General features: G+C 68.1%; 52 protein-coding genes (1 of these 52 only partly in view). 25 read left to right on the forward strand and 27 right to left on the reverse strand.

What is annotated here, in order from left to right:
• Positions 1-304 precede the first annotated feature (304 nt).
• Positions 305-1510 (forward strand): RNA polymerase sigma factor, encoded by a 1206-nt coding sequence (locus tag IC535_RS11105; protein WP_228886305.1) that lies wholly within the window; start codon positions 305-307, stop codon positions 1508-1510.
• A 53-nt stretch (positions 1511-1563) separates the two neighbouring features.
• Here IC535_RS11105 and IC535_RS11110 read toward each other — a convergent pair whose 3' ends face one another.
• Complete coding sequence (locus IC535_RS11110) at positions 1564-2145, reverse strand: EF-hand domain-containing protein (protein ID WP_228886304.1); 582 nt, start codon at positions 2143-2145, stop codon at positions 1564-1566.
• A gap of 155 nt (positions 2146-2300) precedes the next feature.
• On the opposite strand from IC535_RS11110, the gene IC535_RS11115 reads away from it, so the two are divergent.
• The gene (locus IC535_RS11115) at positions 2301-3056 is read left to right on the forward strand and encodes an arginyltransferase (RefSeq protein WP_228886303.1); all 756 of its coding nucleotides are present in this window, start codon (positions 2301-2303) and stop codon (positions 3054-3056) included.
• A 37-nt stretch (positions 3057-3093) separates the two neighbouring features.
• Positions 3094-4299: an endonuclease/exonuclease/phosphatase family protein gene (locus IC535_RS11120; protein WP_228886302.1), complete on the forward strand. Its 1206-nt coding sequence runs from the start codon at positions 3094-3096 to the stop codon at positions 4297-4299.
• Positions 4300-4409: 110 nt separating this feature from the next.
• Here the strand turns inward: IC535_RS11120 and purT are convergent, their stop codons facing one another.
• On the reverse strand, positions 4410-5594 hold the full coding sequence (gene purT, locus IC535_RS11125; protein WP_228886301.1) for a formate-dependent phosphoribosylglycinamide formyltransferase: 1185 nt from the start codon (positions 5592-5594) through the stop codon (positions 4410-4412).
• Between the two features lie 325 nt (positions 5595-5919).
• Between purT and IC535_RS11130 the strand changes: the two genes are divergently transcribed.
• From IC535_RS11130 to IC535_RS11155, 6 genes are read left to right on the forward strand one after another with little or no spacing between them, the layout of a single operon-like run.
• On the forward strand, positions 5920-6789 hold the full coding sequence (locus tag IC535_RS11130) for an SPFH domain-containing protein (protein ID WP_228886300.1): 870 nt from the start codon (positions 5920-5922) through the stop codon (positions 6787-6789).
• A gap of 4 nt (positions 6790-6793) precedes the next feature.
• Positions 6794-6973, forward strand: a complete 180-nt coding sequence (locus IC535_RS11135) for an Arc family DNA binding domain-containing protein (protein ID WP_228886299.1) — start codon at positions 6794-6796, stop codon at positions 6971-6973.
• On the forward strand, positions 6970-7146 hold the full coding sequence (locus IC535_RS11140; RefSeq protein WP_228886298.1) for a DUF4177 domain-containing protein: 177 nt from the start codon (positions 6970-6972) through the stop codon (positions 7144-7146). The genes IC535_RS11135 and IC535_RS11140 overlap by 4 nt, the downstream gene beginning before the upstream one ends.
• A gap of 1 nt (position 7147) precedes the next feature.
• Positions 7148-7702, forward strand: coding sequence for a PH domain-containing protein (locus IC535_RS11145; protein ID WP_228886297.1), 555 nt, complete (start codon positions 7148-7150; stop codon positions 7700-7702).
• 9 nt (positions 7703-7711) lie between these two features.
• A complete protein-coding gene (locus IC535_RS11150; RefSeq protein ID WP_228886296.1) occupies positions 7712-8521 on the forward strand; it encodes a M15 family metallopeptidase in 810 nt (269 codons plus the stop codon).
• A gap of 26 nt (positions 8522-8547) precedes the next feature.
• Complete coding sequence (locus IC535_RS11155; RefSeq protein ID WP_228886295.1) at positions 8548-9075, forward strand: hypothetical protein; 528 nt, start codon at positions 8548-8550, stop codon at positions 9073-9075.
• A gap of 12 nt (positions 9076-9087) precedes the next feature.
• Here the strand turns inward: IC535_RS11155 and IC535_RS11160 are convergent, their stop codons facing one another.
• The 6 genes from IC535_RS11160 to IC535_RS11185 all read right to left on the reverse strand — a co-directional run bounded on the left by IC535_RS11160 (position 9088) and on the right by IC535_RS11185 (position 13693).
• Entirely contained in the window at positions 9088-9762 is a 675-nt protein-coding gene (locus tag IC535_RS11160) for a DNA-3-methyladenine glycosylase family protein (RefSeq protein ID WP_228886294.1), read from the reverse strand.
• 1 nt (position 9763) lies between these two features.
• Positions 9764-10135 carry a DUF423 domain-containing protein gene (locus tag IC535_RS11165; protein ID WP_228886293.1) on the reverse strand — a complete coding sequence of 124 codons (372 nt, stop codon included), beginning with the start codon at positions 10133-10135 and terminating at the stop codon, positions 9764-9766.
• Positions 10136-10461: 326 nt separating this feature from the next.
• Positions 10462-11541, reverse strand: coding sequence for an SRPBCC family protein (locus IC535_RS11170; RefSeq protein WP_228886292.1), 1080 nt, complete (start codon positions 11539-11541; stop codon positions 10462-10464).
• Between the two features lie 56 nt (positions 11542-11597).
• Complete coding sequence (locus IC535_RS11175) at positions 11598-11855, reverse strand: hypothetical protein (protein ID WP_228886291.1); 258 nt, start codon at positions 11853-11855, stop codon at positions 11598-11600.
• The gene (locus IC535_RS11180) at positions 11855-12496 is read right to left on the reverse strand and encodes a response regulator (RefSeq protein ID WP_228886290.1); all 642 of its coding nucleotides are present in this window, start codon (positions 12494-12496) and stop codon (positions 11855-11857) included. The genes IC535_RS11175 and IC535_RS11180 overlap by 1 nt, the downstream gene beginning before the upstream one ends.
• A 12-nt stretch (positions 12497-12508) precedes the next feature.
• Complete coding sequence (locus tag IC535_RS11185; RefSeq protein ID WP_228886289.1) at positions 12509-13693, reverse strand: sensor histidine kinase; 1185 nt, start codon at positions 13691-13693, stop codon at positions 12509-12511.
• Between the two features lie 139 nt (positions 13694-13832).
• Here IC535_RS11185 and IC535_RS11190 point away from each other — a divergent pair, with 139 nt between their 5' ends.
• Genes IC535_RS11190 through IC535_RS11210 form a run of 5 tightly spaced genes read left to right on the forward strand, consistent with a single transcriptional unit; the run spans position 13833 to position 16868 of the window.
• Positions 13833-14429 carry a GNAT family N-acetyltransferase gene (locus IC535_RS11190; RefSeq protein WP_228886288.1) on the forward strand — a complete coding sequence of 199 codons (597 nt, stop codon included), beginning with the start codon at positions 13833-13835 and terminating at the stop codon, positions 14427-14429.
• Between the two features lie 13 nt (positions 14430-14442).
• Positions 14443-15222: a septum site-determining protein MinC gene (minC, locus tag IC535_RS11195; protein WP_228886287.1), complete on the forward strand. Its 780-nt coding sequence runs from the start codon at positions 14443-14445 to the stop codon at positions 15220-15222.
• Positions 15223-15263: 41 nt separating this feature from the next.
• Positions 15264-16073: a septum site-determining protein MinD gene (gene minD, locus IC535_RS11200; protein WP_228886286.1), complete on the forward strand. Its 810-nt coding sequence runs from the start codon at positions 15264-15266 to the stop codon at positions 16071-16073.
• A gap of 2 nt (positions 16074-16075) precedes the next feature.
• Positions 16076-16336: a cell division topological specificity factor MinE gene (gene minE, locus IC535_RS11205; protein WP_228886285.1), complete on the forward strand. Its 261-nt coding sequence runs from the start codon at positions 16076-16078 to the stop codon at positions 16334-16336.
• 46 nt (positions 16337-16382) lie between these two features.
• The gene (locus IC535_RS11210) at positions 16383-16868 is read left to right on the forward strand and encodes a hypothetical protein (RefSeq protein ID WP_228886284.1); all 486 of its coding nucleotides are present in this window, start codon (positions 16383-16385) and stop codon (positions 16866-16868) included.
• A gap of 1050 nt (positions 16869-17918) precedes the next feature.
• Here the strand turns inward: IC535_RS11210 and IC535_RS11215 are convergent.
• The 3 genes from IC535_RS11215 to IC535_RS11225 all read right to left on the reverse strand — a co-directional run bounded on the left by IC535_RS11215 (position 17919) and on the right by IC535_RS11225 (position 23742).
• Entirely contained in the window at positions 17919-19160 is a 1242-nt protein-coding gene (locus IC535_RS11215) for a DUF819 domain-containing protein (RefSeq protein WP_228886283.1), read from the reverse strand.
• 136 nt (positions 19161-19296) lie between these two features.
• A complete protein-coding gene (locus tag IC535_RS11220) occupies positions 19297-21360 on the reverse strand; it encodes an alpha/beta hydrolase family protein (protein ID WP_228886282.1) in 2064 nt (687 codons plus the stop codon).
• A gap of 411 nt (positions 21361-21771) precedes the next feature.
• Positions 21772-23742 (reverse strand): OPT family oligopeptide transporter, encoded by a 1971-nt coding sequence (locus IC535_RS11225; RefSeq protein WP_228886281.1) that lies wholly within the window; start codon positions 23740-23742, stop codon positions 21772-21774.
• Positions 23743-23905: 163 nt separating this feature from the next.
• Between IC535_RS11225 and IC535_RS11230 the strand changes: the two genes are divergently transcribed.
• Positions 23906-25090, forward strand: coding sequence for a DUF1624 domain-containing protein (locus IC535_RS11230; RefSeq protein ID WP_228886280.1), 1185 nt, complete (start codon positions 23906-23908; stop codon positions 25088-25090).
• A gap of 48 nt (positions 25091-25138) precedes the next feature.
• Positions 25139-26917, forward strand: coding sequence for a peptide MFS transporter (locus IC535_RS11235; RefSeq protein WP_228886279.1), 1779 nt, complete (start codon positions 25139-25141; stop codon positions 26915-26917).
• A gap of 142 nt (positions 26918-27059) precedes the next feature.
• Here IC535_RS11235 and IC535_RS11240 read toward each other — a convergent pair whose 3' ends face one another.
• Both IC535_RS11240 and IC535_RS11245 read right to left on the reverse strand, forming a co-directional pair.
• Positions 27060-29051, reverse strand: coding sequence for an alpha/beta hydrolase family protein (locus tag IC535_RS11240; RefSeq protein WP_228886278.1), 1992 nt, complete (start codon positions 29049-29051; stop codon positions 27060-27062).
• Between the two features lie 142 nt (positions 29052-29193).
• Positions 29194-29829 carry a LysE/ArgO family amino acid transporter gene (locus tag IC535_RS11245; RefSeq protein WP_228886277.1) on the reverse strand — a complete coding sequence of 212 codons (636 nt, stop codon included), beginning with the start codon at positions 29827-29829 and terminating at the stop codon, positions 29194-29196.
• A 136-nt stretch (positions 29830-29965) separates the two neighbouring features.
• Between IC535_RS11245 and IC535_RS11250 the strand changes: the two genes are divergently transcribed.
• From IC535_RS11250 to IC535_RS11265, 4 genes are all read left to right on the forward strand, one after another.
• Positions 29966-30871 carry a LysR family transcriptional regulator ArgP gene (locus tag IC535_RS11250; protein ID WP_228886276.1) on the forward strand — a complete coding sequence of 302 codons (906 nt, stop codon included), beginning with the start codon at positions 29966-29968 and terminating at the stop codon, positions 30869-30871.
• 84 nt (positions 30872-30955) lie between these two features.
• Entirely contained in the window at positions 30956-31540 is a 585-nt protein-coding gene (locus IC535_RS11255; RefSeq protein WP_228886275.1) for a hypothetical protein, read from the forward strand.
• A gap of 142 nt (positions 31541-31682) precedes the next feature.
• Positions 31683-33374 (forward strand): malate dehydrogenase (quinone), encoded by a 1692-nt coding sequence (mqo, locus tag IC535_RS11260; RefSeq protein ID WP_228886274.1) that lies wholly within the window; start codon positions 31683-31685, stop codon positions 33372-33374.
• Positions 33375-33748: 374 nt separating this feature from the next.
• Positions 33749-35950 carry a TonB-dependent siderophore receptor gene (locus IC535_RS11265; protein ID WP_228886273.1) on the forward strand — a complete coding sequence of 734 codons (2202 nt, stop codon included), beginning with the start codon at positions 33749-33751 and terminating at the stop codon, positions 35948-35950.
• Between the two features lie 140 nt (positions 35951-36090).
• On the opposite strand, the gene IC535_RS11270 is transcribed toward IC535_RS11265, so the two are convergent.
• The 9 genes from IC535_RS11270 to IC535_RS11310 all read right to left on the reverse strand — a co-directional run bounded on the left by IC535_RS11270 (position 36091) and on the right by IC535_RS11310 (position 46542).
• On the reverse strand, positions 36091-37371 hold the full coding sequence (locus IC535_RS11270) for an MFS transporter (RefSeq protein ID WP_228886272.1): 1281 nt from the start codon (positions 37369-37371) through the stop codon (positions 36091-36093).
• Positions 37372-37447: 76 nt separating this feature from the next.
• Positions 37448-38119 (reverse strand): class I SAM-dependent methyltransferase, encoded by a 672-nt coding sequence (locus IC535_RS11275; RefSeq protein WP_228886271.1) that lies wholly within the window; start codon positions 38117-38119, stop codon positions 37448-37450.
• Between the two features lie 126 nt (positions 38120-38245).
• Positions 38246-39019 (reverse strand): DNA-formamidopyrimidine glycosylase family protein, encoded by a 774-nt coding sequence (locus tag IC535_RS11280; RefSeq protein WP_228886270.1) that lies wholly within the window; start codon positions 39017-39019, stop codon positions 38246-38248.
• Positions 39012-39761 (reverse strand): DUF72 domain-containing protein, encoded by a 750-nt coding sequence (locus IC535_RS11285; protein WP_228886269.1) that lies wholly within the window; start codon positions 39759-39761, stop codon positions 39012-39014. The genes IC535_RS11280 and IC535_RS11285 overlap by 8 nt, the downstream gene beginning before the upstream one ends.
• Before the next feature lie 3 nt (positions 39762-39764).
• On the reverse strand, positions 39765-40199 hold the full coding sequence (locus tag IC535_RS11290; protein WP_228886268.1) for a pyridoxamine 5'-phosphate oxidase family protein: 435 nt from the start codon (positions 40197-40199) through the stop codon (positions 39765-39767).
• Between the two features lie 109 nt (positions 40200-40308).
• Positions 40309-41694 carry a hypothetical protein gene (locus IC535_RS11295; RefSeq protein ID WP_228886267.1) on the reverse strand — a complete coding sequence of 462 codons (1386 nt, stop codon included), beginning with the start codon at positions 41692-41694 and terminating at the stop codon, positions 40309-40311.
• Positions 41695-41770: 76 nt separating this feature from the next.
• On the reverse strand, positions 41771-44821 hold the full coding sequence (locus IC535_RS11300) for a TonB-dependent receptor (RefSeq protein WP_228886266.1): 3051 nt from the start codon (positions 44819-44821) through the stop codon (positions 41771-41773).
• 180 nt (positions 44822-45001) lie between these two features.
• Positions 45002-46054 carry a FecR family protein gene (locus IC535_RS11305; RefSeq protein WP_228886265.1) on the reverse strand — a complete coding sequence of 351 codons (1053 nt, stop codon included), beginning with the start codon at positions 46052-46054 and terminating at the stop codon, positions 45002-45004.
• Positions 46051-46542, reverse strand: coding sequence for an RNA polymerase sigma factor (locus IC535_RS11310; protein WP_228886264.1), 492 nt, complete (start codon positions 46540-46542; stop codon positions 46051-46053). The genes IC535_RS11305 and IC535_RS11310 overlap by 4 nt, the downstream gene beginning before the upstream one ends.
• Positions 46543-46737: 195 nt before the next feature.
• On the opposite strand from IC535_RS11310, the gene IC535_RS11315 reads away from it, so the two are divergent.
• Together IC535_RS11315 and IC535_RS11320 are read left to right on the forward strand one after the other, a co-directional pair.
• Positions 46738-47052 (forward strand): metalloregulator ArsR/SmtB family transcription factor, encoded by a 315-nt coding sequence (locus tag IC535_RS11315; protein ID WP_228886263.1) that lies wholly within the window; start codon positions 46738-46740, stop codon positions 47050-47052.
• A gap of 29 nt (positions 47053-47081) precedes the next feature.
• Positions 47082-48488 (forward strand): DUF2867 domain-containing protein, encoded by a 1407-nt coding sequence (locus IC535_RS11320; RefSeq protein WP_228886262.1) that lies wholly within the window; start codon positions 47082-47084, stop codon positions 48486-48488.
• A 27-nt stretch (positions 48489-48515) separates the two neighbouring features.
• Here the strand turns inward: IC535_RS11320 and IC535_RS11325 are convergent, their stop codons facing one another.
• Positions 48516-49643 carry a metallophosphoesterase gene (locus tag IC535_RS11325; RefSeq protein ID WP_228886261.1) on the reverse strand — a complete coding sequence of 376 codons (1128 nt, stop codon included), beginning with the start codon at positions 49641-49643 and terminating at the stop codon, positions 48516-48518.
• A 193-nt stretch (positions 49644-49836) separates the two neighbouring features.
• On the reverse strand, positions 49837-50280 hold the full coding sequence (locus IC535_RS11330) for a DUF1801 domain-containing protein (protein WP_228886260.1): 444 nt from the start codon (positions 50278-50280) through the stop codon (positions 49837-49839).
• Between the two features lie 162 nt (positions 50281-50442).
• On the opposite strand from IC535_RS11330, the gene IC535_RS11335 reads away from it, so the two are divergent.
• Positions 50443-51012, forward strand: coding sequence for a TetR/AcrR family transcriptional regulator (locus IC535_RS11335; protein WP_228886259.1), 570 nt, complete (start codon positions 50443-50445; stop codon positions 51010-51012).
• 113 nt (positions 51013-51125) lie between these two features.
• Positions 51126-52187, forward strand: coding sequence for an MBL fold metallo-hydrolase (locus tag IC535_RS11340; RefSeq protein ID WP_228886307.1), 1062 nt, complete (start codon positions 51126-51128; stop codon positions 52185-52187).
• Between the two features lie 9 nt (positions 52188-52196).
• On the opposite strand, the gene IC535_RS11345 is transcribed toward IC535_RS11340, so the two are convergent.
• Positions 52197-52406, reverse strand: coding sequence for a hypothetical protein (locus IC535_RS11345; RefSeq protein ID WP_228886258.1), 210 nt, complete (start codon positions 52404-52406; stop codon positions 52197-52199).
• A 171-nt stretch (positions 52407-52577) separates the two neighbouring features.
• Here IC535_RS11345 and IC535_RS11350 point away from each other — a divergent pair, with 171 nt between their 5' ends.
• Positions 52578-54581 (forward strand): hypothetical protein, encoded by a 2004-nt coding sequence (locus IC535_RS11350; protein WP_228886257.1) that lies wholly within the window; start codon positions 52578-52580, stop codon positions 54579-54581.
• A gap of 27 nt (positions 54582-54608) precedes the next feature.
• On the opposite strand, the gene IC535_RS11355 is transcribed toward IC535_RS11350, so the two are convergent.
• On the reverse strand, positions 54609-55634 hold the full coding sequence (locus tag IC535_RS11355; RefSeq protein ID WP_228886256.1) for an AI-2E family transporter: 1026 nt from the start codon (positions 55632-55634) through the stop codon (positions 54609-54611).
• A gap of 247 nt (positions 55635-55881) precedes the next feature.
• Positions 55882-56040, reverse strand: partial view of a GNAT family N-acetyltransferase gene (locus IC535_RS11360; RefSeq protein WP_228886255.1) — the 3' end only. It continues 360 nt past the right edge of the window; only the last 159 of its 519 coding nucleotides appear in the window; its start codon lies off the right edge, out of view; it ends in the stop codon at positions 55882-55884.

Raw genomic sequence — 56040 nt, forward strand, 5'->3', positions numbered from 1 at the left:
GTCCGGGGAGCGACCCTACCGAGCATTGCCCGGGGGCCGCTGGTAGGGTCGGTTCCCAAACGACTGCCGATACCGCCAATCGGCGCAGCGAACGCATGACCTGCACCGAAGCAGACGCGCCCTCCCCCCGGCCAGGCTCATGCCCACCACTGGCCGGGAAGCACCACGTGCAGTCGTCCTGGGAGCGACCCCACCGGTGCCGCCGACCGGCACGGCGAACGCATGACCTGTGCCGATCAACACCGGCGCGGTCACATTCCGCCGCGGCCGCCGTCATACTCGGATCACCCTCGGGACGGACACCATGACGCCGCTGCTGAGCACCACCCTGGAACGCGAACTGCCGGCCGCCGCCAGCGGCTGCCAGCAGTCCTATGGCCGGATCGTACTGGCCTGCCAGAACACCGTGACCGCGATCGCGCTGGCGATCACCCGCGACCTGCAGGCCAGCGAGGACATCGCCCAGGAAGCCTTCATCAAGGCCTGGCAGCAGCTCAACCAGCTGCACAGCCCGTCCAGTTTCCTGCCCTGGCTGCGCCAGATCACCCGCAACCTGGCCCGCGACTGGCTGCGCGCCAACCGCGGCCGGCCGCTGTCCGGCGAAGCGGCCGAGATCGCCATCAGCATGGCCGCCGACCCCGGCCCGAGCGCACCGGAGCATTGGCAGCGGGTGGAGGAAGAACTGGCCGCCGAAGAGATCATTTCCGCCCTGCCCGCAGACAGCCGCGAAACGCTGCTGCTGTACTACCGCGAAGGCCAGAGCTCGCAGCAGGTGGCCGGCCTGCTCGGGCTGAGCGATGCGGCGGTGCGCAAGCGGCTGTCGCGCGCCCGGGCCAGCGTGCGCGAGGAGATGCTGCGCCGTTTCGGCGAATTCGCGCGCAGCAGTGCGCCCAGCGCCGCCTTCGCCACCACCGTGGCATCGATGCTGATGATCGCCGCACCGGGCACCGCCAGTGCCGCGATCCTGCTGGGCACCGGGCTGGGCACCGGCAAGCTCGGCCTGGGCGGCGCCACCCTGTCCGGCGGTACCGCCCTGGGTTCGCTCAGTGCCGCGCTCAGCCAGAACGCCGTGCCGGGGCAGTTGATGAGCCTGGGCGCGGTCATCGGTGGCCTGGCCGGCGGCATGCTCGGCAGTTACCTGGGCGGGCGCTACCTGTTGTCGTACGCCGAAAGCCCGGGCGAGCGCGAGCAGATCCGCCAGTTCGTGGTACTCAGCAGCGTCACCGCGATGGCGATGTGCGTGTCGGTGCTGATGCTGAGCATGCTGCAGGCACCGGTGTGGATGCTGTTGGCCGCGATGGCACTGGGCATGGGCGCGGTCAACTACCAGTGCCTGGTGCCGCTGCAGAAGGTGATGGCGCCGATGCTGGCGCGCGATGCGGCGCGGCATGGCCGGCGCGGGCCGAACTGGAAATACCAGCTGATGTATGGCCGCGCGGCGATCGTGCTGGTCACCCTGGCGGTGGCCGGCATGGTGCTGTACAGCCTGGTGCGCAGCGGCCGGCTGTAAACCAGGCGGGCGCCGGTCGATGACCGGCGCCCGCGGCGTACTGCAATGAAGGCTTACTTGGCGGCCGGCGGCATCGGCGGCTTGCCACCGTGGCGCTCGCCGCGCGCGCCGGCGAACGGGCCCTTGGCCGCATCGAACTCGGCCTTGCTGAGCTGGCCATCCTTGTTGGTATCGGCAGCGCTGAACCAAGCATCACGGTGCTGCTGCGAACGCAGCTGGCGGTCGGCCTTGTCCAGGTAGCCGTCCTTGTTGACGTCCTTCTGGTCAAAATGCGCGGTCAGGCGCGGCTCGGCCTTGGCCTCTTCACGGCTGATGCGGCCGTCCTTGTCGGTATCCAGCCTGGCCATCCAATCGCCGTGGCCGCCCGGGCCACGCCCGTGACGCTTGCCGTGCCAGCGCGGCAGTTCATCGCGCGAAAGCTTGCCGTCCTTGTTGGCGTCCAGCGCATCGAACTGCGCGGCCAGGCGCGGCGCCTTGGCCGCTTCGGTGCGGTCGATGAAGCCATCGCCATTGGTGTCGAGTTTGCCGCGGGCCGGCTTGTCGGCGGCGGCGGGAGTGTCGGCGGCCACCGCCAGGCCGGCGGCGCCGGTGGACAGCAGCAGGGCCAGCAGCAGAAGGGATTTGCGGTTGCGCATGGGTTGCTCCGGTAGAGGGGGAAAGCGGCGTGCGGTGCCTCGGCACCCACAGCGGTAACAACGCCTGGGCGCCGGCCGGGTTGACCCCGGCCCCGGCCATGTTCATGTGGCAGACAGTCGCTCCGCCTGCGACACCCCGGCGCTATGCTGTGGGCATGGCGATACACGGCGACCGCGACGACGAGCTGCGACTGTTCCAGACCGGCGACCACCCCTGTGGCTACTGGCCGGACCGGGCCGCGCGCGACCTGGTGCTCGACCCCAGCGATACCCGCCTGGGCACGCTCTACCCGATGGCACTGAGCTGGGGCTTCCGCCGCTCCGGCGACCTGGTCTACCGGCCACACTGCGCCAACTGCCATGCGTGCGTGTCGGTGCGCGTCCCGGTGGCACGCTTCGCCCCGGACCGCAGCCAGCGCCGCTGCCTGGCACGCAACGCCGACCTGGAAGTACGGATCGTGGCCGCCGAGCAGACCGAAGAACAGTTCGCGCTGTACCACCGCTACCTGACCCACCGCCATGCCCAGGGCGGCATGGACGAACATGGCCCGCACGAATTCGACCAGTTCCTGATCGGGCAATGGTCGCAGGGCCGCTTCATGGAACTGCGCGCACCTGGCCGGGCCGGCCAGCGTGGCGAGCTGCTGGGCGTGGCGGTGACCGACGTCACCGCGCAGGGGCTGTCGGCGGTGTACACCTTCTTCGACCCCGACCACGCGCCGCGCGGCCTGGGTACCTTCGCCATCCTGCAGCAGATCGCCTGGGCCCGGCGCGAGCAGCTGCCGCACCTGTACCTGGGTTACTGGATCCGCGACCATCGCAAGATGGACTACAAGCGCCGCTTCCGCCCACTGGAAGCCTACGACGGCCGCCGCTGGCACGAATTCGACGACGACCTGGACGGCCGCTGACGCATCGCTGACACCGGCTAGGGTGCAGAATAGGCGCATGAAAGCCCATTCCCTGCTCCTCGCCCTGGCCCTGCTGTGCAGCGCCTGCGCCCAGACCCCCGCCAAGACCGCCGCCATGCCGGAAGCCCCTGCCGCGCCGCTGCGGATCGCCACCTACAACACCTCGCTGTACAGCGACGAGACCGGCGGCCTGATCGCCGAGCTGGAAGGCGACAGCGCGCACGCGCGCAAGATCGCCGCGGTGCTGCAGCAGGTCCGCCCGGACCTGGTGCTGCTCAACGAGTTCGACTACGACGATGCGCATCGCGCCGCCGACCTGTTCCAGCAGCGCTACCTGGAAACCGCCCAGCCCGGCGGCGGCGAACCATTGCACTACGCCTACCGCTACCTGGCCCCGGTCAACACCGGCGTGCCGAGCGGGCTGGACCTGGACAACAACGGTGAAATCGGCGGCGACGGCCGCGCGCGCGGCAACGATGCCTGGGGCTATGGGCTGCACCCGGGCCAGTACGGCATGCTGGTGCTGTCGCGCTACCCGATCGATGCCGCGAAGGTGCGCAGCTTCCAGCTGCTGAAGTGGAACGCGATGCCCGGCGCGCTGCGGCCGATCGACCCGGGCACCGGCAACCCGTTCCACACCGACCAGGTGTGGTCGCAGCTGCGGTTGTCGTCCAAGTCGCATTGGGACGTGCCGGTAACCACGCCCGGCGGCGTGGTGCATGCGCTGGTTTCGCACCCGACCCCGCCGGTGTTCGACGGCCCGGAAAAGCGCAACGCGGCGCGCAACCACGACGAACTGCGGCTGTGGCGGGAATACCTGTCGGCCGGCGACAAGCCGTGGCTGTGCGACGACCGCGGCCACTGCGGCGGGCTGGCCCAGCAGGCACGCTTCGTGATCCTGGGCGACCTCAACAACGATCCGGTCGATGGCGATGGCCGCCACGATGCCATCGTCGAGTTGATCGAGCACCCGCGCGTGCTGCGCTACCCCACCCCGCGCAGCGTGGGTGCCGAACAGACCAGCCTGGCCTACGCCGAAAAGGGCATCGTGCGGCGCGGCGCGCCGTTCCATGCCACCGGCGATTTCGGCCCCAAGTCCGGCACCATGCGCCTGGATTACGTGCTGCCGTCGGTGGGCTTCAGCTTCGTCGGCAGCGGCGTGTTCTGGCCGGACAACAACAGCCCGGAAGCGAAGATCGCCGATGGCAGCGACCACCACCTGGTATGGGTGGACGTGCGTTGACAGCAGGAAAAAAACGGGGACGGGTGTAGTTAATTCTGGCGAATTAACTACACCCGTCCCCGTTTTTACATACCGCGGTAGGCGACGACCGTTGGTCGTCGCATGCTCGGTCAGCGCAGTTCGATCCCGATCGCTTCGGCGGCCTCGCGCGCGATTTTCCGCGCGGTGTCGATGTCCTCGCCACGCGCCAGGGTCACGCCCACCCGGCGATGGCCGTGCACGCTGGGTTTGCCGAACAGGCGCAACGCCGAATCGGGGTGCACCAGCGCCCCGGCCACGTTGCTGAAGAACGGCACGCCTTCGCCGTGGGCCAGCATCGCGCACGAGGCCGACGGGCCGTTCTGGCGGATCAGCGGAATCGGCAGCCCCAGGATGGCGCGCGCATGCAGCGCGAATTCGCTCAGTTCCTGCGAGGCCAGGGTGACCAGGCCGGTATCGTGCGGGCGCGGCGAGACTTCGCTGAACCACACCTGGTCGCCCTTCACGAACAGCTCCACGCCGAACAGCCCCCAGCCGCCGAGGTCGTCGGTGATCGCCTGCGAGATTTCTTCGGCGCGGGCCAGCGCGCGCGGCGACATCGGTTGCGGCTGCCAGCTCTCGCGGTAGTCGCCGTCCTTCTGCCAATGCCCGATCGGCGCGCAGAACGAGGTGCCGGCGGCATGCCGCACGGTCAGCAGGGTGATCTCGTAGTCGAAGTCGATGAAACCCTCGACGATGCAGCGGCCGGCGCCGGCACGGCCACCGGTCTGCGCATACTCCCAGGCCGGGCCGATCTCCGCTTCGCTGCGCAGGGTGCTCTGGCCCTTGCCCGAGGACGACATCACCGGCTTGACCACGCACGGCAGGCCGATCGCGGCCACCGCGGCGCGGTACTCCGCTTCGGTATCGACGAAACGGTACGGCGAGGTCGGCAGGCCCAGGGTCTCGGCGGCCAGCCGGCGGATGCCTTCACGGTCCATGGTCAGCCGCGCCGCGCGTGCGGTGGGCACCACGCGCAGGCCGGTTTCCTGTTCCAGCTGGACCAGGGTTTCGGTGTGGATCGCCTCGATCTCCGGCACCACCAGGTGCGGCTGCTCCTGCGCGATCAGCGCGCGCAGGGCCATCGCATCGAGCATGTCGATCACATGCGCGCGGTGTGCGACCTGCATCGCCGGGGCATCGGCGTAGCGGTCGGCGGCAATCACCTCCACGCCCAGCCGCTGCAGCTCGATGGCGACCTCTTTGCCCAGTTCGCCCGAGCCCAGCAGCAGGACGCGGGTGGCGGAGGGAGACAGCGGCGTGCCGAGCGTGGTCATGGCGGATCCGGGCAACAGGGATGGGTGGGCCATTTTAGGGCTTTGGGCTGGCGTTGGGCGCGGGCGGTACGGCCGCCGCTTCGGTAGGGGGTGAACGTTGGCCGGGGCGGCGGGTGCGGGCGGGATGCGGGCTTCGGGGGCTTGTGCCGCGCTGGCGCGCGGTTTCCACGCATGGCGTGGATCTGACAAGACAGTTGCTACCCTCATTGGTGCGTGCTTCGGCGCTGTTGCGGCCAGCCGCGTTCGGGGCCGGGTTGCTGCGGCGCGGCTTGAATGTTGATATCACTTTGATATCTTCGCCAGAACCCACCCAAGGACGCCCGCCATGAAAGAAAAGCCGCTCCACTCTCTGTCCGGCCTGCCCTTCCTGCTGCTGGTGCTGGTCCTGCTCGGGCTGGCGGCCTGGCTGTTCTTCGCCGGGGCCAGGGCCTTGCCGGTGGCCCCACCGATGATGCTGGGCGGCGTGGCCCTGGCCGTGCTGGCCCTGCTCAGCCTGACCGGCCTGTACACCGTGCAGCCCAACCAGGTGGCCGTCATCAGTTTGTTCGGCAAGTACATGGGCACGGTCAAGGACAACGGCCTGCGCTGGAACAACCCGTTCTTCGCCAAGAAGACGATCAGCCAGCGCGTGCGCAACTTCGAAAGCGGCAAGCTCAAGGTCAACGAACTGGACGGCAGCCCGATCGAGATCGCCGCGGTGATCGTCTGGCAGGTGGTGGACGCCTCCGAGGCGGTCTACAACGTGGACGACTACGAGAGCTTCGTGCACATCCAGTCCGAATCGGCGCTGCGTGCGATGGCCACCAGCTACCCCTACGACCAGCACGAGGACGGCCAGCTGTCGCTGCGCAGCCACGCCGCCGAAATCTCCCAGCACCTCAAGGACGAACTGGCCGAACGCCTGGCCGATGCCGGCGTGCAGGTGATCGACGCGCGCATCAGCCACCTGGCCTATGCGCCGGAAATCGCCCAGGCGATGCTGCAGCGCCAGCAGGCCAATGCGGTGATCGCCGCGCGCACGCGGATCGTGGCCGGTGCGGTCGGGATGGTCGAAATGGCCCTGACCGAACTGCAGAAGAACGGCGTGGTGCAGCTGGACGAGGAGCGCAAGGCGCAGATGGTCAGCAACCTGCTTACCGTGCTGTGCTCGGACCGCGGCACCCAGCCGGTGATCAACGCAGGCTCGTTGTACTGATCCCATGAGCGAGAAGAAAGCCTATCCGCTACGCATCAACGCGCAGATCCTCGCGGCCGTGCAGCGCTGGGCCGACGACGAGCTGCGCAGCGGCAACGCGCAGATCGAGTATCTGCTGCGCGATGCGCTGCGCAAGGCCGGGCGCCTGCCCAAAGCCACCCCAGGCAAGGAGAGCAAGCAATGAGCAAACGCTGGAGCTATCGGACCGTCGAGGTGAAGCCGTCCTGGATGGGATTGAAGCCTGAAGACATGCAGACCGAACTCGATCGCCATGGCCAGCTCGGCTGGGACCCGATGAACGTGCTGCAGACCCGGCCGATCGGCGTAGCAGTGCTGATCTTCAAGAAGGAGGCCTGAGATGGCCGTAGCAAGCGCTGTCGAGCGCGACTTCGCGGTAGCCCCCGCCTCGATCTGGCGCCTGCTGTGGTTGTGGGTGCCGATGCTGGGCTGTGCGGCGCTGGTGGTGGCCACCACCCTGCAATCGTCGCAGCGCACCGCGCACGAACTTGGCTTCACCCTGCCGTTCCTGCTGCTGGTCACCGTGGTGGTGAGCGGGGCCTACTTCCGCCGCCGCATCCGCCTGCAGGGCAACACGCTGGAGGTGGTGTCCACGTTCTACCGCAAACAGGTCGCGCTGGACGCCCTGCAGCTGGAGCAGGCGCGGGTGGTGGACCTGGCCGAACACGGCAGCCTCAAGCCGCTGGTCAAGACCAACGGCTATGCCGTGCCCGGCTTCCAGTCCGGGCATTTCCGCATGCGCGACCGGCGCAAGGCGTTCTGCCTGGTCACCGACCCCAGCCGGGTGCTGTACCTGCCGCTGCGCGACGGCAGCGTGCTGGTGATCAGCCCGCAACAGCCGCGCCAGCTGCTGGAGGCGCTGCAGGCGCTGGCCGCGTCCGGCCGCAACCACTAAGCTGCACCGATGCGCCGCACCCCTGTCCTGCTGATCAACACCGCCGACATCGAACTATGGCCCGGCGGCCTGCTGCGTGCGCGCAGCAACGCCGACGCGCGTGCGCTGGCCCGGGCGCAGTGGGTGCTGCGGCGCAAGCGCGATGGGCGCTACCTGGCCGTGGCCACCGTCCACGACCTGCTGCCGCTGGTGCCGCGGCTGATGCGCGAGGACGGCATCGCAGCGGCGCTGGACGCGCTGGACCAGCAGGCAACCGCGCACGGCCGTGGCGTGCCGGGCGAGGCCCTGCTGCCGCTCAGCGGCCTGCAGCAACGGCTGCTGCAGCTGGGTATCGATGCAGAGGCCTATGCAGGCGCGACCGGCCTGGCGCTGGAAGCAGAACCGGCGCAGCTGCAGCTGGCCGGCTTCGACCGCTACCGCCGCCCGCTGTGGCTGCGCGCCGGCGCCGCCCGCGGCTGGCAGCGCCTGCAGCTGGCCGCCGCCGCCGACGGGGTGGCGCTGGATGCGATCTCCGGCTACCGCAGCCATGCCTACCAGCTGGGTATTTTCGAGCGCAAGCGGGCGCGTGGACTGGCCATTGCCGACATCCTCACGGTCAATGCCGCGCCCGGTTACAGCGAACACCACAGCGGCTTCGCGCTGGATATCGGCACGCCCGGCGGGCCGCCGGCCGAAGAGAGCTTCGAGCACACTGCGGCGTTTGCGTGGCTGCAAGGCAATGCAGCGCGGCTCGGCTTCCAGTTGAGCTACCCTCGCGGCAACCCGCACGGGATCGTCTACGAACCATGGCACTGGTGCTGGCAGCCCGCCGGCGACTGAGCCACTACCCAACAGGATCCGCAATCATGGAAGATTCCAGTCCTTACCAGGCCAGCAGCGCACCGGTCGCACCGTCCCCTGCCGAACGGGTCAAGCTGCCCGCGGAGATTACCCGTCCGATCACGATCATGTGGATCTCGGCACTGGTTCTGGCAGCCATCTCACTGGCGAGCATGCTGTTTACGCTGTTGCCGCTGCTGAAAAATCACAACCCATACGCGCCGTCGCTGCCAAGGATGGTGTTGGCCGCCGGACTGCTGCTGGACGTCGTCCTCTATCTGGGCGGCGCCTGGGGCGTACGCAGGCGCAGTCGGGCAATGGCCTGCCTGCTGTTCGGTTACTACCTGCTCGGCCAGACGCTGATGCTCGTCACCGGCCAGCGCCCGGTGTCTGCCGGACTGTTCATGACGATCATCATGGTGTTCGTGATGATTCGGGGCACCATGGAAACATTCAGCGCCCACCGTTACATCGCACGGGCACTGCATCAGCCGACGCGCCCCCGACTGAGCGATGATCCGGCATTCGCACCGAAGCCGCCGGCGGCGGAGTGAGCTGCATACCGTTCACTCCTGCGAGCGGTTGGTCTTCTCTTTGGCCACCACGCTGAAATCGGCGATCCGCCACAGGTACAGACTGGCATAGGTGCGGTAAGGGCCCCATTTCTCGCCGCGTGCCTGCAGTTCCTTCGGGGTGGGCATGACCTCGGCCTTGTCCACGCGCTGGGCGCCCTTGCGGATGCCCAGGTCGTCGATCGGCAGGATGTCCGGGCGGCCCAGGCGGAACATCAGCATCATTTCCACGGTCCAGCGGCCGATGCCGCGGATCGGCACCAGCGCGTCGATGATGGCGTCGTGCTCCATCACCGACATCCGGCGCAGGTCGGGGATCTCACCGGCCGCCTCGCGCCGGGCCAGGTCGCGCAGGGCCAGGGCCTTGTTGCCCGATACCCCGCAGCTGCGCAGCGTGGCATCGTCGATGCGGCCCAGGGTATCGGTGTGCAGGCGGTTGCTGCCGATCGCTGCTTCGACCCGGCCGACGATGGTCGAGGCGGCCTTGCCACTGAGTTGCTGGAACAGGATGGCGCGGGCCAGCGCGTCGACCGGGTCGAACGATTTGCCCCAGCCCGGCGGCGCCTCGATCGGGCCCAGCCGCTTCATCCAGGTGCCCAGCCGGCGGTCGCGCCGGCCCAGCCAGTCGTGCGCCTGCTGCACATCGAACCCACGGCGGAAGCGCGGCATGTCAGCGCCGCAGTGCGTTCAGGCCGTAGACCAGCCAAGCGGCCATCAGCGCGGTGCCGCCAACCGGGGCCAGCCCGGTGCGCAGCTGCCACAGGGCGCCGGCCACCAGGCTGCCGGCGAACAGCAACGTGCCCAGCAGCAGGATATACAGCGCCAGCTTGCCGACGCGGTTGTGCTGGCCGGGGCCGAGCACGGCCAGCGCCACGCCATGGCCGAACGCATACAGCGCGGCGGTGTTGACGTGCGACTGCGCCAGCGGGTCGGCGATGCCGTGCGAGGCGTACGCCGACAGGCCGACCGCGGCGGCGGCCAGCAGCGCGCCCAGGCAAGCCAGCAGGGAAGGTTTACGTGCGCGTCGTTCCAGGTGGAGCATGGTTGCATCCTTCGCGGACAGAGCCCCGCAGGCGGAGCGGCAGAAGTTCCAGCGCGAGCGTACTGCAACTGCGGCCGGCGCGCCTCCCCTCGTACGTGATCGACGGCCATCGGCCGGTCAGTCCGGGTAGCGCCGGAGCGGGTAGTGCCGGCCGCTGGCCGGCAACCTCATGAACCAGGCCGAGCGCGGCGTTTGCCGATCATGGGTTCCTGGGGAGCCGGCCAGCGGCCGGCACTACCGTCCGCGCAATCGGCGCAGGACAAAAAAAACGCGCCGCATGAGCGGCGCGTTTTCTGGTCCTGCGTTGCATCGCTGCAACCGTCGGCTTACTTGACGGCCCAGTAGATGTCGTAGGTGCCTTCCGGAGTGAACGACTTGTCCACGCCGTCCTTCCAGGATTCGTACGGACGGTCGATCACTTCGTTGCCGTTGGTCACCGACCAGGCACGCAGCGCGTTGCGGGCGATGTCCAGGCCGGCCATGTGGCCGGTGTAGGCCGCATGCGCCGAACGGTGCGGGGCGACATGCACGTACTTGACCGGGGCGCCGGCATCGATCTTCACCGTCAGGGCCTCGGCCGAAGCCGCTTCAGCACCCTTCTTCTTGACCGGCTGGGCCACGTCGAAGGCGTACTTCTCGGCACCGAAATCGGTGGTGATGATGCGGAACGGACCGGCGGCTTCGAGGTTGTTGGCCTCCATCACGCGCTTGATCCACTCCTGGTTGTCCCGGATCGACTTGGTGATGGTCTCCTGGCCGCGATCGACGTTGCCGGCGGTCACCACCAGCAGGTCTTCGGCCGGGACGTCCACGATGGCCAGATCGGTCAGCGGGGCTTCGGCGGTGCGGTAGTCGATGTTCGGCACGGTGGCCAGCATGTTGGCCAGGCGCGACAGACCCAGCTTCAGGTCGTCACCGATGTGACGGCTGACGTACAGGCCCGCGTAACGGCCGAACAGGTTGAAGCCGTACTTGACGCTGTAGTCCTGGGTGATCTTGACGTTGCGGCCACCCTTGCCGGTCGGCTCGAGGGTGAAGCTGGTCTTCTTGTCGTGGCCCTTGGAGACGTCGTCGATGGCGACGGCCACCAGCTTGTTCTGCTCGGACGCGGTGATCTCCCAGCTACCCTGGCCCAGGGAACTGTCCTTGGAGGTGTAGTCCAGGCGGGCACCCACACCGGAGGCCGGGCCGGACAGCTTCAGTTCAACGGCAGGATCGCGCAGTACAAGCGGGTTCCAGTCCTTGAAGCGGCGCAGGCTGTTGACCGTGTCGAACACGATCGTCATCTTGCGGTTGGTCTCGATGCTTTCAGAAATATGGCGCTCGCCCGGCAGACATACGCCAATGATGACGAACAGGCCAGCCACGATCCCCAAGGCGATCAGGAACTCGATAATACGGGTCATTCAGGAGTCTCCGGGGCCGATCCCACGGCCGGGTTGATTGAAGCGAAGCGCCAATCCTAGCAGGCTTCGCGGGTATTGTTGATCAGGATTGGCGCACCGGTTTCCATGCCGGCAGCGGTTTTGCATAGACAAGGAGCGGAAAGATAGCGCATCACGCGTGTCAGCACGTAGCGGATGGGCAATATTTCTTTGCCGGATTCGGCCGCCGCGCCCTGCCGGCACCGCGCAACCCTTGCCGCACAAGGGTTCCGGCCATTATTCAGGATTCTCATCCGGACCACCGGCACGGCCTGCCCGGTGGCCTGGATGCGCATCACACCAGCTGCAGCTCGAACGCCTTCAACACCGCGCGGGTGCGGTCGCGCACGCCGAGCTTGGACAGGATGTTGGACACGTGGTTCTTGATCGTGCCCTCGGCCACGCCCAGCGAGTTGGCGATCTCCTTGTTGGAGAAGCCGCTGGCCATCAGCCGCAGGATTTCGGTCTCCCGGTCGGTCAGCGGGTCGGGCCGGTCCAGGCTGACGAACTCGTTGCGCATGTGCTCCAGCCCGGACAGCAGCCGCTGGGTCACCGCCGGCTGCACCAGCGAGCCGCCATCGGCCACGGTGCGGATCGCGCCCACCAGCTGGTCCAGGGTCACGTCCTTGAGCAGGTAGCCCTTGGCGCCGGCCTTGAGCCCGGCCAGCACCAGCTGGTCGTCGTCGAAGGTGGTCAGGATGATGGTCGGCGGCAGCTGGCCCAGCCGCGACAGCATCTGCAGCGCCTCCAGCCCGGACATCACCGGCATGCGCATGTCCATCAGCACCACGTCCGGGCGGATCTGCGGGACCAGCTCCACCGCCTGGCGCCCATCGGCCGCTTCGGCCACCACTTCGATGCCATCATCGAGTGCCAGCAGCGAGCGGATTCCCTGCCGCACCAGGGTTTGGTCGTCGACCAGGCAGACGCGAATCATCAACGCACTCCTTTAGAGGGTGTCCAGCATCAGCACTGGCACGCCGGAAACCGAGGCGCGAAGGCGGAAGCCTTCTCCCCGGCGGGTTTCAATCTGCAACTGCCCACCACACTGGTACAGGCGCTCGCGCATGCCGCGCAGGCCGTTGCCGACCACGATACCGTCGGCGCCCACCCCGTCATCATGCGCCATGATCACCACTTCGCCCGGCGCCTGGCGCCGCACCTGGATCCACAGGTTGCGGGCGTTGGCGTGGCGCACCGCGTTGGTGATGATTTCCTGGGTGCAGCGCAGCAGCACATGGGCGCGCTCGGGGTCTTCCACGTTCAGCGGCTCTTCGATGTCCAGGTGGATATCCAGCGAGGGCACCTGCTCGGTCAGCGGGCGCAGCGCGGCAGCCAGGTCGATGGCGCCGCTGTCGCGCAGCTGGCTGACCGCCTCGCGCACGTCGGTGAGCAGCAGCTTGGCCAGGGTATGGGCCTGGTGCACGTGTTCCTGGGCCTGGCCCTCGGTGAGGTGGCCGGCCACTTCCAGGTTCAGGCTCAACGCGGTCAGGTGGTGGCCGAGCAGGTCGTGCAGCTCGCGCGAGATGCGGGTGCGCTCGTTGACCCGGGCGCTTTCGGCCAGCAGCACGCGGGTGGCGCGCAGTTCGGTGTTGAGCCGGCGCTGTTCTTCGCGTGCGTCGGTCTGCTGGCGGGCGACCAGGCTGGTCACGAAGATGAACATGGAGAAGCCGCCATACAGCAGCGACTGCATCACCGCCTCGAACAGCGGCATGTTCAGGATCAGATGGTAGACCGGCAGCACCGCCAGCTGGCTGAGCAACAGCCAGATCACCCCGCCGCGCACCTGCAGCATCCAGGGGATGACCCCGGCGGCGACCATCATCAGGATGCTGCCCAGGCCCGAGCCGCTCAGGTAGCTCACGCCCAGCGCCGAGGTGGTCAGCAGCAGCAGCACTACCCGGTCGTACCAGGCCGAATGGCCGCCATTGCGCAGGCCGCGGGTCAGCCAGAAGTAGCAGGCACCGAACGCCAGGTAGGCGGTGAACAGCCAGACCGCCCAGCTGTCCACGCCGTCGCCGCGGTGCCGCAGCAGCGATTCGTACTGCGAATACACCACGGGCAGGCCGACCATGACCCAAGTGAACAGGCCGGCCAGTCGCAGCACCCGGGTTTGACTGAGGTATCCCAACATGGGTGCATCTTAGGCTGAACCTGCGCCCCTGCACCCGGGCATAAGTCATGGGCCCCGGCTCCCCCCCTGCCCGCCACCCATGCAATAATCGGACGCAGGGCCCCAAGGTGGGCCAACCGCGTTACCCCACGGAGTCACAATGTCGATTGTCATCCGCGACGTGCGCGAGCACGAGCTCGATTCCGTCCTGGTCCTGAACAACAACGCCGGCCTGGCCATCCTGCCACTGGATGCCGCCCGCCTGCGCCTGTTCTATGAAACCGCCGAGTATTTCCGCGTCGCCGAGCGCGACGGCAACCTGGCCGGCTTTTTGATCGGCTTCGGCAGCGACAGCCAGCACGACAGCAGCAACTTCGCCTGGTTCCAGCAGCAGCTGGACAGCAAATTCTTCTACATCGACCGCATCGTGGTCGCCAGCCGCCGTCGTGGCGGCGGCGTCGGCCGCGCGTTCTATGCCGATGCGCAGAGCTATGCCGAACTGCGCTACCCGCAGATGACCTGCGAGGTGTTCCTGGACCATGGTGCCGACGCGGCGCTGCTGTTCCATGGCAGCTTCGGCTTCCGCGAGGTCGGGCAGAACACCATGGCCCACGTCGACGTGCGCGCCAGCATGCTGCTCAAGGACCTGTGCAGTTACCAGTGGGTGCACGACACCTACGGCGACCAGTTGCCGGATGTGCCATGGGTGGGCCATCGCCGCGAGCCACTGCGCGCGCATCGACCGACGGGGACCTGAGGTGGCGGCAAACATGGATTTTGAACAGGCCGGTGAACTGAAGATCGGCCAGGTCGGTATCGCCAACCTGCGCATCCGCACGCTGGACGTGGAGCGCCTGACCCGGGAAATGCACGACCGCGTGGCACGCGCGCCCAAGCTGTTCGGGCGGGCGGCGGTGATCCTGGATTTCGGCGGGCTCAGCCAGATCCCCGATGCGGCCACCGCCCAGGCGCTGCTGGACGGCCTGCGCAGTGCCGGCGTACTGCCGGTGGCGCTGGCCTATGGCACCACCGAGACCGAACGGCTGTCCCAGCAGCTCGGCCTGCCGCTGCTGGCCAAGTTCCGCGCCCAGTACGAGCGCGCCGACCTGGAAGCGGCGGCAGCACCGCCACCGGCGCCCGCCCCGGCGCCGGAACCGGCACGGCGCCCCCGCGCTGCCGCGCCGGCAGCGGCGGTGCCGGCCACTGCGGCTGCGGCGCCCGCGCCGGGCCGCATGCAGACCAGCAACGTGCGCTCGGGGCAGCAGCTCTACGCGGAAAACTGCGACCTGACGGTGATGGCCACGGTCGGGGCCGGCGCCGAAGTGATCGCCGATGGCAGCATCCACATTTACGGTACGCTGCGGGGCCGCGCCCTGGCAGGTGCCCAAGGCAACACCACGGCGCGGATCTTCTGCCGTGATTTCCATGCTGAACTGGTCGCCATTGCCGGCCATTACAAGGTACTGGACGATGTTCCGGACAACCTGCGCGGCAAGGCCGTGCAGGTATGGCTGGAGCAGGACCAGATCAAGATCGCGGCGCTGGACTGATCCAGCACCAGCACCCAAACAAGAAAATCAGGAGAAGTCCTTTGGCTGAAATCATCGTAGTCACTTCCGGCAAGGGCGGCGTCGGCAAGACCACCAGCAGCGCCAGCCTGGCCTGCGGGTTGGCGCGTCGTGGCAAGAAGGTGGCCGTGATCGACTTCGACGTCGGCCTGCGCAACCTGGACCTGATCATGGGCTGCGAGCGGCGCGTGGTGTACGACTTCGTCAATGTCGTGCACGGCGAGGCCACGCTCAAGCAGTCGCTGATCAAGGACAAGCGCTTCGACAATCTGTACGTGCTGGCCGCCTCGCAGACCCGCGACAAGGACGCACTGACCCAGGAAGGCGTGCGCAAGGTGCTGGACGACCTTGCCGCGGACGGTTTCGAGTACATCATCTGCGATTCGCCGGCCGGCATCGAAAAGGGTGCGTTCCTGGCGATGTACTACGCCGACCGCGCGGTGGTGGTGGTCAATCCGGAAGTGTCCTCGGTACGCGATTCGGACCGGATCATCGGCCTGCTGGATTCCAAGACGCACAAGGCCGAGTCGGGCAAGAACGTGCCCGCCTTCCTGCTGCTGACCCGCTACAGCCCGGTCCGGGTGGAAAGCGGGGAGATGCTGAGCATCACCGATGTGGAAGAGGTGCTGGGCCTGAAGGCCATTGGCGTGGTGCCCGAGTCGGGCGATGTGCTCAATGCGTCCAACAAGGGTGAACCGGTGATTCTGGACCCCGAATCGGCGGCGGGCCAGGCATACGAAGATGCGGTTGGCCGCATCCTTGGCGAAGAGCGTCCGATGCGCTTCACCACCGTGGAGAAGAAAGGCTTCTTCAGCAAGCTGTTCGGAGGGTAAGCATGGGACTGTTCGATTTCCTGAACCGAAAGAAGACCACTGCCGAAACGGCCAAGAACCGCCTGCAGATCATCATCGCGCAGGAACGCAGCCACCGCGGTGGGCCGGATTACCTGCCGCTGCTGCAGCGCGAATTGCTGGAAGTGATCAAGAAGTACGTCAACATCGATGCCGATGCAGTGCGGGTGGACCTGGTCAAGGACGGCGAGCACGATGTGCTCGATATTTCCGTCGCGTTGCCCGAAGGCCCGCAGCAGCCCTGAGCCATGTCGCCCCTTCCCGCGCGGAAGGGGCGGTTGAAGTGATGCCATGAACACCGAGGTTGCCACAGCCGATGGTCAGGTGACCTGCGTCGGCGATATCCAGTTCGAGGATGCCCAGGCCCTGCTGGCGGCGCATGATCTGCGCCTGCACCGGGTGGATGATGCTGCGCCGATTCCGGGCAGCTACTGGGGCGAGCCGGAGGCGGGGATCATCGGCAGCGATGTGTACGTGCGCGACGACACGCCGGTGCATTCGATGCTGCATGAGGCCTGCCACCTGATCGTGCTGCCGCCGGAGCGGCGTGCGCTGGTGCACACCGACGCAACCGATTCGGTCCCCGAAGAAGACGCCACCTGCTACCTGCAGATCGTGCTGGCCGGGCAGTTGCCGGGCGTGGGCAGTGATCGGTTGATGGCCGACATGGATACGTGGGGGTATACGTATCGGCTGGGGTCGACTAAAGCCTGGTTCGAGCAAGATGCAGAAGACGCGCGTGCCTGGTTGGTCGAACGCGGACTCCTTCCCGCGTAAAGCCGCGTGCGCGGAATGATCTGGGCGCGTGGCGACGCTCCCACCATGCAGGCGCCTGAAGGTTCACTCGGCGCGGTTCGAGCAGGATGCCGAAGATGCCAAAGCCTGGCTGAGCGAGCGCGGACTTCTTGGCGCGTAAAGCCGCGCGCGGTCAATGGCGATGGGCGATTGGTAGGGTCGGTCCCCAGACGACTGCCGATACCAATGATCGGCACGGTGACGCATTGCGCCTCGCCGAAGAAACGCTGTTTTGATCATGATCATGCGCCACCAACATTGCACCACCATTTGCAACGTCGGGTCTGCGCGTAGAGCGGCGGCTGCCTTGGTTCCGCGTGTGGGCGAGGAAGGGGTAGGCCCTGGCCGGACACGCGTGAACCCCGCTCCGCGGCCCGGCCCAGCCGCTGGCGGCTGTGCGTTCGGACGCATGCGAGGCAGTGCCTCGCAAGCAATGCGCCCTCACCCATGGGGCTTATCGCAGCATCCATGCTGCTCAAAGTCCGGCCAGGGCCTACCCCTTCCTCGCCCTGCCGACATTTTCCTCGACGGGTAGAGGATCAAGAGCCTGTAAAAGCCGGTCAGCCCCCCTACTCGCATTGAATGATGACCTGCGATTGGCAATTGGTAGGTTCGGTCCCCAGACGACTGCCAATACCACTGATCGGCACGGTTAGGCCCTGGCCGGACCCTGTCGACATTTTCCTCGGCGGATGGAAGATCAAGAGCGCCTGGAACCCGCCGCTGTACGTCGGTAGAGATGACCCTGCACCCATCGCGGACCGCCGTTGATTTCCTTTCCGCCAACGCTGAACCGTCTGGGGGCGCGGGGTGGGAGGGGGTAGCGGGGCTTTGAGCAGCATGGATGCTGCGATAAGCCCCATGGATGGGTTCACGCGTGCCCCGCTACCCCCTCCCACCCCGCGCCCCCGCGCGCAGACGGTCAACAGCTAACGCTTTAAGCTTTAACGCTTTAACGCTTTAACGCTTTAACACCCTCCAGCATCACACGCACGGCATGTCTCTACGGCTGACGCCGGCCAACACCAGACGTCAGCCGCCGGCCATGGCCCGCAGCGTAATCCCGACGATGTAGGCCAGATACGTCCCGGTCGCATACCCCATCGTGCCCAGCAGCACCCCGACCGGGGCCAATGACGGGTGGAACGCCGCGGCCACCACCGGGGCAGAGGCCGGGCCGCCGATGTTGGACTGCGAACCGATCGCGAAATAGAAGAACGGCACCTTCAATACCATCGCCAATGCCAGCAACAGGCCGATGTGCACCGCGATCCAGATGATGCCCAGCAGGAACAGCCACGGACGGTCCAGCAGCGCCAGCAGGTCCATCTGCATGCCGATGCAGGCGATCAGGAAGTACAGCAGCAGCGAGCCCAGCTTCGACGCCCCCGCCCCTTCCAGGTTGCGTGCACGGGTGAAGCTCAGGCCCAGGCCACAGGTCGTTGAAATCACCACCACCCACACGAACGGCGCATCCAGACTGAACTGCGACGCCCAGGAGACATGCCCCTTGAACCACGCCGAGACCGGCCCGGCAATCGCATGCGCCAGACCCACCGTACCGAAGGCCACCGCCACGATCAGCATCAGGTCGGTCAGGCTGGCCACCCGCTCATGCTCGCTCTGGAACTTCTCGATGCGTGCCTTGAGCGCGTCGATGCCGGAGGTATCGGCGCCGCTGCGCGCATCGATCCTGGCCGCGCTGCCGGCCAGGAAGATCAGCGCGGCCATCCACACATAGCCCACGCCCACATCGATCACCGCGAACTGGCCGAACGTGGTCGCGTTGACATCGAACACCTCGCGCATCGCCAGCATGTTGGCGCCACCGCCGATCCAGCTGCCGGCCAGCGCAGCCATGCCCGCCCAGGTATCGCCGGCCACGGTGGCCGGGTGCAGCCACTTCATCAGCTGGAACGCCACCACCGCGCCCAGCATGATGCTGAAGGACGCGCCCAGGTACATCACGATCAGTTTCGGCCCCAGCCGCAGGATGCCCTTGATGTCCACCGCCAGGGTGAGCAGCACCAGCGCGGCCGGCAGCAGGATGTCGCGCGCCACCGGGTTGTACAGGCGCGTGTTCTGCCCGTCGATCAGCCCGACCGTGTTGTAGATGCCCGGAATCAGGTAGCACAGCAACAATGCCGGCACGATGGCATAAAACTGTTTCCACGGGCCCTGCTGGCGCGAGGCGGTCCAGAACACCGCACCGAGGGTGGCGGCGATCAGGCCGAAGACGACGATGTCGTTCTGGATCAGAGGGGGTGCTTTCACGGGTATGGAATGCCTGCGTAGTGCCGGCCGCTGGCCGGCAACCTCATGGATGTGGGACACGCGATACAACCGCCAGCCATGCGCCGGCAGCACCGATGGCAAAGCGCCGCCCCCAGGGGCGGCGCTTCAATCGGGCTTATTCGCCGATGTGCTGCTTCAGCCAGCCGTTGACGGTGTCGTGCCACTGCACGCTGTTCTGCGGCTTGAGCACCCAGTGGTTCTCGTCCGGGAAGTACAGGAATTTGGACTCGATGCCCTGACGCTGGGCGGCAGTGAACGCAGCCAGGCCCTGTTCGACCGGGATGCGGTAATCCAGCTGGCCGTGGATGATCAGGATCGGCTTCTTCCAGTCGGCCACGTGGTTGACCGGGTTGAACTTCTCGTAGTTGGCCGCCTTCTGGTACGGCGTACCGCCCTGCTCCCACTCGGTGAACCACAGCTCTTCGGTGGCATAACCCATCATGCGCTGGTCGAACACGCCGTCATGGTTGACCAGGCACTTCCACGGCTGGTTCCAGTTGCCTGCGATCCAGTTGACCATGAAGCCGCCGTAGCTGGCGCCCAGCGCGCACGCCTTGTCGCCGTTGAGGAACGGGTACTGCTTCTGCGCGGCGGCCCAGCCCTTCTGCAGGTCTTCCAGAGGGCGGTCGCCCCAGTGCTGGCTGATCGCATCGGTGAAGTCCTGGCCGTAGCCGGTGGAACCGTGGAAGTCGATCATCACCACCGCATAGCCCTGGCCGGCATAGGTCTGCGGGTTCCAGCGGTAGCTCCAGCCGTTGCCGAAGCTGCCCTGCGGACCACCGTGGATCAGGAACGCCACCGGGTAGGTCTTGCCTTCCTGGTAGTTGTACGGCTTGACCACATAGCCGTGCACGGTGTCGTTGTTCCAGCCCTTGAACTGGAACTGCTCATAATCGCCGAAGGCCACGTCGGGCAGCATCTGCGCCGCGCTCGGGGTGATTTCGCGCGGGCTGCTGCCGTCGGTGCCGGCGACGATGATCTGGTCGCCGCTCTTCAGGCTGTTCTTCGTATAGGCCAGGGTGCCGCCGGCAACCACCGGCGAGCCGATGCTGCCGCCTTCGGCGACGACGGTGGCCTTGCCGGTGGCGAAATCGATGTTGAACAGGCGGTGCTCGCCCAGGTCGTCGGCGCCGGTGTAGAAGCTGCCGCCATCGTCGGCCAGCACGATTTCACCGGCCGAGCGGTCCCAGCCCGGCGCGATCTCGCGCGCCTTGCCGGTGGCCAGGTCCAGCGCCATCACCGCGAAGCGGTCGGCTTCGAAACCGGGGCGCTTCATCGCGCGGTAGTACAAGGTCTTGCCATCGGCGCTGAACACCGGGCCGGCATCCCAGGCCGGGTTGGACGCGGTCAGGTTGACCGGCGCCTGCTTGCCATCGGCATCCAGGCGGTACAGGTCGAAGTTGGTCGACCACGGCTCCTGCTTGCCGGCCACGCGGATGCTGGCCACCACGCTCCTGCCGTCCGGTGCCCAGGCGAAGTCATCATTGCCGCCGAACGGCTTGGACGGCGCATCGCCGTCCAGGGTGGCGCTGATCGCCGAGGCGCCCTTCACTGCGGCGGCCTTGGCCGCCGGCAGCGGGGCCACGAACAAGGTGTTGCGGCGGCCATCGTTCCAGGTATCCCAATGGCGCACGAACATGCTGTCGAACACCTCGCCGGTGTTCTTGCGCGCCTTGTGCGCGTCCAGCTTCTTGCTGGTGCAGGCCAGGTCCGAACCGCAGGCCTGGAACACGCCGCTGCTGAAGACCACCCGGTCGCCCTGCGGGGAGACCCGGAAGCTGTCCACATCGACCGGGAAATCGGTGAGCTGGCGCGGGTTGCCGCCACCGATCGGCAGCGCGTACAGCTGCTGGCTGCCGCCCTTGGCACTGAGGAAATACACCGTGCCGCCATCGGCGGACAGCGCGGCCGAGTTGACGTTCCAGCCGGCCGGGGTGAGCGGCTTGGGCGGGGCGGCGTCGCGGGTACGCAGGTTGCGGATGAACAGGCCGGTGCTGGTCTTGCCCTCGGCACCGGCCACGCGCTTGGCGAACACCACGGTGCCGCCGTCGACGGTCAGCAACGGGGCCGAAACCCGATCCAGCGCGACCATGTCGCGCACATCCAGGCCACGCGTGGCGGCCAGCGACGGCAACGCGGTCAGCAGGCACAACGGCAGCAGGGCGTAACGAAGTTTCATCGGGTTCTCCGCGGGACGGCAAAGCGCCGATGGTAGGGCCGCACGGAGGGCGGCGCAAACGCCATGGGTCATGGGTGCCGGTTGTGCATTTGCACAGCGCGCGCCGGCTTTTGCGGCATGCCCGGCCTGCGGCCGCAGCGCCCGCAGGCACGTTGCCGCCGCCCGCGTCGGCAATGGACATCGAATCCCCGCGCCACGCCCGTCACCGGCATCCACCGGCCCGAATCTGCGCAAGCCGGACAGGAAACCGCTGCATCCAGGCCACGCCCCTAACGCAGGCAGAGCCCCCCTTGAGTAAGGGGGGCGCGGCGACAGCCGCCGAGGTTGTGGGTGATGGTCAGAGGGGCCCGCGTTATGCCCAGCAGAACGTGGGGCTGTTGCGGAATCCGCAACAGCTTCCCCTCCCCTCGCCTAGACCTTGCCGCCCGACCTCTTGCCGGTGCGGTAGATCAGCCAGCCCACCACGAACAGCACGGCCAGGCCGATCCAGTCCGCACCGGGCAGGGCGAACGGCAGGGCCAGCACGTCGGCACGGCCGCTGAGCACGATCGGCACCGCAATGGCGATACCCATCAGCGCCTCGCCGGTGATCAGGCCGGCGGCGAACAGCACGCCCGGCTTGTGCACGCGGTCGCGGCCTTCCTCGTCTTCGGCACGCACCTTGTGGAAACGCTCGACCAGGTAGGAAATCAGGCCACCGAGGAAGATCGGCACCATCAGTTCCAGCGGCAGGTAGATGCCGATCGCCGCGGCCAGCACCGGCACGCGGAAGCGTGCGTTGCGCGACTTCAGCCAACCGTCCAGGGCGATGATCAGCGCACCGATGCCGGCGCCGATGGCGATGAAGGTCCACGGCAGCTGCCCGCCGAACAGGCCCTTGGCCACCGATGCCATCAGGTTGGCCTGCGGTGCGGCCAGCGCGTTGGGATGGGCGGCGGTGGGGGCACCGATGCCGTAGGCGGTGGCCAGCAGGTTCAGCACCGGGGCCATGATCAGCGCGCACGAGAACGCGCCGATGCCCAGCATCAGCTGCTGTTTCCACGGCGTGGCGCCGACGATGTAGCCGGCCTTGAGGTCCTGCAGGTTGTCGCCACCGACCGCGGCGGCACAGCACACCACCGCGCCGATCATGATCGCGGCCACTGCGCCCAACGGCGCGCCACCGACGCCGACCGGGGTCAGCCCGCTCTTGCCCAGCAGCAGCACCAGCACCGCCGAGGCAAACAGGATGGTGGAGATGGTGATGCCCGACACCGGGTTGTTGGACGAACCGATCAGGCCGGCCAGGTAGGCCGACACCGACACGAACAGGAAGCCGGCGACGATCATGATCAGGGTCATCGGGATCGACACGTGCCACTGGCCGACGATGCCCTGGTACAGCGCCAGCAGCGGCAGGGTGAACACCACCAGCGCCACCAGCATCCACTTCATCGGCAGGTCGCGCTCGGTTTCGGCCACGGCCGGGCCGCCGCTCTTGCGCGCGGCGGCAAAGCCGCTCTTGACCCCGCTGAGCAGCGATTTGCGCAGCGAGATCAGGGTCCAGACGCCGCCGATCAGCATCGCGCCCACGCCCAGGTAGCGCATCTTGGCGCTCCAGATCGCAAAGGCCGCATCGGTCGAGGACGCGGTGGCGATCAAGGCGGCCAGCGCCGGGTCGGTGTCCATGAAGAAGGCCTGGTACAGCGGAATGGCGATATGCCAGGACAGGATGGAGCCGGACACCACCACGATGCCGACGTTGAGGCCGACGATATAGCCCACGCCGAGCAGCGCCGGCGACAGGTTGGTGCCGATGAAGGCGGTGATCTTGGAACTGCCGATATAGGCCGACTGTGCCCAGGCATCGGGAATCAGGCGCATGCCGCTGGCCGCGGCCACCTTCACGAAGGCGCCGATCACCGCCGATACGGCGAGGATCTTCAGGCCCGGGCCGGGGTTTTCACCGGCCTTGAGCACTTCGGCGGCCGCCTTGCCTTCCGGGAAGGGCAGCGGGTCTTCGACGATCATCGAGCGCCGCAGCGGCACCGAGAACAGTACCCCGAGCAGGCCGCCCAGGCCGGCGATGCCCAGCACCCACCAGTACTTGAAGTCCGGCCAGTAGCCCATGATCACCAGCGCGGGGATGGTGAAGATCACCCCGGCGGCGATCGACGAGCCGGCCGAGGCGCCGGTCTGGACGATGTTGTTTTCAAGGATGGTGCCACCGCCCAGCAGGCGCAGCACACCCATGGAAATCACCGCGGCGGGAATGGCGGTGGCGATGGTCAGGCCTGCGAACAGACCCAGGTAGGCGTTGGCGGCGGACAGAATCACCGCCAGCACGATGGCAAGCACCACCGCGCGGAAGGTAAGCTGCTTGGGCGCAGCGTCGTTGTTCATGGAAGCCCCTGCTGGCAAAAAATCCCTTGCACGCTAGCGTTCATGTCTTGGCAAGTCCAGCGCTTGTACCGGCGATTGGCCGGCAGCACGGCATGGCGCCCGCTGGAATCATCAACCGCCGCAGTCGGCAAAGCCACGGCCACAGCGGCCATCCCGCATTGTTATGTTATATCCTGTCACGCCAGACCTGGCAGCGCCCGTGGCCCCAGCCTCTCCCCGCCTGACCTCGATCGACCAGCTGCGCGGCACGGTGATCGTGCTGATGCTGCTCGACCATGTGCGCGAGACCTTCTTCCTGCACGCCCAGGTGGCCGACCCGATGGCGGTGGACCAGGTCGAACCGGCACTGTTCGTCAGCCGGCTGCTGGCCCACCTGTGCGCGCCGGTGTTCGTGCTGCTCACCGGCCTGTCGGCCTGGCTGTACGGCGGCGGCCAGGCCCAGGGCCGGCGCGCGGCGGCGGCCTTCCTGCTCAAGCGCGGGCTGTTCCTGGTGGCGCTGGAAGTGCTGGTGGTGAATTTCGCCTGGACCCTGCAGTTCCCGCCGAGCGTGATCTACCTGCAGGTGATCTGGGCGATCGGGTTGAGCATGATCGCGCTGGCCGGGCTGCTGTGGCTGCCACGCGGGGCGTTGGCAGTCGTGGCGCTGGCGTTGATCGCCGGCCACAACCTGCTCGATGGCGTGCAGGTGCACGGGAATGGCGCGTTGGCGGTGCTGTGGAAAGTACTGCACCAGCGCGACTGGATCGACCTGGGCGAGCACCTGCGCCTGCGCACCTCGTACCCGGTGCTGCCGTGGGTCGGGGTGATCGCGCTGGGTTACGTATTGGGGCCGTGGTTCGCGCGTGGCGGTGATGCGGTGCTGCGCCGGAAACGGCTGCTGTGGGCCGGTGGCGGGGCGCTGCTGGGGTTCGTCGTGCTGCGCGCGCTCAATGTCTATGGCGATGCGCCGTGGCAGGCGCTGGGCCCGGCCGGGCAGACCGTGATGAGCTTCTTCAATGTCACCAAGTACCCGCCGTCGCTGCTGTTCGTGCTGCTCACCGTAGGCGTGGGGCTGTTGCTGCTGCGCCTGTACGAGCGCCCGGCGGTGGCCAGGGCCCTGGCGCCGTTGGCCGACATCGGCGCGGCGCCGATGTTCTTCTACCTGCTGCACCTGTATGTGCTGAAGCTGCTGTATGTACTGGCCGAAGCCCAATGGGGGCAGACCCACGGCGGGTATTTCGGGGTGGACCACGTCGCCACGCTGTGGGCGATCACCGCCGTGCTGGCGCTGGCGTTGTACTGGCCGACCCGGGCGTTTGCGCGGTTGAAAGCGCGGCGGCGGGATATCGCGTGGTTGCGGTACCTGTGAGGCGAACGTGGCTCCTATAATTGCCGCCTCTTTGCCGTTGCCACTTCGATGACCGCAGCCGCCCTGCCCGCCTCGACCTCAACCTCAACTGCCTCCGACGATTTCCTCGGCCATCCCAAGGGCGTCTACGTCTGCTTCTTCACCGAGATGTGGGAGCGGTTCTCGTTCTACGGCATGAAGGCGCTGCTGCTGCTGTACCTGACCAAGTACCACCTGTTCGGCGACAAGGCCGGGCTGGACCTGCTCGGCGCCTACGGTGGCCTGGTCTACTGCATTCCGGTATTCGGCGGGCTGCTGGCCGACCGCTGGCTGGGCATGCGCAAGGCGGTGGTGTTCGGCGGCGTGCTGCTGGTGCTGGGCCACCTGGGCATGGCGTTCGAGGGCCATGCCGCTACCCGCATCGACGGCCAGGTCGTGCGCGACGACGCCGCGCTGGGCATCACCTACCTGTCGCTGGCGCTGATCATCATGGGCGTGGGTTTCCTCAAGCCCAACATCTCCACCATCGTCGGCAAGCTGTACCCGGAAAACGATCCGCGCCGCGATTCGGGCTTTTCGCTGTTCTATGCCGGCATCAACCTGGGCGCGCTGTTCGCCTCGCTGGTGTGCGGCTTCCTCGGTGAAGCCTACGGCTGGAAGTACGGTTTCGGCGCGGCCGGAATCGGCATGGTGATCGGCCTGGGCATGTTCCTGTGGGGGCAGAAATACCTGCAGGGCCACGCCGAACCGTCCGATGCGCCGGCGCTGCGCCAGCGCGTGCTGGGCATCGGCCGCGAGTGGCTGATCTATGCGGTGGCCGTGCTCGCGGTGATTCCGGTGGCCGCGCTGATGTGGGCCGCCGCCAATGGCGCGTTCGCGCTCGGCGGCGAGCTCAGCCTGGCGCTGATGCTGATGATCGTGGTGCTGGGCGCGGTGCTGCTGTGGTTTGCCTGGTTCACCGGCACCCGCTGCACGCCGGTGCAGCGCCAGCAGATGATCGCGCTGATGGCATTGATCTTCATGGCGTTGGTGTTCTTCACCTTGTACGAGCAGACCTACGGTTCCTGGGTGACCTTCACCGACCGCCTGCTGACCAAGGACCTGGTGCCGGCGCTGGTGGTCCGTGGCGGCACTCCGCTGCCGTGGTCGATCGCTTCGCTGCTGCTGGCGCCGCTGGGTTTTGTGGCAGCCGCGCGTCTGTCCGAGCGCAGCCCCGCCTCCAGCGCGCCGCGCAACCTGTTCATCGCCATCGTCGCGCTGATGCTGGTGATGCTGATCCGCGACTGCCTGGTGATTCCGCAGACCGCCGGTTCGCTGACCTACCTGGGCGGCCTGTTCCTGGTGGTGCTGGCGCCGCTGTTCGCGATCCTGTGGGCGTGGCTGGACCGGCGCCGGCTGGACCCGTCCAAGCCGCTCAAATCCTCGTTCGGGCTGGTCTTCGCCGCGCTGTCGTTCGTGCCGCTGGCGCTGGCCGCCCAGCAGGTCGGCGCGACCGGGCAGATGGCCAGCGTGTGGTGGCTGGTACTGGCCTACCTGATCCTGGAAATCGGCGAAATGTGCCTGTCGCCGGTCGGCCTGTCGGCCGTCACCCAGCTGGCCGCACCGCGCGTGGTCAGCCTGATGATGGGCACCTGGTTCCTGGCCACCGCGTTCTCCGAAACGCTGGCCGCGCTGTTCGGCAAGCTGGCCGCGATCGAGGTGCCCGAGGGCGGAACCCTCAACCTGAGCAGTGCTGCGGCCAGTTACGAACACCTGTTCTGGCTGCTGATGTGGATCGGCCTGGGCTGCGCGGCGGTGGCGCTGGCCTGCGCGCCGCTGTTGAAGCGGATGATGCACGGAGTGCGGTAGGTCCGACCCATGGTCGGATGCATTGCATTGCGGTGCGGCGATGTCCGCGATGGCGTTGCCCGAGCATGGCCCGGGCCTACCGGGAGGTGGAACGACAACGGCACCTTGCGGTGCCGTTGTCGTTTCGCGCCTTGCCTGGCGTCTACCGCTTGGCCGGCTCGGCCGTTGCTGCAGCAGCGGTGCTGCCACCCAGGCTGCGCGACAGGAAGGCCAGCAGCTGGGTGTAGTACTCGCGACGGTGCGGATCGGTATAGAAACCGTGGCCCTCGGTGGGGTAGTACAGCGCCTCCACCGGAACCCCGGCCTTCTTCAAGGCCGCCTCCATGCGCCTGGTGTGCTGGATCGGCGCGCGCTCGTCCTCGCCACCGGCGGCCAGGAACACCGGCACCTTGATCTGCGCGGCCAGGTTGACCGGCGATACCGCCGCCAGTGTCTTCGGGTCGCCGATCCATTCCTTCAGGTAGGTCTCGCCCGAGCCACGGCGCTGGATGTCGCCGGTGGTGAACATCATCGGCAGGTCGTACACGCCCACATAGCCGGCCGCGCAGCGGTACAGCGCCGGTTCCTTGGCCGCGCCCATCAGCGCGGCATAACCGCCATAGCTGGCGCCATAGATGCAGACCTTGGCCGCATTGGCCACGCCCTGCCCGATCGCCCAGCGGGTGGCATCGGTCAGGTCGTCCTGCATGGTGCCGCCCCACTGGCGGCCACCGGCATTGCGGTGCGCGCGGCCATAGTTGCCCGAGCCGCGGTAGTTCACCTGCAGCACCGCATAGCCGGCCGCGGCCAGCAGTTGGGTCTCCACGTCGTACTTGCCATCGTCGAACGGACCGAACGGCCCGCCATGCGGCATCACCACCATCGGCAGGTCGCGGCCCTCGCCGCCGGCCGGCAGGGTCAGGAAGCCATGCAGCGGCAGCCCGTCGCGGGCCTTGAGCTGGAACGGGCGCACCGTGGCCGCGGTGTCCGGGTCGATCCAGTCGCTGCGGCTGATCACGTGCTCGGCTTTCTTGGTGTCGGTGTTGTAGATGAAGAAGTCGCCGGGATTGCGCCCCGACCAGGTTTCCACCATCAACTGCCTGCCGTCGCGGGTGCTGGAGGTGACAAACACCGCATCGCCGCCGAATGCCGCTTCCAGGCTGCGGTACAGCCGGGCCTCGGGCGAGGTTTCGTCGAAGAACCGCGTGCGCGGGGTATCGCCCAGATACAGCGCACCGACCGGCACGGCGGTGCCCGGCTTGTAGATCACCCGGTACGCATCCACCAGCGGGTCGCGCAGGATCTGCCGGCGCTCGTCGGTGGCCGGGTCCCAGCTCAGGATGGCGTCGGGGCCCTGCTCCATCTCGGTGTGCAGGTAGGCCAGGCGGCCATCGGCGGAGAACCCGATCGGCAGTTCGATGCGGTTGTTGTTGACCGCCTCGTCGTTGATCAGCTTCCAGGTATCGCCCGAGCCTTCGCGGTAATACAGCTTGTTGACGTTGTCGGTGCCGGCGCCGTGGGCGAAGCGCACCTGGCCCTGGTGGTCGGTGACGAAATCGGCGCGCCGCACCGGTGAGCGGGCCACGGTCTGGCGGCGGCCGCTCTGCACGTCCAGGCGGTCGGCGCGGGTGAACGGATCGTCGCTGAACGGCCATACGCTGACCAGCACGTTGCGGTCGTCCTGCGGCAGGTCGTCGGCCAGGAACGCGGCAACGGCTTCGACTTTCTTGGGCTGGATCAGGGTGCCCGGCCCCTTGCTCTCCACCCGGTAACCGACCAGCAGCTCGCCGCGGCCACCGTTGGCGTTGATCGCATACAGCTCACCGGTCGGGCGCGGTTCGTCCAGCGAGCCGAACTTCTCGGCCAGGCCGATCAGCACGCGCTCGGCGTTGACCCAGTCGAAGGAACTGGCGTGGTTGTTCCTGGGCGGCACGAACGAACCCACCATCTTGCCGTCCTCGCGGCGCAGGATCGCCAGCGCGGTGCGGTCTTCCATCGGCACCGTGGCCGCGTAGTAGTCGCCGCCCGGCGAAATCTTGATATCGGTGAAGGTATCGCGCTTGAGATAGCGCTCCAGGTCCACCGCGCCGGCCTGGCCGGCCAACATGCCCCACATTCCCGCCACGGCCAATGCCGCCCATCGTGACTTGCGCATCCCTTACCCCCCTGTTGCCGGACATCGTGTCCGTGTCGGCGATTCTAGGGGGTGGGCCGGGCTGCGGACCAGCGGCAGGTCACAAAGAAGAATGGCACCGCGAACGGTGCCATTCAAAGGCATGCATGGATGGAGAGAGAGATCAATGCATGCCGCGGAACGCCAGGGTCAGGGCCAGGATCGACAGGATCACCGCGATGGTGCCGTCGAGGATGCGCCAGGTCCTGGGCTTGGTGAACAACGGGGCCAGCAGGCGCGCGCCCAGGCCCTGCGCGGTCAGCCACAGGCAGCTGGCGGTGAACACCCCGGCGGCGAAGGCCATGCGCGCATTGCCGAAGTTTTCGGCGATGCCGCCAATGACCATCATGTCCAGCCAGAAATGCGGGTTGATCAGCGAGAAGCCGACCGCGGCGGTGAGCACCGCGCGACGCGAGCTGGTATCGCCATCATCGACATTCATGCCACCGCCACCGGCCAGCGCGCGGCGCGCGGACTGCCAGGCGTACCAGGCCAGGAAGGCCACACCGCCCCACAGCACCACCGTGGTCAGCCACGGCAGGGCCTGGGTCAGCGTGCGCAGGCCGGCCACGCTGGCGAAAATGAAGATGCCGTCGATCGCCGCGCAGGTGGCCACCACCGGCACGATGTGCTTGCGCAGGATGCCCTGGCGCAGGATGAAGGCGCTCTGCGCGCCGACCACCGCGAACAGGCCGATGCCGGTGGCGGCGCCACTGAGCCACGCGGCCAGACCCGGGCCGCCGGAAATGATCGAGAACATGGGGTACCGCCTTGTCTTGCTTGGGGGGAGCGGTGCCTCGCCAAGGCGTACAGCACCGGATGGCGCGTATTGTCGCGCCGCAACATTGAAAAGTAGAGCTAAACTTACTTAACCATCTTTAGCAGGACTTAAGATCATGCGCATCGACCATGCCCAGCTGCGCGCCCTGGCCGCAGTGATCCGCGAAGGCAGCTTCGAGCGGGCCGCGCAATCGCTCAATGTCACCGCCTCGGCCGTATCGCAGCGGATCAAGGCGCTGGAGGACCGGGTCGGCCGGCTGCTGGTCAAGCGCTCCTCGCCGGCGGTGGCCACCCACGAGGGCCAGGTGCTGGTGCAGCTGGCCGAACAGACCGCCCTGCTCGAGCACGACGCGCTGCACCGGATGGGCCTGGCCGACGAGGACCTGCCGCATGCCAGCATCCCGGTGGCGGTGAACCACGACAGCCTGGAAACCTGGTTCCCCGAGGCGGCACTGAGCTTCGCCCGGCAGACCGGCACCACCCTGGACCTGCGCTCGGAAGACCAGGACCACACGGTGGCGCTGCTGCGGCAGGGCGCGGTGCTGGGCGCAGTGACCACCCTGGACGAGCCGGTGCAGGGCTGCCAGATCCATGCGCTGGGCAGCATCCGCTACGCCGCCACCTGCACCCCGGCCTTCCAGGAGAAGTACTTCGCCAAGGGGGTCAACGCGCAGTCGCTGGCCCAGGCGCCGGTGCTGGTGTTCAACCGCAAGGACGACATGCAGGCGCGCTTCGCCCGGCGCCTGGCCGGCGCCGACCTGCCGCTGACCGCGCCGACCTGGTGGATTCCCTCCACCCGTGCGTTCGTGCAGGCCAACCTGGGCGGGCTGGGCTGGACCATGAACCCGCTGCCGCTGGTCAAGCGGCACCTGGAGGCCGGGCGCCTGGTCTACATGAAGCAGCGCGCCTGGGAGGACGTGCCGCTGTACTGGCAGCACTGGAAGGGCGATGTGCAGACCATGGCCCTGCTGACCCGCGCGGTGCTGGCGGCATCGGCAACACTGGTGCGCAGGAAGCGGTGACGCCCCGGCCGGGCGGCACCGGCTCTACACGGCCTGCATACCCCCTCCGGGGCAGCATCGACGCATCCAGCCGTGGGGACGTCGATGGGAACCGATCCGGTCTACCTGCATATCCGCGTGGTGCTCAGCATCATCCTGGGCCTGAGCATCACCACCCTGCTGCGCGGGTTGGCGTCGATCATCGAACACCCGCAGCGCCGCGGCTGGTCGTGGATCCACCTGTGCTGGGTAGTGTGGGCGCTGATCTCGGTGGTCAGCTTCTGGTGGTGGGAGTTCGGCCTGAGCGAGGTACGGCAATGGACCTTCGAGCTGTACCTGTTCGTGATCGTCTACTGCGCCTGCTGGTTCATGCTGTGCGTGCTGCTGTTCCCCGACGACCTGCGCGAGTTCGGCAGCTACGAGAACTACCTGCTGCAGCGCCGCGGCGGCTTCTTCGGGATGCTGGCGCTGGTCACCCTGCTCGACCTGGGCGATACCGCGATCAAGGGCCACAGCCGCTGGCAGATGCTTGGCCAGGCCTACCTGGTGCATACCGCGATCATGCTGGTCATCGCCGGGCTGGGCATCGCCTGCCGCCAGCGCCCGGTGCAGCTGGGCCTGGCGCTGGCGGCGCTGGCCTACCAGTGCGGCTATTTCCTGGTCGAATACTTCACCCTGGCCGGCGACTGACCGGCGATCGGATGCTGCGTTGCACCAAATCAAGGGGCAAAGGCGATAAAATCGCCACCATCGGACGCCCGGCCGCTGCATCTTCACGCCTGCTCCCCATGGCGGCGGCATCCTGTTCACATCTCCCCCACCCGAGATCCCCATGAAAAAACTCGCCAAGGTCGTCCTCGGCCTGCTCGTGCTGCTGCTGTTGGCCGCAGCGGTGTTCCTGTACTGGCCGCTGCACCAGCGCTCGGTACCGGCCGCCGGCAATGACAAACCCGTCGACGTGGTCCTGGTCGGTGGCGGCATCATGAGCATCACCCTTGCCACCTTCCTGCAGGAACTGCAGCCGGACTGGAACATCCAGGTGTACGAACGCCTGGACGGGGTGGCGCTGGAAAGCTCGGACGGCTGGAACAACGCCGGCACCGGGCATTCGGCCTTCGCCGAGCTCAACTACACCCCCGAACTGCCCGACGGCAGCATCGAGACCAAGCGCGCGGTCGGCATTGCCGAGCAGTTCGAGATCTCGCGCCAGTTCTGGTCGCACCAGGTCAAGGCCGGCCGCCTGAGCCAGCCCTCGGACTTCATCAACCCCACCCCGCACATGAGCTTTGTGTGGGGCGATGACAATATCGCCTACCTGCACAAGCGCCAGCAGGCTCTGGTCAAGAACCCGCTGTTCTACGGCATGCAGTACTCCGAGGACCCCGCGCAGATCCGCCAGTGGGCGCCGCTGCTGATGGAAGGCCGCGACCCGGGGCAGAAGGTTGCCGCCACCTGGATGCCGCTGGGCACCGACGTCAACTTCGGGGTGATCACCCGCCAGCTGACCGCCGGCCTGCAGCGCAGCCCGAACTTCAGCCTGCACCTGGAGCATGAAGTCAGCGCGTTGCGCCAGAACGATGACAAGAGCTGGAACGTCACCGTCAAGGACCTCAAGGCCAACACCGAGTCCACGATCAAGTCGCGCTTTGTATTCATCGGCGCCGGCGGCGCCGCGCTCAAGCTGCTGCAGCTGTCGGGCATCCCCGAGTCGAAGGACTACGCCGGCTTCCCGGTCGGCGGCCAGTTCCTGGCGTTCCAGTCGCCGGCGATCGCCGGGCGCCATTCGGTCAAGGCCTACGGCATGGCCGAAACCGGTTCGCCGCCGATGTCGGTGCCGCACCTGGATGCGCGCAAGCTGGACGGCAAGCCGGTGGTGCTGTTCGGGCCGTTCGCGCTGTACAGCACCAAGTTCCTCAAGCACGGCTCGTGGTTCGACCTGTATTCCTCGGTCAACCACAACAACGTGGCCGGCATGCTCGATGTGGGCGCGGAGAACCTGGACCTGGTGAAATACCTGATGGGTCAGGCCCGGCTGGATGATGCCGACCGCCAGGCCGAGCTGGTCAAGTACTTCCCCAACGCCAGGCGCGAGGACTGGAAGCTGGTCACCGCCGGCCAGCGCGTGCAGATCATCAAGCGCGACCCGGAAAAGGGAGCGGTGCTGCAGTTCGGCACCGAGATCGTGACCGACCGGGACCACACCCTGGCCGCGCTGCTGGGCGCCTCGCCGGGCGCATCGACCTCGCCGCCGATCATGCTGGACCTGCTCAAGAAGGCCTTCCCCGAGCAGATGGCCGCCGGCTGGGAAACCCGCCTGCGGCAGATCGTGCCGTCCTACGGGCGCAAGCTCAACGACAGCCCGGCGCTGACCAACCAGATCCGCCGCCAGACCAGCCAGGCACTGGACCTGCCGTACCTGGACGTGCCCGAGCAGACCAGCCCGGCGGTGATGCTGACCCCGCCGGCGGCCACCGCGCCGGCGCAGAAAAAGCGCAACGCCAACGAAGAACTGCAGGCGCTGTAAGCCTGCCTGCGGCAGCCCCGGCTGCCCGCTGCAACCGATCCGGCCCTTCACGGGGCCGGATTTTTTTTCGCCGGTGACTACACCCGGCAACGGCGGCCCGGCCCGGCACCGCCTGCCGCCACGCTCCTGCGATTGTAAAGCGAGTGAGAACCATTTACATTTGCTCCCCGCTGCACCGACGGTGCGGGTGCCCGATGGTCTCAATGGATTGCCATCGGCCCCGCTGCGCCTCCCGCCGCCGGTGACCGCCGCGCCGCTCCGCTTCCGGCCGGTTCCCGCATCCCAGAAGGACCTGTGCCAGGCGCCTCCCGTGCCTGGTCCGCCGTGCCCGCTGTCCTGCTGCCTCCCCTCCGACACCGATTCGAGACCTCCGCATGTCCTTCCGCGCTCCTTCGTCCCGTCCCTTCCGCCGTGCGCCACTGGGCCTGGCCCTGCTTGCGGCGCTGTCGCTCGCCCCGCCGCAGGCCCTGGCCGGCACCGCTGCCGATGCGGCCGGCAACGCCGACGCCAAGACCCTGGACAAGGTCAGCGTGGTCGGCGATCGGCCGGCGCCGTCCAGCACCACGCGGCTGCCGCTGACCCTGCAGGAAACCCCGCAATCGACCACCGCCATCGGCCTGCAACGGCTGCAGGACGAATCCTTGTTCAGCCTCAATGACGTGATGCGCAACGTCACCGGCGTCAGCGTGTCCTTCTACGACACCCAGCGCCCGCTGTACTACGCGCGCGGCTTTGCGATCACCGATTTCCAGGTCGACGGCATTCCCACCTACAGCGGCTCGACCAACCAGGAATACGACACCGCCTTCTACGACCGCGTCGAAGTGATCCGCGGCGCCAACGGCCTGCTCAGCGGTGCCGGCGTGCCCTCGGCCACGGTCAACCTGCTGCGCAAGCGCCCGGGCAAGGCATTCGATGCCTCGTTCGCGGTCAGTGCCGGCAGCTGGGATTACCGGCGCATGGAAGCGGACGTCACCGCGCCGCTGACCGCCGATGGCCGATTCCGCAGCCGCGTGGTCGCCGCCTACACCGACCGCGATTTCTATTACGACCGCTACAAGGAAAACAAGATGGCCGGCATGGCGGTGCTGGAGGGCGACCTCACCGACAGCACCACGGTCACCGTCGGCTACCAGACCCAGGACAACAACCCGGTGGGTTCGACCTGGGGCACGGTGCCGTTCTTCGACAGCCAGGGCAACTTCGCGCACCTGCCGCGCTCGACCAACCTGGCGCCGAAATGGAGCTACTGGCAGCGCGAAACCAGCACGGTGTTCGCCAACCTGGAGCAGCGCTTCGGCGAGAACTGGCTGCTGAAGGTCAACACCGCCTACACCCAAGGCAACGTGCAGAACATGCGCCTGTACGGCACCGGCAACCCCGACCCGGTGACCGGCGCGGGCATCTACCTGCGTACCGCCGCCGGCGATTCGGAAGACACCCGCCGCAACGTCGATGCCTACCTGACCGGTACGTTCAACCTGTGGGGCCGGGAGCACGAGGTGACCGTGGGCGCGCAGTGGGCGGACCTGGAAGCGATCACCAATACACTCGCACTGAACTACCCGCGCGACTGGGCAACCTGTGGCCGCGAACGCTGCTACTACATCCCCAATGTGCACACCTGGGATGGCGACATCTCCGAAGTCACCTACACCCTCACCGGCGCGCGCCGCGTGGCCAAGACCACGCAGAGCGGCGTCTACCTGGCCACCCGTCTGCGCCTGGCCGATCCGCTGGCGCTGATCGCCGGTGCCCGCCTGAGCCGCTGGGAAACCCTCACCCGCGCCTACAACGCCGCCGGCGCCTATACCGGCACCAGCGGCGCGTACAAGGTGAGCGATGAAGTCACCCCGTATGTGGGCCTGGTGTACGACATCACCCCGAACGTGGCGGCCTATGCCAGCTACACCGAAATCTTCAACCCGCAGAACTACAAGGACCGCAACGAGAACCTGCTGGCGCCGGTGCAGGGATCCAACCTGGAAGCGGGCATCAAGAGCCAGTGGTTCGACGGCCGCCTGACCGCCAACGCCGCCGTGTTCGAGGCCAAGCAGGACAACTATGCGGTACGCGACATGAGCGTCCCGGACGGTTCGCTCAGCGATGGCAGCTCGGCCTACCTCGGCGTCAACGGCACCAAGGCGCGCGGCTGGGAAATGGACATCAACGGCGAGATCCTGCCGGGCTGGACGGTCAATGCCGGCTTCACCCACGTCAAGGTGACCCGTGCGGCCACCGACCTGCTGTATGCCAATCCGGCCGAAGACCTGCTGCAGATCAACACCCAGGTGCAGCTGCGCGGTGCGCTGCAGCGGCTGAGCGTGGGCGGTGGCGTGCAGTGGCAGAGCAAGGTGCGCGGCTACAACATCGCCACCCCGGCCGGCGGCACGGTGACGGTGAACCAGCCGGCGTATGCGCTGGTGCAGTTCAACGCCAACTACCGGATCAGCGACAACTGGACCGCCACGCTCAGCGTGCGCAACGCGCTGGACAAGACCTACTGGGCCAACCTGGACTACAACAACTACGGCGAGCCGCGCTTTGTGGCGGCCAGCCTGCGCTGGAAGTTCTGACGGCGCGCAGCCAGCACCGCGCTGCAACGGACGGGTCGCCTTCGGGCGACCCGTTTTTGTTCGGCAGCCGACGGTAGTGCCGGCCGCTGGCCGGCTCCTCGCCGATCCGGGCATCGCAGGGAGCCGGCCAACGGCCGGCACTACCGGGGGCGGGTCTCGCGCAGCGTCCACAGCACCGGCAGCACCAGCACCGCCACCAGCGCGATCATCGCACCGGGCGCCGCGGCCCAGCCGGTATGGCGTACCAGCAGTTCGGCCAGCAGGGGCGTGGCGCCGCCGAACACGGCCGTGGCCATGGTCACGCCCAGCGCCAGCCCGCTCAGGCGCCCTTCGCCGGGGAACTGCTCGGCCGTGGCCGGGGCGGCCACGGCGCTGACGCCACCGGCCAGGCAGGCCAGCACCACCGCCGCCAACGCGATCTCCAGCGCCGTGCCGCGCGCCATCACCGCGAACATGGTCAGCGGCAGCAAGGCCGACAGCAGCGCCAAGCCGATCAACACCGGTCGCCGCCCGACCCGGTCGGACAGCGCACCGGCCAGCGGTGTCACCACGATCACTGCCACCGCCGCCACGGTGGACAGCCACAGTGCCTGCGATTCATCGACCTCGCCCGCCGAACCCAGGAACGCCGGCACATAGGTGATGCCTACGTAATAGGTGATCGAACCCAGCGCGGAAATGGCGAAGGTGCGTGCCACCGCAGCGCGGTGGTGCCGCCAGGTATCGCGGATCGGCGAGGTCGGCACCGTACCGGCGGCCTGCTGCCGTTCGAACTCCGGCGACTCGTGCATGGTCGAGCGCGCCAGCAGGATCGCACCGGCCAGCACCGCGCCGACGAAGAACGGGATGCGCCAGCCCCAGCCGTCCAGCTGCGCGGTGCTCAACAGCGCCACGGTCACTGCCGACAACGCCACCGCCAGCAGCGCGCCGACCTCGCTGGCCGCCGAGGCCAGTGACGTCACCAGCCCGCGCCGCCGGGTAGGCGCGGTTTCCAGCAGATAGGCCACCACCCCGGTGTATTCCCCCCCCACCGAAAATGCCATCACGCAGCGCAGCAGCAACAGCATCACGCCGGCGCTGGCGCCGATGCTGTCGAAGGTGGGCAGCAGCGCGGTGGCCAGCATCGCCACCGTCATCAGCAGCATCGAGGCCAGCAGCATGTAGCGCCGCCCGAAACGATCGCCGAGATGGCCAAAGCACAGCGCGCCCAGCGGACGCATCAGGTAGGACACCGCGAACCCGGCCAGTGTTGCCAGCAGCGCGTTATCGCCACCGCCGAAGAACACCCGCGACAGCACCGTGGCCAGGTACAGGTACAAGGTGAAGTCGTACCACTCCACCACCGTGGACAGACCGGCGACGATCATCGAGCGGGTGCGCGGCGCCATCGACGGCGCGCTCAGGGAAGGGTTCAACGACATCGGCAACCGCGCCTGCAATCCAGTGCCGCCGAGCCTACGACATCCGGGCCGGCATCAGGCTCACGCCGCCACTACATCAGCCTGCGGCACCTGCGGCCTGGCGCGCATAGTGCAGCAGCCGACCGCGTCCCGGGGCATCGCCTTCGTCATCGAACAGCCCGTACTCCTCGTCCACCGCATAGCCCTGGGCGGCCATCGCGCGCGAGAACGCGCCGACGTTGCCGCGGCCGGGGTCGGTGAGCAGCAGTTCGGCGCTGGGGCGCGCGTGGCGCTCCATCATCGTGGCGATCTGCAGGGCGTGGCCGCGCTCGTACAGCACGTCGCTGCCGATGATCAGATCGAAGCGGCCCAGTGACGCATCCGGCAACTCCCACGGTAGATCGCGGTAGTGGATGGCCGGCAGGTCGTTGAGGCCGGCGTTGTAGGCCAGGAACGATTCGGCCAGCGGATGGTGGTCGCTGGCCACCACGTCGGCGCCGCGCCTGGCCAGCACCAGGCTGGACAGGCCCAGGCCACAGCCCAGTTCAAGGATGCGCTTGCCGGCCACCTGGTAGGTGCTCATGGTCTCGGCCAGCACCCTGCCCGCCGGCCAGACCTGCCCGAACAGGCTCCACAAGGACGAATGGATGCCGGCGCGGCGGGCGCGGCCGGTCGGATCGGCGAACTGCTGCAGGTCGCTGAGCGCGCGGATGCGGAAGTCGTGGCCGGCGACCGGGATGGTGAGGATGCGGGTGGTATAGCCCGGCATGTGCGCTCCGTGGGACACGGGGAGTGCCGCCTTCGCTGGGGAAAGCGGAACCCTGAAAGTGGAGCGAAGCGGGCGGTCGTTGGCAGACCGCGCAGGACGCGCGTAACGGCGTGGGACGGGCCCATCCTACAGGACCGCCAGCGCCGGCCTGTCACCGCCGGGCGATGGATCCGTATATTTCACCTGGCAGTTGGGGCAGAAGAACGTGCGACGGCGGGTCCTGCCGGGGTAGGTCTTGGACAACGGGCCACCGCAAACCGGACAGGTGCGCCGGGTATGCACCTGCCAATGGCTGCGCAGTTCGAACGCCTGCTTCCATTCCAGGAAATCGAAGCTGTACTGGCGCGCCTGCGCGATCACCTTGCCCAGCACGCGCGGCGGAATGTCGCCCACCTTCGATTCGGGGTGTACCCGGGTGCGGAACAGCACCTCGTTCTTGATGATGTTGCCCACCCCGGCAAAGATGTCCTGGTCCAGCAGCGCGTCGCATATCAACGTGTCCGGCTGCTGCTTGAGCCGGCGCCGCGCCAGCCGTGGGTCCCACTCCGGCGCCAGCACGTCGCCGCGCCAGTCATAGGTTTCCTCCAGCGCGCCCTCGATGTACTTCAGCGAAGCGGCATAGAAGTTCAACTCGCCGTTGTCGAACTGCAGCGATACCCTCGCCGGCACCGGCTTGCGTTCATCGATGCGGTAGCTGCCGAACATCAGCAGGTGCACGCGCAGGCTGAAATCGCTGAACTGGACCAGGAAGTGCTTGCCCCAGCTGCGCAGCGCCAGCACCCGCCGCCCCTCCATGCGGGTCAGGTCCAGGCGGCTGTTGCCCGGCGCGCGGCGCACGGTCTTGCCACCGAACTTGGCGGCCGCCTGGCGCAGGATGACGATCGAAGGACCTTCAGGCATCGGACACCATGTGCTGGAGGCGCGCGGCGTTGGCCACGGCGAAGCCGTGCGCGGTGTTGTCGAAGATCACCCACGGCGCCCGGCCGGGAATGCGCCGGGCCGCCACCTGCGCCGCCAGCCCGGCCAGGGCGGCGTCGGGGTAGTCGCTGTAGTACATGCGCGGCGAACCATGCCATCGCCAGTAGTGCCACCTCTGCGCGCCGCCGGGCTGGCCGGCCGCTGCAAACCGCGCCGGATCCACCGCGGCCCGCGCGATGCCATACCGCTGCAGCAGGGCGTCGGCCTGCGCGGTGAACCAGCTGGCGTGGCGCGGCTCGCAGACCACCGCCGCCTGGCTGCGTCGGCTGAGTGCGGCGAAGAAGCTGGCCGCGCGCCGCGTATCCAGGGCCAGCGAAGGCGGCAGTTGCAGCAGCAGCCCGCCCAGCTTGGCGCCCAGCCCGCCCACCTCGTCGAGGAAGCGGTCCAGCAGCGGGCCGGTACCCACCAGGCCGGCGTCGTGCGACACCGTGCGCGGCAGTTTCACCGAAAAACGGAACCCGGCCGGCACCGTGGCCGCCCAACGCTCATAGGTCTTGCGCTGGTGCGGACGGTAGAACGAGGAGTTGATCTCCACCGCGCTGAACCGGGTGGCGTAACGCGCCAGCATGCTCTCGCCCGGGCCGAACAGGTGGGCATCGCGGCTAGCGATGGACCATCCGGCGCATCCGATTCTGGGTGCGGTCGACGCAGGCATGCCAGGCATCGCTCAGCGCAGGATCTCGCCCTGGTCCTGGCCATCCCAATAGTGGATGCGGCCGGCGGTGACCCGGATGAGCACCAGCCCGGGCGTGTCCACGCCCTGCTCGAACCACCGTTCCAGATCCTTCACCCAGTGCTGCTCCATGGTGGCCTTGTCGCCGATCAGCGTGGCCCTGCCCTGCACCGCCACGAACAGCGGCGGCTTGCCGAGCAGCGACTTGCTGCCGGTGAAGGTCAGCCCGACCCTGGGATCGCGCTGGATCTCGCGGACCATGTCGGTATCTTCGGTGGAGAAGAACCAGCTGTCGCCGTCGTAGTCGACGTCGCCGTTGTTGCTCATCGGGCGCGCCGCGATCTCGCCGCTGGCGGCGTGGGTCTGCAGCATGCTGAAGTCGATGTCGGCCATCTTCTTGGCCAGTTCGGGCAGGGTCAGGGTGGGCATGGCGCATCCGGGCGGGAAACAGGCTGCCAGCGTCGGCGAGCAGCGGTGACCGCGCCGTGCAGGGATGCTGGCGCGGTCTTCACGCGCCCGCCGGCACTGGCAGGCCCGGTCACCGCGCGGTCTGGATGAACACCGGGTTGGAATAGAACCACAGGTCCTGCCAGGGATCTTCGCCGCGCACGTCTGCCAGCGGCGCGGCCTCGGCGGTATTGCTGCCGCGCGCCCGCACGAAGCCGCCTGCGGCCGGCACCGGCAGCTCCCACGACACGCTGCGCCAGGCGCCCTGCTGCTGCCAGTCGGCCGCGGTGAAGCGCCGGGTCTGCATCCGCACCCCGCCGGCGCCGTCGCCGCTGCCCACCAGCAGTTGCAGCTGCTGCAGCGGCGGCCGCTGGCCGGCCGCATTGGCGGTGGCAGGCTGGCGCACGCGCAGCTGCACGCGCATCATCGCCGCCGCCGGCAGCCGCAGGGTCTGGCCCATCGTCGCCGACGCGCCGCCGTCCACGGCCTGCACGCTCAACTCCAGTGCATCGATCAGATCGCCGGTAACGGCGAACATCCGGCCATGGCGCAGTCCATCCAGGATGTCATCGGCCTGCGGGCGCGCCCATACGTAGGTCTTGCTGTACTGGCCCGGATCGAAATCGCGGCCGCCATCGCGCAGGTTGACGTGCGAATCGGAACTGGCGCTGATCCAGAACCGCCGCTGCTGCGCCAGCAGCGCGTCCCAGGCACCGCCGGCCTGCGCGGTCATCTGGTCGAAGCCGCCCAGGGTGGGTGCGCCGGCATTGCGGTACAGGCCGCGCTCGTCGACGGTGGCCTGGTGGCCCGGTGCGCCCTCCATGCCGACCAGCACCTGCGGAGCGGCATCGTGCCAATCGCGCAGCTCTTCGGGGGTGACCTCGCCCCACTGCCCCATCGCGCTGGCGGTACGCGCGGGGTGGTTGATGAACATCAGCGGCAACGGGGTCAGCGTGCGCAGGTGCGCCAATGCCGCCAGCATGTGCTGCTGGCTGTCGCGGCTGCCGTCCTCCAGCGGCTCGCCGCGGCTGTAGTCGCGCTCGGCGGTGACCAGCTGGTCGCGCTCGTGCGGACCCGGGGCGATGATCAGGGAGGCATGCTCGCCGGCCGGCACGTCGAACTCCATGCCGTTGAACTGGATCAGCCCGGGTACGTCGGCACGCGCCTGCAGCAGGGCCGGGTACGAGAGGTCGCGGGTGACCGCCGAATGGCCCGGGCCGCCGTGGTCGGTATGCACCATCCAGCGCAGGCCGAAGCGTTGCGCCTGCGCGGCATTGCGGCTGCGCGTATACGGCGAATCGCCGCCGCGGATCGGCGTGGGCGGGGTGGTGCTGCGGTCCCAGTCCACGCTCCATTCGCTGTGCACGTGGTGGTCGCCGGCCAGCCACTGGCGGCCGTGGTCGGCATCGGCGGCCAGCGCCGGGCCGGCCGCCAGCAGGGCGCCCAACAGGGCAGCCGGCAAAAACAGCTCACGCATGTTCGTATTCCTTGTGATGACACGCCCCGGCCCGGCCGCCGGGCATACCGGCGCCGGCCAGGGCGTTGGTCCGGGCTCAGAAATCCGCGCGCAGGCCCAGGCTGATCCGGCGGCCGGAGGCTTCGTACATGGTCGGGAACGACGGGTCCATGGTGTAGCCGCTGGTGATCTCGTTGGTCAGGTTGATGCCCTTCAGGCTGAGCTTGATGTTGTCGGTGATCCGGTAGCCGATCGACATATCCAGCTGGCCATAGGCATCGCGCCAGATCGGGTACATGTCATAGCCGATCGTTTCGACGTAGTCGCCCTTGTGGTTGTACGACAACCGCGCATCGAAGCGGCTGTTCTCGTAATAGGCGGTGAGGTTCCAGGTCTTTTCGGCCAGGCCCGGCATCGGCGTGCGGATGCCCAGCTTGGATTCGCCGGCCAGCGAACTGTCCAGCATGGTGTAGTTGCCGTTGATGCCGAAACCTTCCAGCAGCGGGTGGAACATGCCCAGCGGCAGCTGGGCCACCAGTTCCACGCCGTCCACCTGGTAGGCGCCCTTGGCGTTGACCGGCTGGTACACGTCGAAGTCGTAGATGCCGTTGAGGCTGCCATTGGCGTTGTACACCGCCACGTCCCTGACCACGCCGGTAAGCGAGTTGACCACCACCCCGTCGATGTTCTTGCGGAAGTAGGAGGCCGCCAGCAACGCACCGTTGTCCAGGTACTTCTCCAGGCCCACTTCCCACTGTTTGGCGTAGGTCGGCTTCAGGTCCGGATTGCCGTCGGTGAAGCGGAACGAGCTCCAGCTGGCGGTGCGCTTGTAGGCGATGTCGGTCAGCGCCGGGCGCATCAGCGTCTTGGACGCGGCCGCGCGCAGCAGCAGGCCGTCGGCCAGTTCGGCGGTGGCGTTCATGCTGGGCAGCACGTTCTTGTAGCTGCCGTCCCGGGACACCGGGGTATCGGTGTAGCCGGTACTGCCGTCGGGGCGCTGGATGGGGTGATAGCCGAACGAAGTCACCGAGGTGTCCACGTAGCGGGCACCGGCGTTGATGGTCACCGGAACCGCGCCGATATCGAAGGCGAAATCGGTCATTGCATACAGGCTGGCCACCTGCTCATCGACACGGTAGTACTGGCCCGGTTCGAACGGGGTATGGAAGCCGGGGTAGCGGAAGGTGGCGCGCGCATCGGCATTGGACATCTGCTGCCAGTTGCGGCCGTCGATGCTGTAGTCGCCACCGGGCACGATGTCGCCGATCCATTGCAGAGGGTTGTCGGCCAGGGTGCGCCTGTTCACCCAGGAACTGTCGCCGGCCCTGGGGCCGGTGATCTTCAGTTCGCCATACTGGCGCTGCTTGGATTTGTCGGTGTAGCGCGCGCCGAACTGCAGCTTGCGCAGCGCAGGCAGGAACGCCAGGTCCAGCAGCTTGGTGATGTTGACCTGGGCGGCGTACTTGTCGTCGACCACCTTCTCCAGCGTGGTTTCATAGGCCTCGAACAGGTACTTGTCCGGCGAGGCATACATGTCGAAGCTGCCGGACCTGGCGCTCCTGATGGTTTCCCCGCCCTGGTCGGTCCAGCGCGTGCGCGACGGCGCATAGGCGACATGTTTGAGGTTGGCGTAATCCGAGTGCTTCTCGGCACCGGAGTACCCTGCCATCGCGTCGATGTACCAGCTCTCCCCCTTCCAGTCCAGGGCCGCGCTGTACTGGCTGTAGTCGGTCTTGTTGCTCCGCTGCTTGCTGAGGATCTCGTGCTGGGTCGCGGTATAGGAGACATCGCGCAGCACCACCATGCCGTACTCGGACAGGGTGCTGGCGTCGTAGGCATGGATGGTGTCAAAGGTGCTGCGGCTGGAGGCGGAATAGGCGGCCGCGTCGTACTCGTCTTCGGTGGCGTCGTAACCGCCTCGCATCGCATCGAAGCTGAGGCTGAAGGTGCTGCTGGGTTTGTACTGCAGCGAGGCGGTGGCGCCCCATTTGTCCTGCTCGTTGAGGTAGACGCGGTCGCCGACCTTGTCCTGGAACACGACCAGGTCGGTCTCGGCGGCGTTCCTGCGGTTGCTGAAGGTGACCCCGGCATCGCGCGCCAGCACCGCGGCGGCCTGGCTGCCGCGGCTGCCGGCATCGGCGAGGAAGCGCGTGGCCGGGCGGAAGTTGATGCCCGAGTTGGCGTCGGTGCGGTTGGTCCGCTTGGCCTGGGAATACGAAACCAGCGCGCCCCAGTCGCCCCAGGTGTCGCTGGCCAGGAAGGCGAAGTGCGGATCGACCTTTTCGGAAATGCTGTTGTGCGCCGCTTCGGCCGACAGCACCAGCTTGCGCTCGTTGTAGTCGAACGGGCGGGCAGTGCTGATCTTCACCGCGCCGGCGATGCCACCTTCTTCATCGGCGGCGGTCGGCGATTTCTGCACCGTCACCTGCTGGATGATCTCCGAGGCGAACATGTCGAACTCCACATCACGGCCGCCACTGCCCGAGGCGGTGGCCAGGTCGTTGATCGACACCAGCGTGTATTCCGACGGCAGCCCGCGCACGTTTACCTTGGTGCCCAGGCCCTTGCTGCGTTCGATGGTCACCCCGGGCATGCGCTGCAGGGCTTCGGCCAGGTTCTGCTCGGGGAAGTCGGCCACATCGGTGGCCACGATGGAGTCGGAGAAGCCGATGTTGCTGCGCTTGAGGTCCACGGCCTGCTCCAGGCTGCGGCTGTAGCTGCCGGTAACCTGGATGGTCTCCAAGTGCTGGACGCCGCCGGCGGCGGCATTGCCCTCCAGCACGGCGACGCTGTCGCTGCCGACGGCGGCCGGCAGCGCGCTCGCGGCCGGGGCCGGCGCACCGGCGTCGGCCTCGATGGTCACCGTGGTGGCATTGAGGTAGCGGAAGCGCAGGCCGGTGCCGGCCAGCAGCTGGGTCAGCACCGCCTCGGCCGACAGCCCGGCCGGGACCGCGGCCGTGCGCGGGTTGCCGGCCGCCTGTGCGCTGTAGACGAACTGCAGGCCGGTCTGGCGCGACAGCGCGTTGAGCGCGCTGTCCAGTGGCTGGGCGGCAATGGCCTGGCTGGCGACGCGGGCTGGTTCGGCCGCGGCGGTGGTAGCGGTGACCTGCAGGGCAAGGGCGATGGAAAGGAACAGGGTGCGACGCATCGTGGAATCCAGTCTGGGAATGGCGGTGGGCGCGCAACGGGTTCGGTCGCGCATGCCATGACTACGACGGCGCAGGGCGCGGATCGGGCACCGCTGTTTCGATGAATTTTTTCTGACAGTGCCCCGCAGAATCGGCATCGCAGCGACACACTGCTGCAACACATCGCTGCGTTGCCAAACTCAGCGCGCGACCGCACCGGCCTCGCTGGCGGCGCGAAGGCGCACGGCGATGCCGCCGCGGGTGTGGGTGGTGGCCAGGCTCGGCTGCTGGTCCAGGAACACGCGCAGCGAGTCCAGGTCATCGGCACGCAGGTTGCCGGTCAGGCGCAGCGCGCCAGCCTCGGCACTGACCTGCAGGCGTTTCCGGTTGATCCGGTTGAAGCGGTCGGCCACTTCGCGCAGCGGCTCGTCGTGGAACACGATCCGGCCCTGCCACCAGGCCAGCATGCTGGCCGGATCCTCCTGGCCGATGCGCACCTGCTGGTCGCGGTAGTCCACTTTCGCGCTTTGCCCGGCCACCAGGTCGGCCAGCATGCGGCCCTGGCCGGCCTCGCCGCGGACCTGCACGCGCCCTTCGCTGACCCCGATCCGCAACTGCTCGCGCTGCAGCGACACATCGAAGGTGGTGCCGATATCGGTGACCTGCAGGCCGGCGGCGTGCACCGTGAACCGGCGCCGGTCCGGTGCCACGGTGAAGCTGGCCTGGCCGCGCTCCAGTTCCATGCGCCGCCCGAACAGGCTGAAATGCGCCGACAACGCGCTTTCCGCATTGAGATGCACCACGCTCTGGTCCGGCAGGGTGATCCGCCGTGGCGCGCCGTGTGCGGCGCTGTAGTGCAGCGTGGTCGGCCAGGCCAGCTGCGCGGCCAGGCCGATGCCGACCAGCAGCGCGGCGGCCGCGGCGATGCCGGGCAGGTGCCGCGGGCGCGGCGCTGCCGGTGGCGGCGGTGCACTGCGCCGCACCGGCAGCGGCACTACGTTGCCGGTCGGCGTCGGCGCTGCCGGTGCCGCCAGCAATGCATCCAGGTCGTTCGGCATCGCGCGCAGCGCATCGCCCAGCGCACCGGCCACCCGGCTGATGGCCAGGTATTCGCGCAGGTGGTCCGGCGAGGCCAGCACCCACTGCATGAAGGCGCGCTGCTGCGCCGGGCTCAACGCGCCCTCGCGCTGCAGCGCATGCCAGTGCGCGGCAGTGCCGGTCAGTGCGGCCGGATGCGGAGCCGGCGTTTTCACCAGCGCTCCGCGCGATCGGCCAGGCCACGCCGGCACACCGACAGGCCGCGCACCACGTGCTTCTTGACCATGTGCGCCGACACCCCCATGCGCTCGGCGATCTGCTTGTAGCTCAGACCGTCGCGATACTGCATCACCAGCACCGCGCGGGTGTGTTCGGGCAGGCTGGCCAGCAACCGCTGCAGGTGCGCGCTGCGCTGTTCGCGTTCGGCCGCATCCTCCACGCTTTCTTCGGCCGGCAGGCCCTGGCTGAGCTGCTCCAGCGTCTCGATCGGCAACATCGACCAGCGCCGTCGCGCGGCCTGTTCGCGCGCCAGGTTCAGCGCCACGGTGAACAGATACGCCTCCGGGTTGGCGATCGCCTCGCCCGCGCCGTCATGCGCGCGCAGCAGGCGCAGATAGGTCTCCTGGACCAGGTCCTCGGCCTCCTGCCGCGCGCCGCGTCGGGTGAAGAAGCCGCGCAGCAGCGGCGCATGCTCGACGAACATGCGCGCAAGACGCCCCGTTACCTGCTCGGCCACTGCATTGCCCCGCCCCCGGAAGTGCGCGCAAGGTATGTCGTGCAGATGACGCTGTGGTGACGGTCGCGGTGTCATTGCGGACGGGCACGTCCGAAGCGGCCTGTACTTGACAATGCCCGCCCACGGGAACACCATCAGTTAACGAATTAGTTAACTACCCGCATGGACCGTATCTTCGAAGCCCTCGCCTCCACCGCCCGCCGGCAGATCCTGGCCTACCTCAACGGTGGCGAGCTCAGTGCCGGCGAACTGGGCGAACGCTTCGACTTCAGCAAGCCGGCGCTGTCCAGCCACCTGCGCATCCTCGAGGATGCCGGTCTGATCGAACGCGAGAAGCGCGGCCAGTTCGTGTATTTCCGCCAGGTACCGGACACGCTGACCAATACCCTGTTCGCCTGGGCGGCCGAAGTCTGCCCGGTGGGTGGGCCGCTGCAACGCGAAAGCCGTGCCCGCGCCCGGCGCAAGCCCAGCCCCTGAGTCCCACTGCGCACGACAAGGACCGCGTCATGCTCGACACCACCCGCGTCAGCCGCTCCTTCCCCAGCATCAGCCTGCCCTCCTTCGGCGGCGGCAGCCCGGTTGAAGTGACCCTGATCGCCCAGCTGGGGATAGGCGCCGGTGACCTGCTGCTGCGCGATGCCGGGCTCCGCCAGGCCGCGCATCCACGTTACATCGATGCGCTCGACGAACCGTCGGCCCGGCTGGGCGGGATGCACTTGGCCCAAGAGGATGCCTCGTCGCTGTATTCGTTCTCGGTGGGCCGGCAGGGGCATCCCTTCCACCGCCACGCCGGGGTCCGCATGTTCACCGCGATCGCTGGCAGCGGCGGCGCGCAGTTGCGTTTCTCCACCGCATCGGACGCGCAGCTGCAGCGCGATCCGGCCGCGTTCGTGCAGGCGCTACGCTGCGTCGACATCCCCCCGGACAGCCTGTTCACCGTGCGCTTCGGCAGTGCCACCTGGCACCAGTTCGTGTCGCGCCATCCCCGGCATCCGGCCCTGTTCGCGCTGTCCTGCCATGCCGATGAACGCGCTGGCACGTTGACCGACGCGCAGCGCGCGTGCGTGCTGGCCGATGCCGCCGACATACCCTGCCTGACCGAAACCCTGCCGCCGGCGCTGCAGCGGCTGCTGGCGCAGGCCGACCTCAGTCAACTGCCGGTGGTGAGCCTGTCGTTGCGCGCACCGACCTCGTCGGTGCTGGCCTTCCTGTGCGCGCGCAGCCGCGGCCTGGCCGGGCGGCTGCGTGCCGGGCTGGCGCGGCGTGACGTGCAGGGCCACGTGGGCCGCCGCGCCGCCGCGCATCCGGTGCGTGCGCTGGCCGAAGCCCCGGCCGATTCACTGCTGCGCCAAGCCCTTGCCAGCGGCTTCCACCACCAGGACTACACCACCCTTTCGGTGCCGGCGCACCGGGTCGGCTGCCGTTCGGCCCAGGCGTTGCTGGAGCGGGTACTGGAGGGTTTCATGCACAATCCGCCCGCCGGCGTGGCGCGGCTGATGGCAGTGCGCAACGTGCTGGTGGCGCCATTGCGGCTGCGCACCTCGCCGTTGGGATGCCCGGCATCGTCGTTGCTGTCCAGCGACTGCAAGCAGCGGTTCGCGCAGCGCTTCCCGGTCCATGCCCAGGCCGTGGACAGCGCCGACCGCTGCGCCGAAGTGCTGCTGGGCGCCGATGACCGCCACCTGCGGTTCCGCTCCTGCGTGCGCGTGCAGCTGCACGATGATGGCTCGGCAGAAGTGGCGCTGGGCATGCGGGTGCACACCCTCAACCGCTTCGGCCGCTGCTACATGATGCTGGTCGACCCGCTGCACCGCCGCCATATCGCCCCGGCGATGCTGCGCATGGCAGTGGCGTACGCGCTGGCACCGGAGCTGGTACAGACGACCGCCGCGCACGATCCGCTCGCCGCCTGAATCGCCAACGCCGGCCCCGACCCCGCGCTACGGAGCGCTGCGCAGGGTGATCAGGGTGATCTCCGACGGCACGCCGATGCGCGCGGCGAAGCCCGGCCACAGCCCGGCGCCGTTGCTGACATACAAGGTCATGCCGGCCACGTCGTAGCGGCCGGACACATAGCCGCCATTGGCACGCTTGACCAGCTGGTCCATGCCCAGGATATGGCCGCCATGGGTATGCCCGGACAACTGCAGCGCCACGCCCCTGGCCGCATTGGCGCGCGCCGCGCCGGGGCGGTGGTCGAGCAGGATCACCGGCGCGCCAGGGTCGGCACCGGCCAATGCCGCACCCAGGTCCGGCCGCGGCAAGCCATAGTTGGCCGCCGCCGGATCGGTGACTCCGGCAATGGTCAGCGCCGCGCCGCCGCGCCGCACCTGGGCGTGGCTGTTTTCCAGCACCTGCATGCCCAGCGCGCGGAAAGCCCGCATCCAGGCGGCGTACTGGGCGTAGTACTCGTGGTTGCCGGTGATCGCGATCACCCCGTCACTGGCGCGCAGTTGGCGCAGCGGCGCGACATCCGGCGCACGCGCCGCCACGCTGCCGTCGATCAGGTCGCCGGTGATCACCACCAGGTCCGGCGACAGCGCATTGCTGTTGGCCACCACCTTGGCCACCCAGGCGCCGGTCAGCAGGCGGCTGGCGTGGATGTCGGTCAGTTGCACGATGCGGTAACCATCGAAGGCGGCCGGCAGGCCCTTGATCGCGACCTCGATCCGCCGCGTCTGCGGCACCGCCATGCCCTGCCAGATGCCATAGGAAGACACCAGCAGCGCCACGCCCATCGCCGCCGGCCGCAGCCACCCGGCACGCAGCGCGGCGATCACGCGCGGGCAGCGCAGCAGCCGCGCGCCCAACAGCACCGCATCGAACAGCAGCAGCAACAATGCCCCCAGCAGCAGTGCCGTGAAGCCGGTGGCCAGCAGCGCGATGGCCGCCTTGGGAATCTCCGGCGAGGCCATCGTGCCGGCGAAGCGCGCCACGATCCGGTGGTGCAGCGCCAGCGCCAGTACCAGCAGGCCCAACGGGCCACGCACCGACACCGGCACCCGCAAGGGCCAGACCACACGCCACACCACGTACAGCGCAAGCAGCAAACCAACAACACTCAGCACAGGCAGATCCAGTTTCAATGGGGGAAAGCCGGCACGCACGCCTCGCAGCGAACGTACAGCCGCTCATCTTTGCCGAATCCGCCAGCGCCTGCCACCGCAGTGCTGTCACATGGCAGCGCGATGACCGCACCGCCGCGGCTTTTCCACTGCATTGTTGCCTGCCGCCGCCACGCTGCCCCGGCAGCCGCGCGGCCTACATCCGTTCGCCAGGCAGCCGGCTGGCCTGGCGCACCCAGGCACTGAACTGCGCCTCGTCCAGCGGCGCGTCCGGGCCCACGTGCAGGTAACGGGTGTCGCCGCTGCGGGAGGGCTGCGGTGGTACCGGCCGTAACGCGGTACCGCGGAAGAAGGCCACCTTGATGTAGCCGGTATAGCAATGCAGGCTCAGGAACCAGCCCTCGTCACCTGCGCCATACAGCGGGCTGTTCCACTTCACCGCCTTGCGCAGGCCCGGTACCGCAGCGGTGATCAGCGCGTCCAGGCGTTGCCCTACGGCGCGCTTCCATCCCGGCATCGCCGCGATATAGGCCTGCACCGGGGCATCGCCGTAGCCCTTGGGGATCTGCGGATTGCCACCGGACAGCAGCCGGGGTCCGGCAGCGTCGCTGGGCGGGGGTGCGGGGGATTTTGCCGGCATCGGCGGCCATCCTGTCAGCGGTCCAGAACCGCCTTATAGACCCAGCCCGCCACGCCGACAACCCGCCCGGACCTGAACGGCTTGCCCCCGCCCGGGCACCGGCACTTGCAGCCGGCATCGCCCACATCTATAAATGAGCAAGCACTCACTTACTCATTCTCCATGGCCCGCCCGCTCAGCGATCACAAACGCGATGCCATCCTTGCAGCCGCCGCCAAGCTGGTGGCCGCGCAGGGCATCGGCGCGTCCACCGCGCAGATCGCACGCGCGGCCAAGGTGGCCGAAGGGACAGTGTTCACCTACTTTCCGAGCAAGGACGCCCTGCTCAACGCGGTCTTCGTGCAGCTGGAAACCCGGCTGGCCAATGCGCTGGCCACCGATTTCCCCACCGGGGCCAACGCCCACGACCTGCTGCAACACGCCTGGAATGCGCTGATCGCCTGGGGCTCGAGCTACCCGGTGGACCGCATGGCGCTGCGCCAGCTCAAGGTGTCCGAGCGCATCAGCGAACACACCCGCAGCGAATGCGCCGGCCTGTTCGGCAGCATGCTGCACAGCCTGGAAACCGGCCTGGCCGACCACGTCGACGGCCAACGCCTGCCGTTCTACCTGGGCCGGGTGCTGATCAACCTGCTGGAAACCACCCTGGACGCCATGGCCGCCGAGCCCGAACACCGGCAGAGGCTGCAGCAGGCCGGTTTCGACCTGTTCTGGAAAGGCATCCAGCGTTGAACCGGCCTTTTTCACCCCATGAATGAGTGCCTACGCGCTCAATATTCCAGCAGAGACACATGCGCGCCCTGCCCCTGATTGCCGCCGCCTTTTCCCTCACCGTACTCCTCGGGATGACCCTGACCGTGCCTATCGCCAACCATGCCAATTCGCCGCAGATGACCGCCGGCCAGTTCACCAACGCCGCCCCCAAGCCGAAGGAAACCGTGACCGGCATGCTCAAGCTGCTCTGGGAATTCCTGTTCGACCGCCCGGCCGGCACCACCCCGCCGCAGCCGCCGCCGGTACGCGCGATCGGCGCCGCCGAGCTGGCCGATGCTCCCGAGCACAGCCTGTACCGGCTGGGGCATTCGACCCTGCTGGTGAAACTGCGCGGCCACTGGTGGCTGACCGACCCGGTGTTCTCCAAGCGCGCCTCGCCGGTGCAGTGGATGGGGCCCAAACGCTTCCACGCCCCGCCGATCGCCCTGCAGGACCTGCCGCCGATCCGTGGCGTGCTGCTCTCCCACGACCACTACGACCACCTGGACCGCGCCACCATCAAGCACCTGGCCACCCGCGCCGAGGTGTTCCTGACCCCATTGGGCGTGGGCGACCGCCTGATCGCCTGGGGCGTGCCGCGCGAGCGCGTGCGCCAGCTGGACTGGTGGCAGGAAACCGAGGTGGACGGCCTGCGTTTTGCCGCCACCCCGGCCCAGCATTTCTCCGGCCGCGGGCTGCGCGATGGCAACCGCACGCTGTGGGCGTCGTGGGTGATCATGGATGACGGCCTGCGCCTGTTCTTCAGCGGCGACACCGGCTACTTCGATGGCTTCAAGCGCATCGGCGAACGGTACGGCCCGTTCGATGTCACCTTCATCGAAACCGGCGCCTACGATGCCAAGTGGCCGTTCGTGCACATGCAGCCCGAACAGACCGTACAGGCCCATCAGGACCTGCGCGGGCGCTGGTTGCTGCCGATCCACAACGGCACCTTCGACCTGGCCCTGCACCCGTGGGACGAGCCGTTCGAACGGGTCAGCGCCCTGGCCGCGCAGCGCGGCATCGCCCTGGCCACCCCGGGCATGGGCGAACGCCTGGACCTGGACGCACCGCAGCCGGGCACGCCGTGGTGGCGGCAGGTGAAGGCCGAACAGCAGGCGCGCCGGATCACCCCGGTCGGCAGCGCGATGTAGGCGCACCGCTCAGCCCAGGGCCAGCGCCACCATCAGCGCCGCGGCGATGCACCAGGTGATCGCCACGCACAGGCGCACCTGCTGCACGGTCAACGGCTCGGAGAACAGGTCGATCAGATCGAACGTGAGCAGCGAGAACAACCCCTGCACGCGCTCGGCGCCGCCCAGGAAGACGATCCACAGGCACAGCAGCGAGAACAGCAGAAACAGGATCAGCATGGTGGCTCCCCGGTAGGCACGACGGATCGGCAGCCTGCCTCCACCCCGGAGGCAGGCGGCCTGAGCATACGCATTCCAGGCCACCCGCGTCATCGGCGCAACACCCATCCGTTCCGGGCGCGGCCAGGGTGCATCTGCTACCGTGCCGGCAGCTGCCCTACCGCCTCTGCAATGCCCCTGCCGACCCAACCTGCGTATTTCCTTCCGCTGACCCAGGCAGCGGTTTCCGCCTTCCTGGACCACGCGCAGATTCCGGCCACCGCGCTGGAACGGGCCGGGCTGTTCGCCGCCGCGCTGTGCCAGGGCCGGCCCCCGCACCGGGCCGCGTTGACCGGGCTGATCGACCAGGCCTGCGCGCTGCTGGCTGCCCAACCCGAGGCGGCGGCCGCGCAGTTCGGCGCCCTGGCGCGCAGCGTGCCGGCCGACCCGGACCACTGGCTGCAGGCCCTGGCCGCGCAAGGCGTGCTGCTGGGCCCGGAGGAGGTGGTGGCGCACTACTGCGCGGTGTCCGCCGATGCCTATCCGGTGGACCTGTTCCAGGCCGACTGCCAGACCACGCTGGAACCGCACACCATCCGCTTCTACACCGACGCGGCCGTGCAGGCCGACCCCGCGCGGGAACCGGCCGGCGACGCCCGGCCGGCCCCCGCCTACGTCGAGCGCACCCACCGCTACACCGCCGAACAGGCGCGTGCGCTGCGCGCCATCGTCGCCAACGACGATGAACACATCGACCTGGATGCATACGCCGGCGCAGGCAAGACCCACCTGATCCTGCAGTTGCTGGACAGCGCAACCCGGCGCTACACCTATATCGCGCCGCGCCCCGGCCAGGTGCAGGCGTTCCGGCGCCGGCTCAGCGGCGCGCTGCCGATCGAGATCCTGTCGCAGATCAGCTTCGCCAACCAGGTGGCCGGCAACGCGCACCGCCTGGGCCTGCTCGGTACCGCGTTCCGGCCGACCTTCCAGATCAGCAAGGCGTCCTTTGCCGACATCGCCCGCCGCATCGGCCTGCAGCCGATCGGCAACCAGCCCCCGGCCAGCGTCCTGCGCGTGGCCTTCGAGGGCATCGCCAGCTGGTGCCGCTCCTCGGACGAGCGCCTGCAGCCCCGCCACTTCGTGCGGGCGCTGCCGTGGGCGATGCTCGATGCGGCGCCATACCTGGCCGCCGCCGAGCACGTGTGGCGCTGCATGTTCGACCCGGCCCTGCAGAAATCCACCCTGCTCAGCCTCAACGTCGACCACCTCGGCAAATGGCTGGCCCAGCACCACGCGCCGATCCCCACCAGCTGGGGCACGCTGCTGGTCGACGAAGGCCACGACATGAGCCCGGCCTGGAAGGCGCTGCTGTCCGGCTACGCCGGCGCGGTGATCAGCCTGGGCGACCCCAACCAGCGGCTGATCGGCCGGGCGCCGCGTTTCGCCACCGGCATGACCCTGGAGATCGCCCAGTCGGTGCGCCAGGGCCGCCGGGTCGAGCAGCTGGTCAACCAGACCGTGGCGCTGGATGCCACCGGCTTCATCCAGGCCCCGTTCGAAGGCTCGGCCGACCAGCCGACCCTGGTCCGCACCTATGCCGGCTGGGACGAGGTGCCGGGCAGCGGCGCGCGCGTCTACGGCAGCCCGTGGCGGCTGCTGGAGGAAGCGCAGCGGTTGGCCGCGGCCGGGGCCAGCTTCGGCATTCACCCCGACAGCGTGTCCAGCCTCGGCCGCGAGGTCAACCGCGGCGAAGAGGCCTACCGCGAAATGACCTCGCACGGCGGCAGCAGCCAACGCTGGGAAGCGCTGCTGGCCGAGTGCAACGACCAGGACATGCCGCAGATCCCGCGCATGTTCATGCGTGGCTACAACCGCGACCGCTTCGGCGAACTGGGCCAGCGCCTGGCCGACTACCACCAGGCGCCGCTGCAGCTGCTGCTGGTCGAACATGCCAAGAACAGCGAGTTTGCCCAGGTAGCGATGGCGATCTGCTGCTTCCGTACCGGCTTCGGCCGCGGCTATGGCCACAACCCGGTGCGCGCAGCCTATACCGCGATGACCCGCGGCACCGGGCAGCTGTGGCTGCCGGCCGGCGCACTGGAGGAACTGGAGCAGAGCATGGCGCGCTACCAGGCCCGGCGCGCCGACCACCGGCGCAGCAAGCTGGCCACGCCTGGCCGGCCGGCCAGGCGGTAGCACCACGCCGTGCGTGGCTGCGAAGGGTCAGATCCAGCGCTGGTCCAGCAGTTCGCGCTTGACGTAGGCATAGAACACCGGCGCGGCTACCAGCCCCGGCAGGCCGAACGCCGCTTCCATCACCAGCATCGCCAGCAGCAGTTCCCACGCCCGCGCCTGGATCTCGCCGCCGACGATGCGGGCGTTGAGGAAATATTCCAGCTTGTGGATCACCACCAGGTACAGCAGCGCCACCACCGCCACATAGAACGACACCGACAGCGCCACGATGGTGATGATGGTGTTGGAGATGATGTTGCCCACCACCGGCAGCAACCCGGCCAGGAAGGTGATCAGCACCAGCGTCTTGGACAACGGCAGGTGCACGTCGAACAACGGCAGCACGCCCAGCAGGAAGATCGCGGTGAACAGCGTGTTGAGCAGGGAAATCTTCACCTGCGCGAACACCACCTGGCGGAACGCGGTGGCCAGGCGGCTGGTACGGCCGACCAGCTCCCGCGCCAGCGGCCCCATCTTCGGCAGCGGCAGTTCGTCGTAGAGCGCGATCATCGCGCCCAGCACCATGCCGATCAGCACCCGCACGCTGATCTGCACTACCGACGTACCGGCGATACCCAACTGCTGGCGGTGGGTGGCGGCCCAGTCGTTCACCGCCGTGCGCAGCGCCTGCAGGTCTTCGGGGATGTATGGCTGCAGCAGCGCCGGCACCTGGTGGCGGGACGAATTGAGGATGTCCATCAAGCGCATCAGCAGCGCATCGGGGCCGCCGGTTTCATTGCGGAAGAACGACGCGATACCGATCGCGGCCAGGGTCAGCACGCCGATGATCAGCGCCGACAGCACGATCACCGAGTAGGCCCGTGCGCGCCCGGGCGGCAACTTGCCTTCCACCGTGGAGGCCAGCAGGTGGGTCAGGTGGAAGACCAGCAGGCCCGACAGCAGCGTCACCACCAGGCCCAGCTTCAACGCCAGCCACATGCCCAGCAGCATCAACAACCAGGCCGCGATGCGGGCGACGGGCGGCTTGGGCGGCGCGGGAATCACTAGGGACATGGCGGTGCATCCTGGCAGGTGGCCCATGGTAGTGGATGCGGCCGGCCCGCAGCCGTCGGATGACCAGCCGATGTTCTCGGCGGCACCGGGCGCTCGGCCTACGTATCGTTGAACCTGAAGTTCTAGCGCGGCGCTGCCCTCACTCCGTTCGCCCGGCAGCCGGCTGGCCTGCTGGCCTGCTGCACCCAGGCACGGAACTGCGCTTCGTCCAGCGGCACGCCTTCCTCGACGCGCCGCGTGCGGCCGCTCAACAGTGTGCGGGGGGCCGATAGCGGTAGACCAGATCCGCGATGTCCATCCGAGGGGCCGTAGCATCCAGTACGCCGCCAAGGCGTCGCGCGACCTGGGCCGATGCGGTGTTCGTCGGCGTCATGTAGCTCACCAGCGTCGGCAACGCCAACGCCGA

This window comes from Stenotrophomonas rhizophila (genome assembly GCF_020857975.1).
Lineage (GTDB): Bacteria > Pseudomonadota > Gammaproteobacteria > Xanthomonadales > Xanthomonadaceae > Stenotrophomonas > Stenotrophomonas rhizophila_C.

What these genes read in the sequence shown, in the direction of transcription:
- IC535_RS11105 (WP_228886305.1), top strand. Translation starts at nt 305, where the DNA reads ATGACGCCGCTGCTGAGCACCACCCTGGAACGCGAACTGCCGGCCGCC.
- IC535_RS11110 (WP_228886304.1), bottom strand. Translation starts at nt 2,145, where the DNA reads ATGCGCAACCGCAAATCCCTTCTGCTGCTGGCCCTGCTGCTGTCCACC.
- IC535_RS11115 (WP_228886303.1), top strand. Translation starts at nt 2,301, where the DNA reads ATGGCGATACACGGCGACCGCGACGACGAGCTGCGACTGTTCCAGACC.
- IC535_RS11120 (WP_228886302.1), top strand. Translation starts at nt 3,094, where the DNA reads ATGAAAGCCCATTCCCTGCTCCTCGCCCTGGCCCTGCTGTGCAGCGCC.
- purT (WP_228886301.1), bottom strand. Translation starts at nt 5,594, where the DNA reads ATGACCACGCTCGGCACGCCGCTGTCTCCCTCCGCCACCCGCGTCCTG.
- IC535_RS11130 (WP_228886300.1), top strand. Translation starts at nt 5,920, where the DNA reads ATGAAAGAAAAGCCGCTCCACTCTCTGTCCGGCCTGCCCTTCCTGCTG.
- IC535_RS11135 (WP_228886299.1), top strand. Translation starts at nt 6,794, where the DNA reads ATGAGCGAGAAGAAAGCCTATCCGCTACGCATCAACGCGCAGATCCTC.
- IC535_RS11140 (WP_228886298.1), top strand. Translation starts at nt 6,970, where the DNA reads ATGAGCAAACGCTGGAGCTATCGGACCGTCGAGGTGAAGCCGTCCTGG.
- IC535_RS11145 (WP_228886297.1), top strand. Translation starts at nt 7,148, where the DNA reads ATGGCCGTAGCAAGCGCTGTCGAGCGCGACTTCGCGGTAGCCCCCGCC.
- IC535_RS11150 (WP_228886296.1), top strand. Translation starts at nt 7,712, where the DNA reads ATGCGCCGCACCCCTGTCCTGCTGATCAACACCGCCGACATCGAACTA.
- IC535_RS11155 (WP_228886295.1), top strand. Translation starts at nt 8,548, where the DNA reads ATGGAAGATTCCAGTCCTTACCAGGCCAGCAGCGCACCGGTCGCACCG.
- IC535_RS11160 (WP_228886294.1), bottom strand. Translation starts at nt 9,762, where the DNA reads ATGCCGCGCTTCCGCCGTGGGTTCGATGTGCAGCAGGCGCACGACTGG.
- IC535_RS11165 (WP_228886293.1), bottom strand. Translation starts at nt 10,135, where the DNA reads ATGCTCCACCTGGAACGACGCGCACGTAAACCTTCCCTGCTGGCTTGC.
- IC535_RS11170 (WP_228886292.1), bottom strand. Translation starts at nt 11,541, where the DNA reads ATGACCCGTATTATCGAGTTCCTGATCGCCTTGGGGATCGTGGCTGGC.
- IC535_RS11175 (WP_228886291.1), bottom strand. Translation starts at nt 11,855, where the DNA reads ATGCGCATCCAGGCCACCGGGCAGGCCGTGCCGGTGGTCCGGATGAGA.
- IC535_RS11180 (WP_228886290.1), bottom strand. Translation starts at nt 12,496, where the DNA reads ATGATTCGCGTCTGCCTGGTCGACGACCAAACCCTGGTGCGGCAGGGA.
- IC535_RS11185 (WP_228886289.1), bottom strand. Translation starts at nt 13,693, where the DNA reads ATGTTGGGATACCTCAGTCAAACCCGGGTGCTGCGACTGGCCGGCCTG.
- IC535_RS11190 (WP_228886288.1), top strand. Translation starts at nt 13,833, where the DNA reads ATGTCGATTGTCATCCGCGACGTGCGCGAGCACGAGCTCGATTCCGTC.
- minC (WP_228886287.1), top strand. Translation starts at nt 14,443, where the DNA reads ATGGATTTTGAACAGGCCGGTGAACTGAAGATCGGCCAGGTCGGTATC.
- minE (WP_228886285.1), top strand. Translation starts at nt 16,076, where the DNA reads ATGGGACTGTTCGATTTCCTGAACCGAAAGAAGACCACTGCCGAAACG.
- IC535_RS11210 (WP_228886284.1), top strand. Translation starts at nt 16,383, where the DNA reads ATGAACACCGAGGTTGCCACAGCCGATGGTCAGGTGACCTGCGTCGGC.
- IC535_RS11220 (WP_228886282.1), bottom strand. Translation starts at nt 21,360, where the DNA reads ATGAAACTTCGTTACGCCCTGCTGCCGTTGTGCCTGCTGACCGCGTTG.
- IC535_RS11225 (WP_228886281.1), bottom strand. Translation starts at nt 23,742, where the DNA reads ATGAACAACGACGCTGCGCCCAAGCAGCTTACCTTCCGCGCGGTGGTG.
- IC535_RS11230 (WP_228886280.1), top strand. Translation starts at nt 23,906, where the DNA reads ATGTTATATCCTGTCACGCCAGACCTGGCAGCGCCCGTGGCCCCAGCC.
- IC535_RS11235 (WP_228886279.1), top strand. Translation starts at nt 25,139, where the DNA reads ATGACCGCAGCCGCCCTGCCCGCCTCGACCTCAACCTCAACTGCCTCC.
- IC535_RS11240 (WP_228886278.1), bottom strand. Translation starts at nt 29,051, where the DNA reads ATGCGCAAGTCACGATGGGCGGCATTGGCCGTGGCGGGAATGTGGGGC.
- IC535_RS11245 (WP_228886277.1), bottom strand. Translation starts at nt 29,829, where the DNA reads ATGTTCTCGATCATTTCCGGCGGCCCGGGTCTGGCCGCGTGGCTCAGT.
- IC535_RS11250 (WP_228886276.1), top strand. Translation starts at nt 29,966, where the DNA reads ATGCGCATCGACCATGCCCAGCTGCGCGCCCTGGCCGCAGTGATCCGC.
- IC535_RS11255 (WP_228886275.1), top strand. Translation starts at nt 30,956, where the DNA reads ATGGGAACCGATCCGGTCTACCTGCATATCCGCGTGGTGCTCAGCATC.
- mqo (WP_228886274.1), top strand. Translation starts at nt 31,683, where the DNA reads ATGAAAAAACTCGCCAAGGTCGTCCTCGGCCTGCTCGTGCTGCTGCTG.
- IC535_RS11265 (WP_228886273.1), top strand. Translation starts at nt 33,749, where the DNA reads ATGTCCTTCCGCGCTCCTTCGTCCCGTCCCTTCCGCCGTGCGCCACTG.
- IC535_RS11270 (WP_228886272.1), bottom strand. Translation starts at nt 37,371, where the DNA reads ATGTCGTTGAACCCTTCCCTGAGCGCGCCGTCGATGGCGCCGCGCACC.
- IC535_RS11275 (WP_228886271.1), bottom strand. Translation starts at nt 38,119, where the DNA reads ATGCCGGGCTATACCACCCGCATCCTCACCATCCCGGTCGCCGGCCAC.
- IC535_RS11280 (WP_228886270.1), bottom strand. Translation starts at nt 39,019, where the DNA reads ATGCCTGAAGGTCCTTCGATCGTCATCCTGCGCCAGGCGGCCGCCAAG.
- IC535_RS11285 (WP_228886269.1), bottom strand. Translation starts at nt 39,761, where the DNA reads ATGCCTGGCATGCCTGCGTCGACCGCACCCAGAATCGGATGCGCCGGA.
- IC535_RS11290 (WP_228886268.1), bottom strand. Translation starts at nt 40,199, where the DNA reads ATGCCCACCCTGACCCTGCCCGAACTGGCCAAGAAGATGGCCGACATC.
- IC535_RS11295 (WP_228886267.1), bottom strand. Translation starts at nt 41,694, where the DNA reads ATGCGTGAGCTGTTTTTGCCGGCTGCCCTGTTGGGCGCCCTGCTGGCG.
- IC535_RS11300 (WP_228886266.1), bottom strand. Translation starts at nt 44,821, where the DNA reads ATGCGTCGCACCCTGTTCCTTTCCATCGCCCTTGCCCTGCAGGTCACC.
- IC535_RS11310 (WP_228886264.1), bottom strand. Translation starts at nt 46,542, where the DNA reads ATGTTCGTCGAGCATGCGCCGCTGCTGCGCGGCTTCTTCACCCGACGC.
- IC535_RS11315 (WP_228886263.1), top strand. Translation starts at nt 46,738, where the DNA reads ATGGACCGTATCTTCGAAGCCCTCGCCTCCACCGCCCGCCGGCAGATC.
- IC535_RS11320 (WP_228886262.1), top strand. Translation starts at nt 47,082, where the DNA reads ATGCTCGACACCACCCGCGTCAGCCGCTCCTTCCCCAGCATCAGCCTG.
- IC535_RS11330 (WP_228886260.1), bottom strand. Translation starts at nt 50,280, where the DNA reads ATGCCGGCAAAATCCCCCGCACCCCCGCCCAGCGACGCTGCCGGACCC.
- IC535_RS11335 (WP_228886259.1), top strand. Translation starts at nt 50,443, where the DNA reads ATGGCCCGCCCGCTCAGCGATCACAAACGCGATGCCATCCTTGCAGCC.
- IC535_RS11340 (WP_228886307.1), top strand. Translation starts at nt 51,126, where the DNA reads ATGACCCTGACCGTGCCTATCGCCAACCATGCCAATTCGCCGCAGATG.
- IC535_RS11345 (WP_228886258.1), bottom strand. Translation starts at nt 52,406, where the DNA reads ATGCTGATCCTGTTTCTGCTGTTCTCGCTGCTGTGCCTGTGGATCGTC.
- IC535_RS11350 (WP_228886257.1), top strand. Translation starts at nt 52,578, where the DNA reads ATGCCCCTGCCGACCCAACCTGCGTATTTCCTTCCGCTGACCCAGGCA.
- IC535_RS11355 (WP_228886256.1), bottom strand. Translation starts at nt 55,634, where the DNA reads ATGTCCCTAGTGATTCCCGCGCCGCCCAAGCCGCCCGTCGCCCGCATC.